Below are 57,671 nucleotides of genomic sequence, written 5' to 3' on the forward strand. Positions count from 1 at the left end.
ACCATGTCCGCGGACGCCTTCAGGCGCGCCACCCGCGGATCGCTCTCCACGGGCGCGTCGGCCCCTTCGGCGACGAGGTCCCGTACGGTGCAGGTCCGCACCCCCTCCTCGCCGAGGCTGGGCAGCACGTCCGCGACGTAGTTCAGGTACGGCTGGTGCGGGCCGACGAACAGCACGCCGCCGCGGCGGTGGCCCAGGCGCGGGTCGGAGTACAGCAGGTGGGCGGTGCGGTGCAGGGCGACGACGGTCTTGCCCGTACCCGGGCCGCCGTCGACGACGAGCGCACCGCGCGAGCCCGCGCGGATGATGGCGTCCTGGTCGGCCTGGATGGTGCCGAGCACGTCGCGCATCCGGGGCGAGCGGTTGCCGCCGAGGCTGGCGATGAAGGCGGACTGGTCGTCGAGTGCCGCGTGTCCCTCGAACCCGTCGGCCGTGAACACCTCGTCCCAGTAGTCGCCGATCCGGCCACGGGTCCAGCGGTAGCGGCGGCGGCTCGCGAGGCCCATCGGGCGGGCGTGGGTGGCGGCGAAGAACGGCTCGGCCGCGGGAGAGCGCCAGTCGATCAGCAGCCGGCGGCCGTCGCCGTCGGTGAGGCCGAGCCGTCCGATGTAGACCGGCTCGGGGTCGTCCGCGCCGACGATGCGTCCGAGGCACAGGTCCAGCCCGAAACGCCGCAGGGTCCGCAGCCGGGCGGTCACCCGGTGGATCTCCGCGTCCCGGTCCATCGCCTCCCGGCCCGCGCCACCGGGCGCCCGGCGCAGCTCGTCGAGCCGGCCGGACAGTTCGGCGATCGCCTGCCGGAGGCTGTGCCCGAGAGCCGCGAAGTGCTGCTCGTCCCGGGCGATCAGCGCCGGGTCGGCCTTGGGGGAGAGGTGCCCGGGAAGGTCGAACGCGCTGGTGGTGACAGGGTTCAAAATCATCAACTTTCGGCTGTCGATGTCGTCGAGCCGAGATTCTGCGTGATCACCGGGGCCTTGCCGCAAGCCCCCCTGTGCGCTATATGTTGAGAGTGGCAAGAGGTGGCACCACCCTCTGCCGCCCCTCTCCTGACCCACCGCTGAGCCGGCGCCGCGGCCGAAAGTCGATCAACGGGTCTCCGGCCGGTCGTACGGTCGTGTCATGACCAATGCTGACGACATGCCCCTCGTGTACCGGTTGGCCCGGCCCGAGGACGGGAAGGCCATCGAGGCACTCGACGGGTCCTTCACCACGCACTCCGTGTTCCGGGTGACCGTGGGCGAGGACGGGTTCGGGATCCGTGAGGAGGCGGTGGACCCGCCGGTCCACAAGGTGTTCCCCGAGGAGGAGCCCGAAGACGACGGAGACGACGAGGCGGGCGACGACGAGGACCCCGGCGCGCGGACCTTCGTCGCCCTCGACGGGGACGCGCTCGCCGGGTTCTGCGCCGTCTCCTACGCGCCGTGGAACCGGCGGCTGACCATCGAGGACATCGAGGTCGCGCCCGCCCACCGCGGCCGGGGCGTCGGACGCGCCCTGATGGGGCACGCCGTGGAGTTCGCGCGCGAGTGCGGCGCCGGCCACATCTGGCTGGAGGTCACCAGCATCAACGCCCCCGCCATCCACGCCTACCGCCGGATGGGCTTCGCCTTCTGCGGACTGGACACCGCGCTCTACGAGGGCACGCCCTCGGCCGGCGAGCACGCCCTCTACATGAGCATGCCCTGCCCCTGAGCCGCCAGCAGCCGCGTGACGGCCGGGGCGGCGCCGTCCGCGGGCGCCACCGTCACGGTGAGCAGCCACTCGGCCGCCTCCGCCCCGGCCTGCGCCCCCGCCCCGCCGAACCACTCGACGCGGGCGTCCAGCAGCCGGTCCCCGGCCGCCGTCCGTTCCCCGTACCACCGCCGGAACGGCCCGGTCCGCCACACCGGCAGCGGTACGGCCCGCTCCCCGCCGGCCCGGGGCACGCCCGTTCCGACCCGGTCCAGGGCCACCCGTACGGTCTCCTCGACCGTCCGCGCCACCGGCACGGCGAGCGCGTCGGCGAAGTGCAGCAGGTACTCCATCCGTTCGGCGGCGGGCGGCGCGCCCAGCACCGCCCGGCCCGAGCCGCACCACGTGCCCCACTTGATGTTGGAGACGAGTCCGGGCAGCCGGGCCATGTCGCGCGGGATCCAGAAGACGACCACGTCGGACAGCCGCATCGCCTCCTCCTCCCAGCCGATCTGGTCGGCGTACGCCGGGTAGTGGCCGCCGGGCGACGGCTCGGGGACGAACACCGCGAGGGTGCCCCCGCCCGTCCACCGCTCGCGCAGCGCGGCCACGGCCGCCGGCCGCCAGGACGTCTCGCGCGGGTCGGTGGGCGTCGGGCCGCACAGGTACACCGCGGCCGACCAGGCCGCGGGCGGGTCTTCGTCGACGTGCACGACACGGACCCCGTCGGGCCGCAGGGTGGGGTCAGAGGGCATGGGGGTCTCCCGTGGGGGTCGTCTCGAAGAAGGTGAGGACGGCCTCGTTGAAGGCCTCGGGCCGTTCCAGGAAGCCGAGATGGCCGCAGTCCGCCAGCTCCAGGTAGCGGCCGCCGGGCACCGCCGCGGCCACCTCCCGGCCCAGCCGCGCGGGCGCCAGCAGATCGTCCGCGAAGCCGACCACCAGCACCGGGGCGGTGATCGCCGCGTACGCGGGCAGCCGGTTGCGCGTCAGCGGCCGCACCGGGCGCACGGCGGGGCCGCCCGAGAGCGCCGACAGCTCGAAAAGGTCCAGCCATTCCTCGGCCGCCGCCTCGTCCGCCAGGGTCCTGGGGGAGAGGTTCTGGGTCATGCGGACGACGGCCTCGTACGCCGCCGGGAGCCGCAGGTCCCGCTCCGCCGCCGCCCGTTCGGCCCGGGCCAGCGCGTCGCCCACCGTGTCGGGCCGGCCGCGGGTGGCGGCGAGCACCGCGGCCGTGGCCGCGGACGGGTCGGCCAGCAGCAGCTCCTGCACGGCGAGGGCGCCGAAGGAGTGGCCCACCAGCCGGCAGGGCGGCAGGTCCAGCGCGGCCGTCACCTCCCGTACGTCGTCCGCGAGATCCTCGGCGGAGGCGGAGGCGGAGGCGGAGGCGGACGCGCTGCCGGGCGCCCGGTGGTCGAAGGTGATCACCTGGTGGCCGGCCGCGGTGAACGCGGGCACCTGGCGGGCCTCCCAGATCGCGCCGGACCCGCCGCCGCCCGCCACCAGGACCACGGGCTCACCGGTGCCGTGGACCGCGTACCGGATCCCGCCCGGGGTCCGCCCGGTCACCGGGCCCGGCCCCGGCGCTACCCGGCCCCCTCGCCCCGCGCTCATCCGGCGATCCTGCTCATCGCGGTCTCCACCCATGCCGGGCGGCCGGTGTCCAGACCGCGCAGGGCCACGTGCACCCACAGGAACGAGGCGCGGGCCAGGATGTGCGCCCGCATCCCCGGCCGGACCTCGCCGCCCGCGTCCCGGTAGGCGTCGAGCAGCCGGTCCAGCACCGGCGGCCCGCCCGCGTACAGCAGGTCGACGAAGTCGGCGGCCGGGTCCCCGACCCCCGCGTTCGCCCAGTCCAGCAGCCCCGACAGGCGCGGCGGACCGGACAACGGCCGTTCCACGAGGGTGTGTCCGGGGTGGACGTCACCGTGGACCAGGACGAGCCGGTCGGGCCACAGCTCGTCGTCGTCCAGCCAGGCCTGCCAGCGCCGGGTGCGCGGCCCCGGCAGCCGCAGCTCGGTGCGGGCGCGCGCCAGCTTGTCCGCGACCGCCGTGCGCAGCTCCCCGGGCGTCGTGGCGGGGAGGGCGGCCGCGGTGCTGTGCACCGTCGCCAACGCCCGTGCCAGCGGCCCCAGATAGCCGTCCGGATGGGCGAGCGGATCGATCGCCCAGCGGTAGACGAGAAGGTCCTGGTCCTCGGTGCCGGCCGGCTCCCCGGGCAGCCGGGGATAGGCGACCAGCCGGGGCGTCCGCAGCCGCCAGTCCGGTACGGGTACGGGCATCCGGTCCCGTACGGCGGCCAGCACCGCCTCCTCCCGCTCCAGCCGGCGCACCGCCTCCGGGCGCCGCGGCTCCCGCAGGATCCACCACGCACCGTCCCGGGCGCGGATGTGCGTCACCAGGAAGTCCCAGCCGCTCTCGTCCGGCCGCGCGGACCCGGGGTCGAGCTCGACCCCGAGCAACTCCGAAACGTAAGCGGCGAGTTCCTCCCGCGCGGCGCGCCGGTCCGGGTCCTGCCGAGGATGCGTGTCCTGGGTCACCGGGCCACCGCCGCCCCGCCGAGGTGGCGGTCGCGGGTCGCGTTCCGGTCGACCTTGCCGGTGTGCGTCTGCTCCAGCGCGGCGACCGCGACGATCCGGCTGGGCACCATGTGCGGCGGTGCCACCAGCGCCAGTTCGGCCCGGATCCGGTCCGCCGCCTCCTGCCCCGGCCGCCCCGGCACGGGGACGAAGAAGGCGGCCAGCGAGGTGTGGGTGGGACCCTCCACCCGGGCGGCCGCCACGGCGGCGACCCCCTCGCACGCCCCGATCAGCGCCTCCACGTCGAGCAGGTCGACCCGGTGGCCGCGGATCTTCACCTGGTGGTCGCCGCGCCCCCGGAAGACCAGGGCCCCGCCGGGCGCGGTGCCCACCAGGTCCCCGGTGCGGTACCAGCGGACGCCGTCCGACGTGGCGAACCGGGCGGCGGTCGCCTCGGGCATGCCGTGGTACCCCAGCGCCAGGCTCTCCCCGGACACGTGCAACTCACCGCTGTCGTCCACCCGTTGGCCCACGTGCGGCAGCGGGAAGCCGATCGGCAGGTCCCCGCCGATCGTGGGCGGCGCCGCCACGTCCGGCCCGGCCAGCTCGATCGCGTGCGTGACCAGCGCCGTCTCCGTCGACCCGTACGTGTTCAGCAGCCGGATCCCGGCCGCGCCCGGCAGCCGGTGCCAGCGTTCCAGCATGTCGGCGCGGACCGCCTCACCGCCGATCACCAGCGTCCGCAGGCACCGCGGCAACTCCCCGCCCCCGTGCAGCAGATCCGAGACCAGCGTGTTCCAGAAACCCGTCGGCAGCACCGCGACCGACACCTCCTGGTCCTCCACCACGGCGGCGAACCGCTCGCGCGCCGCGTCGTCGACGACCAGCGTGGCGCCGGCCGTCAGCGTCGGCAGGATCTCCTCCAGGCTGGTGTCGCCGCCCGCCCCGTGGAAGTGCAGCACGGTCGCGTCCGCGTCGACCCCGTACAGGCTGCGCAGCTCGGGTACGACCGCCCCCAGTGCCCGGTGCGGCACCACCACCCCCTTGGGCTCCCCGGTGGAGCCCGAGGTGAACAGCACGTACGCCGGGTCCGCGGGCCCGGCCGGCACGGCGCCGCCGCGCACCGGGCCGTGGGCCGGGGTCCAGCGCGGCCGGACCACCTTCGCCACCGGCGGCTGCCAGCCGTCCTCGGCGGTGGCCACCGCCTCGCGGCAGCCGACCCGTTCCAGGGTCGCGGCCAGCCGCGCCGCCGGGTACCCGGCCTCCAGCGGCACGTACGCCCGGCCGGCCGCCAGGACCCCGAGCATGGCCGCGACATCGCGGGCCGAGTGGTGCACGACGACACCGACCGGCGGCTGCCATCCCCCCGCGCCGCCGGGGCCGTCCGGTCCGGCGGGCTCCGCCGGTTCGATCGCCCCGGCCACGTCGAGCGCCCACTGCGCCAGCGTGCCGTAGCCGACCACCAGTCCGTTGTCGACGACGGCCGGCCGCCCGGGATCGTCACGGGCGGTCGCGAAGAAGGGTTCCAGAAAGGCGATGACGGCGGAGCTCATTGTCAATTTCCTTGTTCTGATGGAATATGGGCGGGTGCGTATCATTGTGGAACACGACCTGAAAATACCCGTGCGGGACGGCGTCTTATTGACGGCGGACCTCTATAGGCCGGACACCTCCGCACCGGTTCCCGTTCTCATCCGGCGCACTCCCTACGGAAAATCCGGAAATCCCGGCGGAGCCTCGGTGGACGGCCTGCGGATGGTGCGCGCCGGATACGCCCTGCTGGTGCAGGACGTGCGCGGCCGGTTCGGCTCCGGCGGCGCCTTCGACCCGTACTGGCACGAGGCCGACGACGGCGCCGACACCGTGGCCTGGGCCACCGGCCAGGCCTGGTGCGACGGCACCGCGGGCCTGTTCGGCCGGTCCTACGAGGGCATGGCCGCCCTGCTCGCCGCCTCCCGGCAGCCCGACGGGCTGCGCGCGGTGGCGCCCCACGTGGCCGGTTCCGGATTCGACGAGGGCTGGACGTACCAGGGCGGCGCGTTCCAGCTCGGCTTCGTCCTGTACTGGGTGCTCTACGACCTGCTGCTCTCCGGCGCCGGCCTCGACGCCACCGCCGCCCGCGAGGTGGCCGGCGCCGTCGACCGGATCGACGACCTCTACCGCGAACCGGAGCGGGCCGCCGCCCTGCTGGACCGGCTGGCCCCGTATTACCGCCGATGGCGGGAGCATCCCACCGGGGACGCTTATTGGAGGCGTTCCGCGCCGCGGGAATCCTATGCCGAGACGAAGGCTCCCGCACTCCACATCACCGGCTGGTACGACATATTCCTCGCCGGCGCCCTGGAGAATTACCGGGAAATGCGCGCCGAAGGCGTGGAGACGGAACTCGTCGTCGGACCCTGGTCCCATTGCGTGCGGGACGGAGTCTTTCCGCAGCGGCGCTACGGGGTCGCCGCCGACGAACAGGAGGTGGACGTCACCGGCCTCCACCTCGCCCACTTCGACCGCCATGTCCGCCGCCGGCCCGCCGACCCGGGCCCGGGCCGCGTCCGGCTGTTCCTCACCGGGGCTGACCGGTGGCACACCTTCCCCGACTGGCCCGTCGGCGGCACCGGGCCGTACGTCCTGCACCTGGACGCCGGCGGCGCGCTCACCGACGCGGGCGCCCCGTCCGGTGCCGGCGCCCACGCGGTCCGCCACGACCCGGCCGACCCGGTCCCCACCACGGGGGGTGCCACCGCCCTGCCCGGCCAGTTCGTCGGCGGCGACTGCGGCCCCCTCGACCAACGCGAGGTCGAACGGCGGCCCGACGTCCTGTGCTTCACGACCCCGGCCCTCACCGCCCCGCTCACGGTGATCGGCGAGGTCCGGCTCACGGCGTACGTCACACCGGACGCGGCCGGTGCCGACGTGACCGCGAAGCTCGTCGACGTCCACCCCGGCGGCCGGGCGGAGATCCTCTGCGACGGCATCCGCCGACTCCCGGCCGCCCCCGGCCCGGGGGCGACCGGGGCGACCGGGGCGGCCGGGGCGACCGGCCCCGGCCGGCCCGTGACGGTCGAGGTCGTGCTCGGCGCGGTCGGGCACGTCTTCCGCCCCGGTCACGCCGTCCGGCTGGAGATCGCCGGCAGCAACGCGCCCCGCTTCGACGTGCACCCGCGGGTGGTCGCGCACCACACCGTGCACCATGGTGGCGACCACCCCTCACGCCTGCTGCTGCCGCGGCTCGGCACCGGGCCCGGCGCCCGGCCCGTCACCGGCTGAGCGGACGCTGTCCGGGTGGAAGACCGACAGGTCGCGGATCTTCTCGATCTTCCGCCCGGCCTCCCAGTGCGCCCGCCGCAGCCGCCGCAGCTGGGCCGGTGTCAGCCGGGTGCTGTGCTGCGGGATCGAGCGCACCATCCACGCGCGCTTGGCCGCCGCCGGATAGCGCTTCCGCACCCGGTACGGGTCGTTGAGCAGGTGGTGCGCCGTACCCGTGTGGAACGCGGCCTTCAGCAGCGCGTAGTACGCCGCCGCGCCCACCCCCTTGTCCCGCGCGCAGTGCACCAGGGTGCGGGAGGCCTCGAACAGCCGCCACGCCACCGGCACGGCCGGGGTGGTGAACACCCCGGTCTCCTGGGCGATGCCCTCGCCCACGCCGTAGCGGAAGTAGCTGCGCATGTTCGCGAAGCCGTGCTGCGCGTCGTGGAAGATCCGCGCCTGCGGCAGGTACACCACCGGGATCCCGGCCAACTGGAGCCGGAAGTCGAACTCCCGGTCCTCGCACCAGTGGATCAGCTCGTCGAAGTGGTAGCCGCCGATGTGGTCGACGATCGCCCGGTTGTAGATGAGCGGCGGCGACAGCGCGCTGACGTAGTCGCCCTCGTCGAACTCCCGTACCCGCGCGGTGAGCCGGCTCAGCAGCCCCTCCGACTCCCCGTACACCACCTGCCCCTTGACCACCGGCTCGGTGAGCACCGCCCGCACCATCATGCGCACCACGCCCGGGGCGAAGGTGCAGTCGGAGTCCATCAGCAGCAGGTACTGCTTGTCGGTCGCGGCGGCCCCCGCGTTGTAGGCCGCCCCCAGGTTGCCCACGTCCTCGATCTCGGTGACCGTGAGGGGCCTCGGGTGTTCCGCGATCAGTTTCCTGATGGCGTCGCTCGGCCCGTTGAGGGCGAGCACGATCTCCACGTCCTCGTCGATCGAGTCGATGCAGTCGGCGATCCGCAGGTCGTCGCGGAGCGCGATGACCACACCCGTCCGCGCGATGCCCTTGTCGACCTCCGCCTCGTCCACCAGCTCGGTGGCCATCGGCTCCTCCTTCGTCTCCGCCGTGTCGGCGCTGTCGGTGGTCACGGGGTCGGGTCCTTGAAGCGGATCGGCAGCGCGGCCAGCACGCGCCTCGCCACCGCCTCGGCCTCCGCCAGGTCCGGGGCGTACGCGATCACCCCGGCGAGTACGTCGGACCCGCCGGTGTACGGCGGCAGGACCGTCCCGGGCGCGAGCTCCGTGCCCCAGAACACGTCGTGCACACCGGCCCGCCGGGCCACGTCCTGCGGGTTGCCGACCCACTCCACGACCCCGCCGTCGGCCGGCACGAACCGCTGGACGGCCGCGCCGGCGCGGGTCGGTACCAGCTCGGCCGGCTCCAGCGGGCGGCCGAGCGCGAGCCGGACCACGTTGGGCAGCGGGTCCACACCGGTGGCCAGCCGCATCACCTCGGTGGCGATCCGGGCGCCGGTCAGCCGGCAGGTGATCTCCAGGAGCACCACCCGGCCGTCCCGGGTCCGCAGGATGTCCGTATTGATCACCGCCGGGTCCAGCCGCAGCGCCTGCGCGCCACGCCGTACGGTGTCGGCGATCTCCTCGATCTGCTCCGGGGCGAGCCGGCTGGGCAGGGTGTCGCCGCCCTCGAAGAAGTACGGGGCGAACTCCTCCTTGCGCCCGTACTCGCGGTCGGCGAAGCCGATCAGATGGAACTCACCGCCGGCCAGGAAGGCGGCGAGCGTGTGCTCGGTGCCCTCCAGGAACTCCTCGACGACGATCCGGCCGGCCGGGCTCAGCCGCAGCGCCTCCGCCGCGATCTCCCGTACCCGCTCGGCCGATTCCACCTTCATCACGCCCAGCGAACCGGTCTGGTCGCAGGGTTTGATCACGGCCGGCAGGCCGGTCGCCGCGACGGCCCGCACCGCCTCCGCCACGTCCTCCGCCACCGCGTGCCGGGGCAGCTCCAGCCCCGCCCGGCGCAGGATCGCCAGCCGGCGGTCCTTCAGGGTGCAGTCCAGGGCCGTCTCCAGGGGCAGCCCGGGGCACCCGAAGCGGCGCGCCACCGCGCTGACCACCGGAGGGTTGTCCGCGCCCAGGGAGAACACCCCGTCCAGCCGGTCGATCCCCGCCGCCGCGAGCTCCGACAGCACCGCCACCGTGTCGTTCGGATCGCACACCAGCAGGGTGTCGGCGGCCGCCCGGACGCGGGCGGTGGGGCGGTCCGTGGCCACCACCACCTCCAGCCGCATGGCCCGCAGTCCGGCCAGCGAGTGGTCCATGCCCGTGCCCAGACCGCAGACCAGGACCCGGTCGATCACGACCCACCACCTCCCGGCCCCGCCACCGTGTGCGCGCCGCCGGTGAGGCCGATCACCTGGAACACCTCGGCGTGCCCCGAACCCGAGGCGATCGCGCCCCGGTAGCGGGCCAGCCCCCGGATGCCCTCGTCCCAGGCGGCGTGCCGCAGCTGCGAGACGTAAGCGCGCATCGCCTCGACCTTCGTCTCGATCTGCCCGCCGATGTCCTCGGCGTACTGGAACCGGGCCATCGGCGCCCACACCTCGTAGCCGAGCACCAGCCGCGGCGCCGGCATGGGCCGCGCCCCGGCCTCCTGGAAGAACTCCGACTGCGCCATCCACAGCGCCTCGGTGGTCAGCTGGTGCACCATCCGGTGCTCGACGTCGTCGTCGTTGTCGTGCGGCAGGTACACCACCTGCGGCCGGACCTCCCGCATCACCCGGACGAGGTCCAGGTGCACCCGGCGGGTGAGCGCGAAGTCGCGGGAGGGCTCGTCGAGACGTACGCACCGGTGCACGCCGAGGGTCTTGGCCGCGGCCTCGGTCTCGGCGGCGAACTCGGCGTCCGTGACCGCGTCGTCGAGCGCGGAACGCTCCCGGCCGATGACGATCACCACGGTCACCCGGGCGCCGTCGCGCACGTGCTTGGCGATGGACCCGCCGCACCCGATCACGTCGTCGTCGGGGTGCGGCGCGACCACCAGCACATCGGTGACCCCGCTCATCCGCGGCTCTCCCCGCCGGCCCCGCCCGCCGGGGCCAGCCCGGCCCAGGCCGCCCATCGGGTGGTCAGGGCGACGCCCTCGGCGAAGCCCACCGACGCCTCGAAGCCCAGCCGCTCGGCCGCCTTGCCGAACCGGGCCCGGGCCGTGGAGCGGTAGAGCTCCAGCTCCCAGTCCGGGACCGCGCCGCCGCCCGCGCCCGGCTCCGGCGCGCCCAGGTGCCGCAGCGCCCGGATCGCGTCGAAGTACGCGCCCCAGGTGAGCGGTTCGCCGTGGCCGATCAGGAAGCGCTCGCCGCCCACGCCCTCGGCGGTGACCGCCAGCAGCGCCGCGTCCACCAGGTCGTCGACGTACACCGCGTTGCACGCGCCGCCGCCCTCGCCCGCCGGGAGCTCCGCGAAGTCGGCGGCCGGGCGCTGGAGCTGGGCGGTGGTCCACTGCCCGGCCCACGGCCCGTAGACCACGCCCGGCTGCAGGACCACCGTCTCCAGGTCCGCGCCGTGGGCGGCCAGCACCAGCTGCTCGGCGGCCAGCTTCTGCTGCTCGTACTCGCGGTCCGCCGGGTCGGCGGCCCGGCCGGCCGCCTCCTCGGTGAACGCGCCGGCGAGCGCGGCGTCGTACACGTCGACGGTGCTGACGTGCACCACCCGGCGCACGCCCGCGTCCCGGGCGGCGGCCAGCACGTTCGCCGTGCCCTGGACGGTGGCCGCCCAGCGCGCGTCCTCGTCGCCGTCGCTGCCGAACGCGCAGTGCACGACCACGTCGCAGCCCTCGAAGGCCTCCCGCAGGCTCGCGGTGTCCAGCAGGTCGCCGCGCCGGAACCCGATGCGCTCCTGCGGCAGCACCGACAGCCGCGCCGCCCGGCCGAAGCCGCGCACCACGGGCCGGATCCGCGCGTCCGTCGTCAGCGCCAGCTGCTCCACCAGCCGCCCGCCGATGAATCCGCTCGCCCCGGTCACCGCGACGGTACGGCCGCCCAGCGCGCGCGGCTCTCCTGCCGACCGGGTGGTCCACGGCTGCGGCTCGGGCCGGCGGGTGGCCTCGCCGTAGCACTCCTGGATCAGCTCGACCACGCGGACCCCGTCCTCGGGCCCGGAGTGCACGGCGGCCGTCCCGCGGCAGGCGGCCGCGAAGTTGGCGAGCTGCTCGGTGAAGAGCAGCTCCCACTCGTCCTGCGCCGGGGCCACGGCCTCGACGTCGCCGCGGTGCAGCTCCTTGCCCTCGGCGGTGATCAGCGTGCACTCGCCGGCGGGGAAGTCGGTGCCTATGGTGACGGTCGCCTCGGTGCCGGTGACCGTGCAGGAGATGCCGAGGTCGCGCAGCCGGCTGAAGTCGGTGAACACGTCGACCGAGCCGAAGCGCAGATGGGCCGAGGAGTCCGTCTCGACGCCGCCGAGCGCGTTGTCCTCGTACGACACCACCTCGACCTCGGGGCCGAGCCACCACAGCAGGGTGTCGAAGACGTGCGAACCGGTGTCGGTGAGCACGCCGCCGCCCGCGAGCCGGCGGTCGAACATCGACCAGGACACCGGCTCCCACGCGTACGGGTGGCCCTCGGACCACTCGACCTTGAGCACCGTGCCCAGCTCGCCGTCGCGGATCAGGCGGCGCACCCAGGCGTAGGCGGGGAAGAGACGGCGCGGGTGGGCCATGGCCAGCACGGTGCGCGGGTCGCGGGCGGCGGACTCGGCCAGTTTGCGGGCGTCCTCGACCGAGGTGGTCATCGGCTTCTCCAGCAGCACGTGCTTGCCGGCGGCCAGCAGCGACTCGACCGTCTCGGCGTGCAGGGTGTGCGGGACGACGACCACGGCCGCGTCGAAGGCGTCGGCGGCGTCCGCCGGGTCGGTGGCGATCACCACCTGGTCGGCGGCCGCGCCGCCCAGTTCGCGGTAGAGGGCGAGCGCGGCCTCGGCCTGGCGCGGATCGCGGTCCACGAGCGCGGTCAGCTGCACGTCCCCCTTGAGCGGGGGCAGGGCGGGCAGGTGGCAGCCGCGCGCGGCGGCGCCGCACCCGACGATCGCAAGGCGTACGGGAGGCATGGGTTCTCCAGGGTTCGTGACGTCGAGGGGGTGGTGGATCCGGAGCGGTGGAGCGCTGGGGAGCGGAGGAGCGGGGAGAGCGGGGAGAGCGGGGGGAGCGGGGAGCGGCGCGGCGGCCTCAGGGCGCGTGGTGGACCCAGACGTTCGGCTCGGCGTACGTCCCGTGGCCGTCCTCGGCCACCCGCAGCGGGACCAGCGCGCCGGCCAGCGGGTAGTCGCCGGGCCCCGGCAGCGGATGGCCCAGCACGGCCTCCCAGCGGGCGGCCGGCTGACGGATCACCAGGGACTCGGCGGCGATGCCGAGCTGCCGGGCGCCCAGCCCCAGATGGGTGCGCAGCCACGGGTCGAAGCAGCTGCCGTCCGGGCGCCGCCAGGCCGCGTACCGCTCGATCGGGATCAGCGGGTAGCGGTGCTTGCGCGTCGGCCGGACCGGGATGACCACCCCGCGCGGGCAACTCCCGGCGGCGGCCTCGCGCACGGCGGTCAGCAGACGTTCGGCGTGGCCGGCCGCCCGGTGCCCGGGGGCCACCGAGACCGACAGCATGCACACCGCGTCCGGGCGCTGCGGCGGGCCCTGGTCGACGGCCTCGACCAGGACCTCGTCGGTGCCGGACGGCAGCCCGCCGGGCGTGCCGTCCCAGGCGACCGGCACCCCGTTGGCGGCCGCCACCAGCTGCCCGTCCCCGGTCACCAGGCACAGCTGGTGGCCGGGGTACTGCTCGTACATGCCGTGCCAGCGCCAGTTGCCGGGGGACTCCCAGCCCATGAACTCCGGCATGTTCGACCCGATCAGCCGGTCCACCTCGGGCAGCAGCCACGGATCCCGGGACAGGTCGGTGAGCGTGAGGGACACCGCCGGCTCAGCCGAGCAGCCGGGAGGCGGAGCTCGCCCGCATCTCCCGCGAGCGCCGCAGGTCGGCGGTGACGCAGACCCGCTTGAGCCAGCGGTCGGTGCCGTCGTAGCGCGCGGTGAACGGCAGCCGGCCGTGCACGGCGCGGTGGTTGTCGATGAACAGCACGTCGCCCTCGTCGGCGACGACCTCCCGCATCCCGGCGTCGACCACCTTGAACAGGGCGTCGTAGGCGCGCTGCGCGTCCGGGTCGTCCTCGGGCACCGAGGTGAAGTACGGGTCCAGGCGCATGTACGGGTCGAGGCGGGAGCCGTAGAGCAGCGGCCCCAGCGGGCGCTCGTCGATCATCTTCTGGATGGTCGCGAACCGGGCCGCCTCCTCCTCGCTCGCGATGGTGTTGTTCTTCGGCAGGTGCGACTCGTCGGGAGCGATGTGGAAGCGCGGCTCGAAGAGGATGCCGAGGTCCTCCGCCGACAGCGAGGACAGGTCCAGCTCGCCGACCGTGGTGGGCACGTGGTCGGGATTGCGCAGCGCGCCCAGGATCAGGTAGTCGCTGCGGTACGGGTGGAAGGCGTCCTCGGTGTGCCAGGTCAGCAGCTCCTTGCTGCCCATCCCGAGCTGGTCGTTCTCGTGCTGGCGGATCGGGAAGATGTCGTGGACCAGGTGGCCGTCCTGCTGGGTGGCCCAGCCGAACGGCTCGCCCAGCAGCGCCGCGTAGAGCATCAGGACCAGCTCCTCGGGGAACTCCGGTCCGGGCCGGCCGCGGCCGCGCCAGTGCTCGGGGGTGGCGCCGATCCGCTCCTGGTCGAACCGGTGGCCGCGGATCACCGCGTGGCCGTCGCGGTCGGCGAGCTGGAACTCGCGCAGGAAGTGTTGGACTCCGAGCGGCAGCCGGGCCGCGAGGCGCGGCAGGTCGCGCAGCAGGACGGGGTCCCCGAAGGAGGGGTAGGCGCGGGCCAGTTCGAGGCTCAGGTCCTCGGTGGCGGCCGCTTCGTCGGCGGAAAGGGTGTACGCGGTCGTGGTGAGGTTCGACATGCCAGCTCTCGTTACGTGGGAAGAGTGACCTGATGGGTGGAGCAGCCGCCACTGGTGCGGGCGCTGGTTCAGCTCAGCGCCCCGGCGGGGCCGCGGCGGCGGTGAGCGCCCGGCTCAGCAGCCGCGGGGTGGGGGAGGAGAAGAGGGCGCTCGCGCGCAGGGACGCGGCGGCCGGCAGGGCCGCCCGTAGCTGCGCGAGCAGGCGCATGGCCAGCAGGGACTGGCCGCCGTGGTCGAAGAAGTTGTCGTCGGGGCCGAGGGCGGGGGCCCGCAGGACCTCGCGGAAGTGGCCGAGCACCGTGCGCAGCGGCTCCTCGGCGGGGGCCTCGCCGGGCTCCCGGCCGGGTTCCTCGCCGGGCTTCTCGCCGGGTGCGGCGGTCGCCGTGCCCACGGTCGCCGCCCAGCGGGCCAGCAGGCGCTTGTCGACCTTGCCGTGCGGGTTCTTGGGCAGGACGGACACCTGGTGGATCACCCGGGGCACCGCCCAGTCGGGCAGGGCCGCGGCCAGCCGTGCCACCAGCGCGTCCCGGTCCGGGCCGGTCAGCCGTACGGCCTCCCCGGGCGGCGGGGCCTGGCGGGGGTCGGCGGGCACGGTGAACGCCCACAGGGCCGTGCCGGTGTCCGGGTCGGGGAAGACCACCGCCTGCCCCACGCCCGCGCCCTCGCACAGGGCCCGCTCCACCCGGGCCGGCTCCAGCCGGTGGCCGCGGATCTTGATCTGGTCGTCCACCCGGCCGAGGAAGACCAGGTGGCCGTCCCCGTCGATGCGGCCGAGGTCGCCGGTCACGTACACGCGGGCCGTGGGATCGGCGGCGAGCGGGTCGCGTACGAAGCGGCGCGCGGTCGCGGCGGCGTCGTCCAGGAATCCCCGGGCGACCAGCGGGCCGCCGATGTGGATCTCCCCGGTCTCGCCGTCCGGCACCGGTGCGCCGTCCCGCCGTACGCTGATCTCCACGCCCCGCAGCGCACGGCCCAGCGGCACCTCGGTGGCCCCGTCGGGCAGCCGGCCCGTGTAGAAGGTGGAGCTGACGGTGCATTCGGTCAGTCCGTAGACATGGGCGAGGGCGGCCGGCTGGTGGCGCTGCCACCGCCGGTACGGCTCCGGGTCCATCCGCTCGCCGCCGACCACGACCGTGCGCAGCCGGGGCGGGGTGAGCAGACCGGCCGCGGCCAGCCAGCGGGCGTACTCCAGCCAGTACTGGGTGGACAGTTCGACCACGGTGGTCCCGGTGTCCGCCATGAGCGTGTGCAGTTCCTCGGCGTCCAGGGCGCGGGTGTCGCCGCGGCAGACCACGGCCGCGCCGCTCGCCAGGGCCGGGAAGACCTCCTCGACGACCACGTCGAAGCCGAGCGAGGCCACTTGCAGCCAGCGGTCCCCGGCGGTCAGCTCCAGCCGCTCGGCGACCGCCGCCGCGAACCGCCCGAGCGAACCGCGTTCCACCACCGTGCCCTTGGGCTGCCCGGTGGACCCCGAGGTGAACAGCACGTAGGCGAGGTCGCCGGCACCGGCGTGATGCGGCGCCGGGCCGTCCCCGGGCTCCGCCGTGCCGTCCGGTACGTACGCGCCGTCCGGCGCGTGCGCCCCGTCGCCGGCCCACACGGCCGCCGCGGTACGGCGTACCAGGGCCGTCCGGGCCGCGGTGGGCAGCCGGTCGTCGAGCACGGTGAACCCGGCCCCGCTCCTGAGCGCCGCGAGCATGCCCAGCACCGTCCGCGCCGGGTCGCCGAAGGCCAGGCCCACGATCTGCCCGGGCCCGGCGCCGCACCCGGCGAACGAGGCCGCCCACGCGCCGGTGAGCCGGTCCACCTCCCGGTAGCTCAGCACCCGCCCGGGGGTCACCAGGGCGGGGGCGTCGGCGTGCCGCCGTACCGAACGCTCCCACTGCGCGAGGAAGTCGGTGTCCGGGCCGCCGGCGCCCGTGGCTCCGGCACCCGTGGCTTCGGCGCCCGCGCCGCGGGCCTGCGCGGCCGCGGTGTCCGGGGCGTCGGCGGGAGCGGTGTCCGCGGGGCTCATCCCCGGCCCCCGCGCGCCCGCAGGAACGCGGACAGCTCCGTGAGCCCCGCGCGGAACTCGTCCTCGCGGCCGCCGAAGCCCAGCCGCACCCCGTGCGGCACGCCGAAGGCGGTGCCCGGCACCAGCAGCGTCCGGTGCCGCGCGAGGAGTTCGCGGCAGAGGTCCTCCACCGCCGTCGGCGCCGTGCCCGGCCGCTCCAGTTCCCGGATCACCGGCAGCGCGCACACCCCGCCCTCCGGCGGCGTCCAGCGCACCAGTTCCTCGTGCTCGGCCATCCACGCCGTCAGCAGGTCCAGGTTGCGCCCGGCCTCCGCCGCCCGCAGCCCGATCAGCCGGTCGGCGGCGCGCATCGCCCGCTCGGCGATCAGCTCCACCAGCGGTGAGAGGAACAGCGTGGTGCGGTCGCGCAGCGGGAACGTGGCGCGCAGCAGCTCCGGTGGCGCCACGGCCCAGCCCACCCGCAGGCCGGGCAGTCCGAACGTCTTGGAGTACGTCCCGTAGGAGACGGTGTGCGGGTAGAGCGTCCCGGGGTCCGGCAGCACCTCCCAGCGGTGCGCGATCTCGGCGGTCGCCGCGTCCCAGACCAGCACCGCCCCGGCCTCGGCGGCCCTGGACACCAGCGCCTTCAGCCCGGGGTGCGAGAGGCTGACGCCGCTCGGGTTGTGCGGGAAGTTCACGACGACCGCGGCCGTGCCCGAGGTCACCAGGGCGTCCAGCACGCCGGGGTCGATCTCCCCGTCCCGCACGGCGGCCGCCGGCAGCACCGCCACCTCGCACCCCGCCTCGCGGGGGTAGTGGCCCAGCGAGTGGTAGATGCCCTCCTGGACCACGACCCGGTCGCCCGGCCGCAGCAGGGTGGCCAGTGTGAGCGCGATCGCCTCGCTGGAGCCGTGCGTGACCAGGACCCGGTCGGCGTCCCCGGCGGCGTAGCGGTCGGCGATCGCCTGGCGGATCCCCGCCCCGCCCTGGGAGACGCTGTCGTCCATGACGACGGCGTCCAGGTCCTCGGTGCGGATCCCGCACAGGTCGCGTATCTCGGCGAAGGTGTACGGATGGACACCGCTGGAGCTGATGTCGTGGAGGCCGGGGCCGAGGTGCCGGCGGTACCACTCCTCCAGGACCGGAGGCTCTTCCCGCTGCGGACGCAGACTGCTCATGGCTGTGGACCTGCTCCCTTCTCTACCCTTGACGGGTGTCCCGCCACCACCGCTGCCCGGAGAGCGGCAGGGTGTCGATGGGGTCGTAGTAGTGGTACGAGCCGCTGTGGGCGTCCGGGGCCGCCGCCTCCAGCGGGGTCAGATAGCTCTTGCTCCAGTGGGAGATGCCCAGGTCCCGGTCGTAGGCGTCGGTCTGGTCCACCCACCGCTTGCCGGCCAGCGGCACGTCGCACACGATGCGCGGGGTGGCGAACCCGGGGAGATAGCCCATGATCTGACGCTGGATCAACTGCGCCCGGTGCAGCGGGACTCGCCAGTGCTCGGCGTTGGGGATCATGTCGCACATGTAGAAGTAGTAGGGCGTGATGCCCCCGTGGTCGGTGAGCGCGAAGCACAGGTCCAGCAGCTCGTGCGCGCTGTCGTTGACCCCGCGCATCAGGACCCCCTGGTTGCGTACGTCGCGCAGGCCGGCCGCGAGCAGGGCGCGGGCCGCCCCGGCGACCAGCGGGGTCACCTGCTGGGCCGCGTTGGCGTGCGTGTGCAGGGCGATCTGCACCCCGCGCGCCCGGGCCAGCTCACTGATCCGGGCGATCCCGTCCAGCACCGGCGCGGAGCTCCAGTACTGCGGCAGCCCGACGAGCGCCTTGCTGGCCAGCCGGACGTCCCGGATCGAGTCGATCTCCAGCAGGCCGGACAGGAAGCTCTCCAGCCGCGGCCAGGGCAGATTGGCGAGGTCCCCGCCGGACACCACGACGTCGCGGATGCCGGGGGAGCCCCGTAAGTGGGCCAGGATCCGCTCGGCCCGGTCCGCCGGCCTGAGCGTCAGCCTGCTCTTGGTGACCTGGGGCGTGGAATTGCCCACCAGGTCCATCCGCGTGCAGTGCCCGCAGTACTGCGGGCAGGTCGACAGCAGCTCGGCCAGCACCTTCGTCGGGTAGCGGTGGGTCAGCCCCTCCACCACCCACATGTCCTGCTCGTGCAGGGAATCCCGGCTGGCCATCGGGTGCGAGGGCCACTCGGGGTGCCGGTCGGAGAACACCGGCAGCATGTACCGCCGTACCGGATCGTCGTAGAAGGCCTTGGTGAGCTCGCCCGGCCGGGCGCCGGCCGCGTCCGGGGCGATCGTGTTGATCATGTGCGGCGGCAGCAGCACGGACATCGTCGCCCGGTGCAGCCGGTCCCGCTCCCAGTCGGCGTAGAACTCCTCGTCCAGCAGGTCCCCGACGACCGCGCGCAGGCCCTTGGCGTCCTTGACGCAGTGCGCGCGCTGCCACTGCGGGTCCGCCCACTGGGCCTCGCTCACCTCGCGCCAGCCGGGGAAACGCCGCCAGTCCGGCTCCACCGGCTCGACGCGCCGGTACTGGTACGCACCCTCCGGCGGTACTGACTCGGCCTGCCCGCGTGCTGTGTCCACCGCGTCGCCACCCATTCCCGTCCGTTTCGGCCGTTTCACCTGACGTGGACCGATCTTGCAGAGCTGCGGAGTTGTACACGAGAGGGGAAGTTGTACAAGGGCGCAACCCTGATGCGCCCCGTACAACCCGGCGCCGTCCGGAACGGATCCGGAACGCAAGCGGAACGGTGGGGTGGGGCGGGGAGGAGCCGACGCCCCGGGGTCTCGCGCGGACGGTGGAAATCGGTCGACAGTTCCGTTGTGTGGCTCGAATCCCTGGATGCTCACTTGATCGATATGTCACCGACATGTACCAATGCCCTAAGTGGCCCCTGTCGGAGGTTGTACACCGACCACGTCAGTCTCCGCAGGGTTGTCCCGCTGCGCCCGGATACGGCCCGCCGTCGTTGTACGGCCCGCCGAGCGCGCACTCCTACCGAGAAGATCGACTTCCCAGGGGGGAACATGCCCAGGCCAGAGCGGTTACTCGACCCCACGGCAGGACCGCTGGAGGAATTCGCGCACGGACTGCGCACCCTCCGACGCCATGCCGGCAACCCCTCCTACCGCACCATGTCGAAACGCGCCCACTACTCGGTCGCCACCCTCTCCGAGGCCGCGCGCGGGCTGCACAAGCCCTCACTGAAGGTCACCCTCGCGTACGTCGCCGCCTGCGACGGCGACACCGCCACCTGGTCGCGGCACTGGTACCGGCTGAGCAAGGAACTGGAAGCCCTCGGCACCGTGTCCGACCATCCGAGACGCCCCGGCCGGGTGCCGGCGCAGCCCGCCCCCGGGCAGCTGCGCCCCACCCGGCCCGCCGAGCCCGCGGTCCCGGTCTCCCGTGCCCCGCGCGTACCCCGTGCGCCCGCCGAGGGCCCGCTGTCCGTCCGCGAACGCGAGGAGCTGCACCGGCTGCGCCACGAGGTGGAGGAACTGCGGCGCGCCAACGAGGTCCTGAAGGCCGCGTCCGCCATCTTCGCGGCGGATCTCCGCACAACCTCCCCGGTCGTGTACAACTCCGCCGGTCGACAAGATCGGTCGGCATAGCCGGACCACCCGCGCCGGGCCGGGCCGCGGCCGCCCCGCCGCCGCCCGGCCGGCCCGGACCGGAGAATCCCGACCGACCTTTGGGGACTTGACCATGCGTGTGCTCGGAGTCAACGGCTGGCCCGGTGCCAGCCACGATGGTGCCGCCTGCCTCGTCATCGACGGCGAGGTGATCGCCATGGCGGAGGAGGAACGCTTCACCCGCAACAAGCACGCCTACGGTGAGGCCCCCCTGAACGCGGCGGCCCACTGCCTCGCCGAAGCCGGCCTCACCCTCGGCGACATCGACGTCGTCGCCCACGGCTGGGACCTCCCCACGCTCTTCCGCGACCGCGGCCTCGACTGGTTCGCCAGTGACGCGGACGCCCTGGAACACCTGCTGCCCAAGGTCCTGTTCCCGCGCACCCGGGACCCGCGCCTGACCTTCGTGAACCACCACCTCGCCCACGCGGCCAGCGCCTACCACCTCTCCGGACGCGACCGCGGCGCCATCCTGGTCCTCGACGGCCAGGGCGAGAACGAGAGCACCACCCTCGCCGTCGGCATCGACGGCGAGATCAAGACGCTCCGCGCCCACACCCCCGGCTGGTCGCTCGGCTACTTCTACGCCGCCGTCTGCGCGTACGCCGGTCTCGGCGCCGACGCCGCCGGCAAGATGATGGGCCTGGCGTCCTACGGCCGCCCCCAGGACCTCACCTTCGGCGGCGCGCTCGCCTTCGCCGACGAGGACTTCACCATCGGCGTCGTCCCGCCCGACCTGCGCTCCACCGGCTCCACCGACGAGGAGACCGCCACCGTCCGGCACTGGCTGGAGCACCTGGAGAAGACCCTCCCGCAGGCCCCGAACCGCTCCGCCCGCCGCTTCGATCCCCGCCTGGGCCGCTTCACCAAGGTCACCGACCACGACCCCTTCGAGTACCGCGACATCGCCGCCACTGCCCAGGCCGCCCTGGAACGGGCCGTCATCGCCCTGGTGCGCGGCCTGCTGCGGGAGACCGGCGAGACCACCCTGATGATCGCCGGCGGGGTCGGCTTCAACGCCACCCTCAACGGCAAGCTGATGCGCCTGCCCGAGGTCGGGGACCTGTTCGTCCAGCCGCTCGCCGGCGACCAGGGCGTCTCGCTCGGCGCGGCCGTCCGGGTGGCCGCCCAGGAGGGCGACCGGATCCGCCCGATGGACGGCTCGGTGGCCTGGGGCCCGCAGTGGTCGCCCGGGGCGATACGGCAGATCCTGGACGCCTCCGGCACCGCCTACACCGAGCACGAGGACATCGCCGCCGCCACCGCCGGCGCCCTCGCGCGGGGCGGGGTCGTCGGCTGGTTCCAGGGCCGCGCCGAAGGCGGTCCGCGGGCGCTCGGGCACCGCAGCATGCTGGCCGTGCCCTCGCCCGAGAGCACCCGCGACCGGGTCAACGTCCGCATCAAGGACCGGGAGGCCTGGCGGCCGTTCGCGCCCAGCATGCAGGAGGAGGCGGCCCCCGCCCTGATCGGCACGGACACCCCGCTCCCGTACATGATCGTCACCACCCCGGTGACCGAGGCCGGCGCCGCCGCCATGCCCGCCGTCGTGCACAGCGACCGCACCACCCGCCCGCAGACCGTCTCGCGGGCCGTCGACCCGCTCTACCACCGGCTGATCGGCGAGGTCGGCCGGCACACCGGCACCGCCGTGGTCCTCAACACGTCCTTCAACGGCCGGGACGAACCGGTCGTGTGCAGCCCGCGCGACGCCCTCGCCACCTTCCACCGGCTACCGATGGACGCCCTCGCCCTCGGCCCCTTCCTGATCCGCCGCCCGTCCGGCGCGCTCGACGGGCCGGACGCGTGACCGCCCGCGCCGACGTCCCGGCCGAAGCCCGCGCCGACGCCCCGGCCGCGGTCCCGGCCGACGTCCCGGCCGGAGTGCCCGCTGACGTCCCGGCAGCGGTCTCGGCGGGAGCGCCCGCCGAAGTGCCCGCCGCGGACCCGGCCGGGAGCCCTGCCGTGGCGTCCGCTCCGGAACCGGCCGACGGCAACACGGCGCCGGCCGACGGCAACACAGCGCCGGTCCTCGACACGACGGCGCCGGTCGCCGTCGCCGACGTACGGGCGCAGCTCGCCGGATGGCTGGCCGAGGCCGCCCTCGAACCGGACGCCGACCTCGCCGCGCCCCTGCGCGACCTCGGCGTGGACTCCCTCGACCTGATCCGCGCCGCCCGCCGGATCGAGGCCGCCTTCGGCGTCCGGGTCCAGCTGCGCGAGCTGTTCGCGGAGGACCTCGCCCTCGACGGGCTCGTCGCGCTGGTCGCCGACCGGGCCGCCCGGCGGCGGACCACCGGCGGCGCCGCACCCGGCGCCGCCCACGGCCCCGTCCTGCTCACCCCCTCCCAGGAACAGGCCTGGGAGGAGCAGACCGGTGGCCGCGCCCACTGGAACCAGGCGCTGCTGTTCACCACCCGCCCCGGCCTGGACCCCGCCGTGTTCGCCGAGGCCGTCCGGCACCTGGTCGCCGGACACGCCTCGCTGCGCCTGGCCTTCGAGGCACCGCCCGCGCGCCGGCCCCGCCAGCGCGCCGAGGCGCTCGACCCGGACGGCCCGTCCGGCGGACTCCTCGACGCGGTCCTCGACGTGGTGGACGTCCGCGAGCTCGACGGCGCCGAGCTCGCGGAGGCGATCACCCTGCGGTGCGCGGTGGAGCAGCGTTCGCTCGACCCGCAGGCCGGCCGGGTGGCCCGCTTCGTCCGCTTCGACGCCGGCCCGGCCCGCCCGGGCCGGCTGCTGATCGCCGTCCACCAGCTCGCGTTCGACATGGTGTCCTGGTCGATCCTGCTCGCCGACCTGGAACGGCTGTACGCGGACCTCGCCGCCGGCCGGCCCGGCGCCGGGTGCGCCGAGGGCACCTCCTACCCCGAGTGGGCGCAGGCCCTCGCCGCGTACGCCCGTACCCCCGAGGCCGAGGCGGAGGCCGAGTGGTGGACCGAGGTGGCCCGCACCCCGGCGTCGGTCCCGCTCGACCACGCGCCCGAGGACCCCCGGGCGGCGAACACCGCGGCCACGGCCGCCACCCATACCGAGGAATTCCCCCCGGAGTTCACCGAGCGCCTCACCGCGGCTTCGCGGGCCCACCGCTGCCATCCCGGCGAACTCCTGCTGCACGCCCTGGGCGAGACGCTCGGCGAGGTGCTCGGCGGGGCGTCCGCCGGGGCGCCCGGCGGCGGCGCGGCGCCGGACGCGGTCCGGGTGGACGTGCTGCGCCACGGCCGCGAGGAGACCGTCGGCGACACCGATCTGGCCCGTACCACCGGCTGGTTCACCACCACCGTCCCGGTCCGGGTGGACCTGGCCGCCGGTGATCCGCCGGCCGCACGCCTGGCCCGGACCGTCGGCCACCTCGCCGCCCTGCCCGGCGGAGGCGTGGGGTACGGGGCGCTGCGCCAGCACGGCCGGCCGCGGCTCGCGGCCGCCCTGCGCGGGGCCGCGCCCAGCGACGTCTCCTTCGACTTCGAGGGCGACGACGCCGACGAACTGCCCCTCGGCGGACTGCTCATGGACATCGCCGACGAGCCCGTCGGTGACATCACCGGCCCGGACTGGGTACGCCCGCACCTGATCGAGGTGATCGCCACCACCCACGACGACGTGCTGCGCGTGGAGTGGTGGTACTCGACGGCCCTGCACGACCCCGCCACGGTACGCCGCCTCGCCACCCACCACCGCGCCACCGTCCTCGCCCTCACCACCACCCCACCGACCGAGCCCACCGCCCCACCGACCGGGTCCGCGTCAGCCGCCTCGGCACCGGCCGGACCGGGCTCGCCCGACGGGCCGCCGGCTGCCCCGGCGTCCGCCGGCCCTTCCGCGCCGGCCGGCCCGCCGGCCGGGTCGGCGTCCGCCGCTTCCTCCGCGGCGGCCGGCGGGTGAGTACCGCTGGTGGACGTCGTCGGCCGTAGTGGCGGCGTCCGGCCGTGACCCTCCCGTCCGCACCCTCCTTCGTGCCAGACCCCGGGACATCCATTCCATGACCCTGCCCAACGTGCTCGACCCCTTCTTCGCCATCGCCCGCTCGGACCCCGACCGCCCCGCCGTCCTCGACAACGGAGTCACCGTCGGCTACGGCCAACTGGCCCGATGGGCAGGCGCGGTGGCCGATCTGGTGGCCACCCGGCGACCCGGCCCGCACCCGCCCGTCGGCATCGTCACCCACCACAGCGCCCGCGACGTCGCCGCCCTCCTCGGCGTGCTCGCCGCCGGCCGCGCGTACGTGCCCGTCCCCGGCGACGCCGGCGCCCGCACGGACCAGGCCCTGCGGGCCCTGGGCTGCCGCGAGGCGGTCACCACCGCCGAGACCGGCCGGCTGCCGGACGTGGACCGGTTGCTGCGCCCCAACTGGGGCACCCGCGGCACCTCCCGGGCACCGCTGCGCGAGACCGGCGAGCCGGTGCGCGCCGAGGACCCGGCGTACGTCCTGTTCACCTCGGGCTCCACCGGCGCGCCCAAGGCGGCCGCCGTACCGCACGGCGCCCTGCACGCCGTGGTCCCCGAACTGCGCGCCCGCTACGGCGTCGGTCCCGACACCGTGGCGCTGGGCTTCCACCGCGCCGACGGCGACACCAGCCTGGAGGAGATCCTGCCCACCCTCTGCGGGGGCGGCCTCCTGGTCATCGACGAGGACGCCGAATCGTCCCTCGGCCGGCTGCTGCACGAGGCCGGGATCACCCTCGTCAACCTGCCCGTCGACTACTGGCACGTCTTCACCGGCCACCTCCTGGAGCACGGGCTGGAGCTCCCCGCCGGCCTCGACACGGTCGTCATCGGCGGCGAGGCCGTCCGGCCCGACATGCTGGAGCGCTGGCACCGGCTCGGCGCCGACGGCGTACGGCTGCTCAACACGTACGGCTCCACCGAGACCGCGCTGGTCACCCACACCGCCGAACTCGCGGGCCCGGCCGCCGAAGGCCCGTTCCCCGAGGGCGTGCCCATCGGGCGCCCGCTGCCCTCCGTACGGCAGGCCGTCGTCCCCCACGAGGACGCGGCCCCCGGCCCCGGCCACCCCGGCGAGCTGTACGTGGCCGGACCCCAGCTCGCCCTCGGTTACCTCGACGATCCCGAACGGACGGCCGCCCGGTTCGTCGAGGCCGACCTCGACGGCGGCGGCAGCCGTACCCGCTGGTACCGCACCGGCGACCTCGTCCACGAGGCCGCCGACGGCAGTCTCGTCTTCCACGGGCGCGTCGACCACCAGGTCAAGATCCGCGGGCACCGCGTGGACCTGCTCGACGTCGAGCACCAGCTCGGCGGCCGGCCCGGCGTGCGCGCGGTCGCCGCGGCCCCGCACACCAAGGGCGAGCACACGGCCCTGGTCGCCTTCGTGGTCCTGGCGCCGGACGCACCCCGGGACGGACCGGCGCTGCGCGAGGAACTCCGCGCCGAGCTGCCGGCGTTCATGGTCCCCGACCGGATCGTCGTCGTGCCCGAGCTCGTGCATACCCGCACCGGGAAGGTCGACCGCGCCGCCACCCGCGACCGCCATCTCTGACCGGCCCCTCTCCGACGGCCGCCTCTGACCGTCCGAACCGCCCCACCGCCTGACTGGAGTCCTGGAGCCCCGCCTGTGGCCAACAGACTGTTCGACGCCTCGGTGTCCCCCGCGGCCCTGCCGGAAGCCGATGCCCGGGGGCCCTGGGCCTACCTGTGGTGGCTGGTGCGCGTGCGGCCCTGGCCGCTGGTGCTCAGCGCCGTCCTCGGCATGGCCTGGATGGTGCCGCTGGCCCTGCTGCCCCTGGTCATCGGCCGGGCCATCGACGAGGCCGGCCGGGCCGACGACCCGGCCGCCCTCTCCGTGTGGTCGCTGCTGGCCCTCGGCCTCGGCATCGTCCAGGCCGTGGCCGGCGCCGGCCTGATCCAGGCCGCCGTCGGCGCCGAGGCGCACGCCGTGTCGTACACCCACCGGGTGCTGATGCGGCAGGTGACGCGCCTCGGCGGCACGCTGCGCGCCAAGGCCCGCGCCGGCGACGTGGCCGCCTCGGCCGCCGCCGACGTCGAGAGCATCGGCAACTCCTTCGAGGTCGTGGGCCGTTCCGTCGGCGCGGTGGTCGCCGCCGTCCTCGTCGCCGTCGCGCTCACCGTCACCTCGCCCGTCCTCGGCCTCGCGGTGCTCATCGGCGTACCGGCCGCCGTCCTCGGCATCGGACCGCTGCTGCGCCCCCTCCAGGAGCGCGACGAGGAGCAGCGCGAACACATGGGCATCGCCACCTCGCAGGCCGGGGACATCGTCGCGGGCCTGCGCATCCTGCGCGGCATCGGCGGTGAGGAGGGCTTCGCGGCACGTTTCCGCGCCACCAGTCAGCAGGTCCGCCGGGCCGGCGAGTCGGCCGGCCGGATGGAGGCGTGGCTACAGGCCGCCGGGGTGTTCCTGCCCGGCCTGGTCACCGTCGGCATCGCCTGGCTCGGCGCCCGCCTGGCCCTGAACGGCACCATCACCCCCGGCGAACTCGTCGCCTTCTACGGCGCGTCCGCCTTCCTCACCCTCCCCGTGAGCACCGCCACCGAGGCCGCCGAGACCCTCAGCCTCGCCAGGGTCGCGGCCGGCCGGGTCTGCGTCCTGCTGCGCATCACCCCGGTGCCCGGGCAGCCCGCCGACCCCGCCCCGCTGCCCGCCGGCCCGCTCACCCTGACCGACGCGGCCACCGGGATCACCGCCGAGGCCGGGCGGCTCACCGTGGTCGCCGCCCCCGCCGAGCGGGCCGGCGCCCTCGCCGACCGGCTCACCCGGTACGGCGAGCGGCCCGACTCCCCGGGCGTCCTGCTCGGCGGGGTCCCGCTGGACCGCGTCGACCTCGCCGAACTGCGCGGCCGGGTACTGCGCTCGGGCCCCGCCGACACCCTGTTCAGCGGCACGGTACGGGAGGAGCTCACCGCGGGTCTCGCCCGGCCCCGCGGCGCGCTGGCCGACGCGCTCTTCGCGGCCGACGCCACCGACGTGGTGGAGGGCCTGCCCGGCGGCCTGGACGCGTACCTGGGCGAGGGCGGCCGGGCGCTGTCCGGCGGCCAGCGCCAGCGTCTGGTGCTCGCCCGCGCCCTGCTCGCCGCCCCCGACGTCCTGGTCCTGGAGGACCCCACGGCCTCGGTGGACGCCCAGACCGAGGCCCGGGTGGCCGAGCGGGTGGCCGCCCTGCGCGCCGGCCGCACCACCGTGGTCCTCAGCGACAGCCCGCTGTGGATGGGCGTCGCCGACCGAGTCCACCGTCTCGACGCCGACGGCCGACCCGCCCGCGCCGAAGGAGCAGCCCGCACATGAAGCCCCCCACCACGACCGGCACCGACACCACCGGTCACCCGGCCCAGGCCGCGCGGCGCGGCGGCGCACCCGGCCCGGACCCCGACCCGGCCCCCGGCGAGGGCCCGGCGGGGACCGCGCCCGGCCCGGCGGGAACCGCGCCCGGCGCACCGGACGGCGCACCGGACTGCGCACCGGACGGCACGGCCCACGGCCGGGGCCGGCTGCCCCTGGCCGGGCGGGCCGACGTACGCCGCTGGGTCCGTGCCTTCGTCCGCGGCAACGCCGGCCGGCTGGCCCTCACCCTGGCCCTCTTCGGCATCGCGCTCGTCGCGGGCCTGACCGGCCCCCGGCTGCTCGGCCACCTCGTCGAGTCGGTCAAGGACGGCACCACCACCGCCCGCGTCGACCTCCTCGCCCTCGCCTTCGTCGCCACCCTCGTCGTGCACGCCCTGCTGGCGCGCGCCGCCAGGGTCCAGGCCACCCTGCTCGGCGAACGCGTCCTGGCCGGCACCCGCGAGACGTTCGTCCGCCGCATCCTCGGCCTGCCGCTGTCCGAGGTGGAGAGCGTCGGCACCGGCGACCTGCTCAGCCGCGCCACCACCGACGCCGACCGGCTGGGGGAGAGCATCCGGCAGGCCGTCCCCCGGATCGCGCTGGCCGCCGTCACCCTGGTCTTCACGGTCGGCGCCATCCTGCTCACCTCGCCCGTCCTGGCCCTCGGCCTGCTCGCCGGCGTCCCCTTCGCGGCGCTGTCCACCTGGTGGTACCGGCCCCGCGCCACCCGCGCGTACGAGCGGCTCCTGGCCCAGGAGGCCGACGTCCTGGCGATCACCCACGAGACCACCCGCGGCTGCTCCACCGTGGAGGCCCTGGGCCTGGGACCGCGCCAGCGGCTGCGGCACGGCCGGGCCGTCGACGAGGTCGTACGCACCCGGCAGCACACCACCTGGCTCCAGACCATCTGGTTCCCGAGCCTGGACCTGGCCACGATGGTCCCGATGGCGCTGACCCTGCTCATCGGCGGACTCGCCTACCAGCGCGGCGCGGTCGGGCTCGGTGAACTCACCGCCGTGGTGCTCTACGTCCAGGCCCTCGGTGAACCCCTCAACGACCTGCTCACCTGGACCGACGAACTGCAGATCGGCAACGCGGCGCTGCGCCGGATCCTGGGCGCCGAGCGGCTGCCACGCGAAGAACCCCGGCCCGCAGCGGTGTTGAACGGTCACGGGATCCGCCTCGAAGGCGTCGGCTTCGGCTACGGACCCGCGCGCGGGGCGGACCACGGGGCCGGGCCCGAGCGGGAGGTGCCCGAGCGGGAGGTGCTCAGCGGTATCGACCTCGAACTCGCCCCGGGCGAACGGCTCGCCGTGGTCGGCGCGTCCGGCGCGGGCAAGTCCACGCTGGGCAAACTCCTGGCCGGCGTGCACCACCCCACGCGCGGCACCGTCCGTATCGGCGGCGCCGACCTCACCTCGCTCCCGGTCGGCCAACTGCGCCGCGAGATCGTCCTGGTCACCCAGGAACAGCACGTCTTCACCGGAACCGTGCGCGACAACCTCACCCTCGCCGGCGACGACGACTGGGCGGACCGGGACCTGTGGGAGGCGCTGGAGACCGTACGCCTGGCCGACTGGGCGCGGTCGCTGCCCGACGGCCTCGACAGCGAGATAGGCTCCGGCGCCGCCCCCGTCTCACCGTCCGCCGCACAGCAACTCGCCCTCGCCCGGCTGCTGCTGTCCGACCCGCACACCCTGGTGCTGGACGAGGCCACCGCACTGCTGGACTCCTCCGCCTCCCGGCAGGTCGAACGCTCCCTGGCCGCGCTGATCGAGGGACGTACCGTGGTCTCGATCGTCCACCGGCTGGACTCCGTACGGGAGGCCGACCGGATCGCGGTGATGGACCGCGGCCGGATCGTGGAACTGGGCAGCCACGACGAACTCCTCGCGGCCGGCGGCGCGTACGCCGCCCTGTGGCACTCCTGGAGCTCGGTGCGCGACTGACCGGGGCGCTCGGGCGGGCCCCCGCACCCCTCTGTCCGCGCGGACCTCTACGCTGGAGCCCGTCCTGTACATGACGTGGTGAACGGTGACGGAACGGAGCGTGCGGTGACGGCGGGGGAGGCGATCGGCGGCGAGCTGGCCGGCAAGGTGCTCGGTGGGCGCTACCGGGTGACCGCGACCATCGGACGCGGCGGCATGGGCGTGGTCGCCCGCGCCGTGGACGAACTCCTGGACCGGGAGGTCGCCGTCAAGGTCATGCGGGCCTACACCGACGCCTCGGAGACCGAACTGGCCGCGCTGCGCTCGCGGATGCGGCGGGAGGCGCAGGCCGCCGCCCGGATCCGGCACCCCGGAGTGGTCACGGTGCACGACGTCACCGCCCAGGACGGCCTCCCGGTCATCGTCATGGAACTGGTCGACGGGCCCTCGCTCGACGACGTGCTGGCCTCGCACGGCCCGCTCGACCCGCGCGAGGCCGCGGCGATCGGCGCGCGGCTGATGGACGCGCTCGACGCCGCGCACCGGGCCGGGGTGCTGCACCGGGACGTCAAACCGGCGAACGTGCTGCTGGAGCAGGGCGGCCGCGTCGTGCTCACCGACTTCGGGATCGCCACCGTGGAGGACTCCGGCGACGAGGCTGCGGCCAAGCTGACCCGCAGCGGTGAGATCGTCGGCTCCCTGGACTTCCTCGCGCCCGAGCGGGCGCAGGGCCGCGAGCCCGGCCCCGCGTCGGACATCTGGTCGCTGGGCATGACGCTGTACCAGGCCGTGGAGGGCGGCGCCTCGCCGTTCCGCCGGACCGCCGCCTGGTCCACGCTGGCGGCCATCGTGGGGGAACCGCTGCCGGAGCCCCGGCGGGCGGGCCCGCTGGCGCCGGTGCTGCGGGCGCTCCTGGCGAAGGACCCCGAGGACCGGCCTGCGGCGGGACAGGCGCGCGAGCTGCTGGAACGAGTGGCCGCGGGCGGACTCGCGACCCCGGCCACGATGCCGGCCCCGGCCCACCCGGGCACCCCCGCCCCGGCTTCGGCCGGCACCCCCGCCCCGGCCCAGACGAGCACGTTCGCCCCGGCAGGCACGTTCGCCCCGGCGAGCACGCCCGCCCCGGCCCAGGCGAGCACGCCCGCTCCGGCAGGCACGTTCGCCCCGGTCGGCACGTTCGCCCTGGTCGGCACGCCCGCCCCGGGCACCACGCCCGCCCCCGCCACGATGCTCGCTCCGGTCCCGCCCCCGCCCCCGCCGTCCACGGGTGCCGCCGCCCCGCCGCCGTCCGGGTACGGGCGGGGCGCCCGCGCCGCCGTCGCGGCGGCCGTCGCCGTGCTCCTGGCCGGCGGTGGCATCGCGTACGCCCTGATGACCAAGGACGGCCGCGCGCGCGGCTCCGGCGGGGCGCAGGCCGCGCCGCCCGCCGCGACGCCGAAACCGAAGGCGAAGCCGACACCCGGCGGCAGGACCACCGCCCCGGCCGCCCCCGACCCCGCCCCCACCTCCACGCCGACGACGTGCACCGGATGGGGCCACCAGGACCGCAAGCCGGGCAGCTACGCCTTCATGGCCGGCGACTTCCCCATCGTGACCGGCCCGTACCAGACGTGTGCCACCGTGGCCATGGCGAAGACCGGCACGAAGCTGCTGTTCCACTGCTCCGTCGTCAACGCCCACGGCAACCGGTGGACCTACGTGAGCGTGGCCGACACGGACATCGCCGGCTGGATGTCCAACGACCGGCTCACCCGCCAGAAGGGCCCCGCGACCACCTGCCAGTGAGCCCGGCGGTCAGCCGCCGGCGGTCACCGGTCGGCCGCCGCGTCCGCCACCTCCAGATACCCCTCGGGGAAGGGCTGTTCCGCCCAGATCGTCTTGCCCCGCGCGTGGTAGCGGGCGCCCCACAGCGCCGCGAGCTGCGCCACCAGGAACAGCCCGCGCCCGCCCTCGTCGGTGTCCTCCGCGTGCCGCACGTGCGGGGAGGTGCTGCTGCCGTCGGAGACCTCGCAGATCAGCTCGCGGTCGCGGATCATCCGCAGCTGGATCGGCCCGGTGCCGTACCGGACGGCGTTGGTGACCAGTTCGCTGACCACCAGCTCCGTGCTGAACTCCAGCTCCTCCAGACCCCATTCCGCCAGCTTCCGGGTCGCGAGCGTACGGGCGCGCCCGACGACCTCGGGCTCGGCCGGCAGGTCCCACGTGACATGGTGGCCGGCGTCCAGTTCGTGCACCCGCACCATCAGCAGCGCCACGTCGTCCTGCGCCGGTACGGGCAGCAGCCGGCCGATCATCATGTCGCAGGCGTCGTCGAGGCCCGCCCCGTCGCGCGAGCGCCCCGGCGGCAGGTCCAGCGCGATGCCCGACAGCGCCTCGGGCAGGCGCTGCAGGCCCAGGTCCACGCCGCGTTCCGGCGAGCCCACCAGGCCGTGCGTGTACAGCACCAGCACGTCCCCGTCCTCCAGCGTCAGCTCGCCGCTCTCCAGGGGGGTGCCGGGCCGGCCCAGCGGGGGTCCGCCCGGCACGTCGAGGAGCACCGGTCGCCCCGAGCGGGGCGCGTGCACCGGCGGCGGATGGCCGGCGCGGGCCAGCGCGCACCGCCGGGTGACCGGGTCGAAGACCACGTACACACAGGTGGTCCCCGCCGCCCCGGCCGCGCCGGCGCGCCCGCCGCCGTCCGGGCCGTCCCCGGCGGCCTCGTCCCGGGTGTGCTCGTCGGGGAAACGGTTGATCTGGTCGTTCATGTACGCGAGCAGCTCGTCGGGGGAGAGGTCGAGGTCCGCGAGCGTGCGGACCACCGTGCGCAGCCGCCCCATCGTCACCGCCGCGTTCAGGCCGCGCCCCTGCGCGTCGCCCACCACCAGCGCCACCCGCGCTCCCGACAGCGGGATCACGTCGTACCAGGCCCCGCCCAGCTCCGCGTGCCCGTGCGCGGGGAGGTAGCGGCACACCGCCTCCACCGCGCCGAGCACCGGCAGCTCCTGGGGCAGCAGACTGCGCCGCAGGGCCAGGGCGGCGGTGCGCTCGCGCGTGTAGCGGCGCGCGTTGTCGATGCACACGGCCGCCCGCGCCACGATCTCCTCGGCCAGCAGCACGTCGTCCGCCTCGAAGGGGCGGGCGCGCGCGTACCGTACGAAACAGGCCGCGCCGAGGGCCGCGCCGCGCGCGGACATCGGGACCAGCAGCCACGAGTGCACCCCGTACGACTCGACCAGCACCGCCCGCCGGGGATCGGCCGGGGAGAGCTCCGTCAGCAGCTCCTCGCCCGTCAGCAGCAGCGGCTCGCCGCTGGCCAGCGCCCGCGTGAACAGCGACCCCGGGCCCGAGGTGAACGGGTCCGCCTCGCCCGTCGGGACCACCGCGTCCGGGGTCTCCACGGGCCCGCCGGTGATCGAGGAACTCGCCGCCCGCAGCAGGGGCACGGCCTCGGACACCGGGCCCGGGACGGGCTCGTCGCCGAGGAAGACCGGGGCCAGCAGGTTGACGTACGCGTGGTCGGCGAAGTCCGGCACGGCCACGTCGACCAGCTCCCGCGCCGTGTGCAGGACGTCGAGCGAGGTGCCGATGCGGGTGCTCGCCTCGTTGACCACCGCCAACCGCTCCCGGGCCCGGGCACGTTCGGTGACATCGGCCACGGTGTGCGCCAGCGCGATCACCTCGCCCGAGCTGCTGCGCAGCGGCAGGATGGTCTCGGACCACACCTTCTGACGGTCGGGATCGCCCCGGATCAGGCCGCGCACCTCCGTCTGGACCAGGGCCTCCCCGGTCGCCAGGACCCGGCGCTGGCGGGCCTCCAGGGCCGCCATGTCCATCAGGTCGGGCGGCGCCACCTCCGACATGGTGCGCCCCACGAACTCCTCGTTGGCGAAGCCCTCGCCGCGCCGCAGGGCGTCGTTCTGCGCGATGAAGCGCAGCTGCGTGTCGAAGACGTCGATGAGGAAGGGGGACTCGGTGAACAGCCCCCTGATCAGGGCCTCGCTCAGTTCCTGCCGCCGGGTGGCCTCCGCGTCGGTCGCCTGGATCAGCCACTGCCGCTCGCCGGCAGTGGAGTCCAGCCGGCGCGCGTGCAGCGCGACCTCGACGCCGTGCCCGTCGCGGTGGCGCAGGACCGCGAGGCCGTCCTCGGCGCGCGCGTCCAGCAGATCGACCCCCCGTCGGCCGCGTACCTCCTGCGTCGTGTACCCGAGCAGGCGCTCCGCCCCCGGGCTCCAGCCGATCACGACGCCGTGCGCGTCCAGGAGGGCGTAGGTCTCGTCGCCCGGTTCCGGAAGAATGCCGGAGGCATCGTGGAATACGGGGTCGTGCATCACTCACTCCGCCCCACTTCCGGATCGCCGCAGCGATTCCATGGCGTTGTCCAGCGGGTTCTGCGTGCTGCTGCAATTATCGCTCTGCGTCACCGCTGCTGCAGCGTGGGCCATGGCGGCCCCAGGGCGTGTCCGGCCCTAGGCTGGGGTCGTGACGAGGAACGCGAGTGCGGACACGAGCACCGACCGGGTGCTGTACGGGTGCATGGGCCTGGGCGGGAGCTGGGGCACGGACGCGTACGGCCCCGCCGACATCGACGCCGCCGAAGCGGTGATCGACGCCGCCCTCGACAGCGGGATCACCGCCTTCGACCACGCCGACATCTACCGCCACGGCAAGGCCGAGGCCGTCTTCGGCGAGGTGCTCGCCCGGACCCCCGGGCTGCGCGGGCGGATCACCCTCCAGACCAAGTGCGGCATCCGCCTCGCGGACGGCGACCGGCCCGGCCGGTACGACCTGCGCGGCGAGAGCATCCTGCGGCGTGTGGAGGAGAGCCTGACCCGGCTGCGCACCGACGTCATCGACGTCCTGCTCCTGCACCGCCCCGACCCGCTGGCGGACCCCGAGGCCGTCGCGGCCGCGCTGGCCACCCTGCACCGGCAGGGTCTCGTACGGCACTTCGGCGTGTCCAACATGGGCGCCGCCCAGCTCGCCGCCCTCCAGGCCCACCTCGACGTGCCGCTGGTCGCGAACCAGCTGGAGATGAGCCTGCACAGCCGGGACTGGGTGGAGGCCGGCGTCCTGCTGAACACCCCGCACGCCACCGCCAACGGCTTCCCCGTCGGCACCCTGGAGTACTGCCGCGACCACGGCGTGCGCCTGCAGGCCTGGGGCGCGCTCGCCCAGGGCCGCTTCACGGGACGTCAGGAGAGCCCCGCGGAGAAGGCCACCGCGGCCCTCCTGGCCCGGCTGGCCGAGGAGAAGGGCACCACGCCCGAGACGGTCCTGCTGTGGTGGCTGACGCGCCACCCGGCGGGCATCGCGCCGGTCATCGGCACCGCCCGGCCCGAACGCGTCCGCGCCTGCCGGGACGCGGCGCTGCGCGCCCCGGCGCTCACGCACGAGGAGTGGTACGAGCTGTGGATCACGGCCCGGGGGACGCCGCTGCCGTAGCGGCGCTCCCGCTCGGCCCGCCCAGCCCGCCCAGCCCGCCCAGCCCCCCCAGCCCCCCAGCCCGCTCGGCCCGCTCGGCCCGCTCAGGCGTCCTCGGGTCCCGGCAGGGTCTGTTCCGACCAGATGACCTTGCCGTCCGGCGTGTACCGGGCCCCCCACCGGCGGCTGAGCTGGGCCACCAGGAAGAGCCCGCGCCCGCCCTCGTCCAGGGTGGTGGCGTAGCGCAGGTGCGGCGAGGTGCTGCTGCCGTCGAAGACCTCGCAGGTCAGCATCCGGTCGTACAGCAGGCGTACACGCACCGGCGCCGCGCCGTGCCGGATCGCGTTCGTGACCAGCTCGCTCAGCACGAGTTCGGTGCCGAAGGACAGTGCGTCCAGCCCCCACTCCTCGAGCTTGGCCAGCGCTGCGGCCCGCATCTCACCGACCGCACTCGGCTCGAAGGGCACCTCCCACTCGGCGATGCGGTCCGGCGCCAGCGCCGACGTCCGCGCGACGAGCAGGGCCACGTCGTCGCGCGGACGCACCGGGAGCAGCTCCTTGAGGATCGCCCGGCAGGTCTCCTCCGGCCGGTCCCCGGCCTGCCCCAGCGCCGAACGGAGCAGGTCGAGCCCCTCGTCGATGTCACGGGTGCGGTCCTCGATCAGCCCGTCCGTGTACAGCACCAGCTGGGTGCCCTCGCCGAGGTCGAGCTCCGCCGCCTCGAAGGGGAAGCCGCCCAGGCCCAGCGGAGCGCCCGCCGGCAGCTCCGGGATCTCCACGGTGCCGTCCGGGCGCACCAGCGCCGGCGGCACGTGACCGGCCCGGGCCACCGTGCAGCGCTGCGTCACCGCGTCGTACACGGCGTACAGGCAGGTGGCGCCGAGCAGCCCGCCGTCGCCGTCGCCGCCCTCCCGGCTCTGGTCGATGTACTGGACGAGGTCGTCGAGATGGCCCAGCAGCTCGTCGGGCGGCAGGTCCAGGGAGGAGAAGTTCAGTACGGCCGTGCGCAGCCGGCCCATGGTGGCCGCGGCGTGCAGCCCGTGGCCGACGACGTCCCCGACCACGAGGGCCACCCGGCTGCCCGCCAGCGGGATCACGTCGAACCAGTCCCCGCCCACCCCGGACTGCGCGGGCAGGTAGTAGTGGGCCACCTCCACGGCGCTCTGCTCGGGCAGGTCGCGCGGCAGCAGGCTGCGCTGCAGGGTCACCGCCAGGGCGTGCTCGCGCGTGTACCGGCGGGCGTTGTCGATGGTCACCGCGGCCCGTGCCACCAGCTCCTCCGCCAGCGACAGGTCCTCGTCGTCGAACGGCTCGGGTTTGCGCGACCGCCAGAAGTTGACCACGCCCAGCACCCCGCCGCTCGTCTTCAGGGGCGCCGTGATCAGCGAGTGGATGCCGTAGTCGACGATGGCCTGGGCCCGCGGCGGGTCCTGGGCGTGCCAGCCGGGCGCGTCGGCCAGGTCGACGATCACCTCGGCGCGGCCGCTGCCCAGGCCGCGCGCCTGCGGGGTCGAGGGCAGGAAGTCGATCAGGCGGCCCAGCGGGTAGAGCGGGGAGTCGTCGCGGACCCCGCTGACCGCCGTACGGCGCAGGTCCGGCGACGCGGCGGTGGGCTCGTCACCGTGCAGGACGGACTCCGCCAGGTCGACGGTCACGAAGTCCGCGAACCGCGGGACGGCGACGTCCGCCAGTTCCTGGGCGGTCCGCTCCACGTCCAGGGTGGTGCCCACGCCCACCCCGGCGTCGTAGAGCAGCCGCAGCCGCTTGCGGGCCGCCTCCGCCCGGGCGCTGAGCACGCGCATCTCGGTCGAGTCGCGGATGGTCACGGCCGTGCCCTCCTCGGGCCGGCCGCGGGGCCGGGTCCGCCGCTGGTTGATCACCAGCAGCCGGTCCCCGGCCTCGTGCACCTCGTCGGTGGCCTCCCGGCCGGACAGCAGCAGGTCGGCGACGTTCCGGTCCAGGCCCGGGACCTCCCTCAGATGCTGCCCCTCGGCATCCGACGGCAGCTTGAGCAGCCGTTTCGCCTCGTCGTTCGCGAGCAGCAGCCGGCCGCCGCCGTCGACGATCAGCACCCCCTCGCGGACGGTGTGCAGCACCGCGTCGTGGTGCTCGTACATCCGGGTCATCTCGAGCGGGCCCAGCCCATGGGTCTGGCGGTCCAGGCGCCGGCTGATCAGCGCCGCGCCGACGGTGGCCAGGCCCAGGGCCGCCGCGCTGGCCCCCAGGATCACGGGGAGCTGCCGGTCGACCACACCGGTGACGTTCTCGACGGTGAGACCGGCCGACACCAGCGCCTCGACCTCGCCCTCGGGGTCGAAGACCGGCACGACGGCCTGGATCTCCTTGCCCAGCGGGCCGTCCACGCTCTCGGTGTGCACCTGGCCCGCCAGCGAGGGCCCGATCGTGCCGACGAAACGTTTTCCGATGCGGTCGGGGAGCGGATGGGTGTAGCGCTTGCCCTCGGTGTCCATCACCACGAGGAAGTCCACCCCGGCCACTTTGCGGGTCTTCTCGGTGAGCGGTTGGAGGATCCGGGAGGGATCGGGCGCCTGGAGCGCCACGTGCAGGCCGGGCGAGTGCGCGAAGGTCTCGGCGACCGCCACGGACCGGGCGACGGCGTCGCGTTCGACGTCGTGGCGCGACTGCAGCACCAGTGCCAGGACGGCACCGGCGGTGAGCAGCACCACGATCGCCACCTGGAGCAGGAACACCTGCCGGGCGACGCTGCGCGGGCGGTTTCTCTTCAGTGACCGCACCGACGTCCCCGGCACGGGTTGCAAGGATGGGTCACGAACCATTTGTAGCACTGCTGGTCGCCCCGGGGAGGCTGCACGCGGCTACCGGGCCGACGTGGCGTGTTCACATCCCGGTCCGTCCCGCGTGGTCCGCCGGACGGACGCCGCTCGCCCTCGGCGAAACCACGGTGACCGGTTGTGCCCACCGTGCTTGAGTGGGCGGATGGAAATCTTGATCCTGGGCGGTACCGCGTGGGTGGGCCGGGAAGTGTCCCGGCAGGCCGTCGAGCGCGGCCACGACGTCACCTGTCTGGCCCGCGGCGAGAGCGGAGCGGCGGCGCCGGGCGCGGCCCTGGTGGCCGCCGACCGGCGCGACCCCGCGGCGTACGACGCCCTGGGCGGCCGCGACTGGGACGCGGTCGTGGAGGTGTCCTGGCAGCCCGGCTTCGTCCGCGGCGCCCTGCGCGCGCTGGGCGCCCGGGCCCGGCACTGGAGCTACGTCTCCTCCGTCAGCGCGTACGCCTCCCACGCCACGCCCGACGCGGACGAGTCCGCCCCGCTGCACGCCCCCACCGACCGGGACGAGGCCGACCGCGGGCTGTACGCGGAGGCGAAGGCCGCCTGCGAGCAGGCGTCGAGCCGGGCCGTCGGCGACCGTCTCCTCATCGCGCGCGCCGGCCTGATCGGCGGCCCCGGGGACCACACCGGCCGCTCCGGCTACTGGGTGACCCGCGCGGCACGCGACCCCCACGGGCCCCTGCTGGTGCCCCGTACGCCGGACCTGCCGACCCAGGTGATCGACGTCCGCGACCTGGCCGCCTGGCTGCTGGACAGCGCCGAGGCCGGGACCACGGGGACCTTCGACGCGGTCGGCCCCGTCACCGCCTTCGACGACTGGATCGCGCTGTCCCGGGCCGTGGGCGGGCACACCGGCCCGGTGGTCACCGCCGGGTCGGACTGGCTGACCGCGCAGGGGGTCGCCCCGTACATGGGGCCCGGATCGCTGCCCCTGTGGCTGGCCGAACCCGGCTGGGAGGGCTGGTCGGCCCGGACCGGCGCGGCGGCCCGCGCCGCGGGGCTGCGCCACCGCCCGCGCGTACGGCTGCTCGCCGACACCCTGGAGTGGGAGCGCGCCCAGGGCCTGGACCGGCCCCGGCGCGCGGGCCTGGACGCCGCGCGCGAACGTGAGCTCCTGGCCGCGCTCGGTGACGGGCCGGGTGAGGCGGCGGGGGCCCCGGCGGGCTGACGGCGGCCGGCGGGCGGCCGCGGGATTGCGGCCGCACGGGCATGGTGCGGAGGTCACCCCGTCTCTTACGGTTCGCAGCAGCACCCACCACCTGGAGGACCTGTATGACCCCGCACGTGGACACCGCTGAGCTCGCCGCCGCCATCGCCGTCGTCGACCGGGCGCGCGCTCTGCTGGGAGAGGCCCGGGAACTGCTCGGCGGCACGGGCATGTCGCGGGACCAGGACCAGTGGATGACGGCGGGCAGCCCGGTGCAGACGCTCCAGGGCGCCGACGACATGTACCGGGGCACCTGCGGGTTCCTGGACGACCTCGCCCTGGCCCTGGGCTACGCGACGGCCGGTCTGTCCGAGCGGGCCGTCCGCCACCGGGAGCGGGCCCGGAAGGGGTTCATCGGGATCGGCGGCGCCGACCGGATGGCCCGGCCGCTGCCGGGGCCGACCGTGGAAGCCCTCGAACTCCTGGAGGGCCTGGAGGTGCTCGGCCAGGAGTTCCGCGGCCGCATCCGGGCCGCCCTGGACGCGGCGCAGGCCACCTACCCGGACCCCGCCCAGTTCCGCACGCCCGCCGCCTTCGGCCGGACCACGGCCGCGCAGTCCCCGGCCTAGCCCCTGCGCGGCACGTGGTCCGTGATCAGCCGGTCACGGCTTCGATCAGGGAGTACGGGGCGGCCTCCGCGAGCGGGGTGACGGACCGGACGCGCAGGCCCGCCCGGCCGCACAGCTCTTCGAAGTCTGCGCGGGTGCGTTCCCTGCCGCCCACGTTCAGCATCATGTTGAGGTCGCTCAGGTAGGTGCCGTCGTCCTCGGCGCCGACCACCTCGGGAAGCACCGGCTCCACGATCAGTACGACGCCGTGGGGCGGCAGCACCTGTGGCGGCAGTGGCGCAGGATCGTGACCGCCTGGTCGTCCGTCCAGTCGTGCCGAACGCGAGCCGGACGACGAGCTCCCGGCCCGCCGCGGTCTGTGCCGCTCGGACGTCGGTGTTCATCACAGGTTCTGCTTGCTTCGTCGAGTCGACCGGATCACCGTCCGGTCCGGGTACGGGCTGTCAGGGCGTGGTGGACGCGGGCAGGCCGGCGGGAAGCCCTCCGTGAGCGCGAAGGGCTCCTGCCAGGACGTGGTCTCCTCCACCTGTTCGCGCAGCAGCCGGGCGTGCCGCCCCCACAGGTCCTCCAGCCCGGTGATGCAGCCGTCCAGTTCGAGCGGGGAGACACCCAGCAGCGCATAGGCGGCCCGGGGCGACAACGCCACCTCGACGCATTCGACGCCCTCGCCGCGGATACGGGCGGGACCCGGCGACGAGGAGGCGCCCAGTCCCCTCTGCGGCCGGTGCCCGGAGGGGCTCTCCACCATGACCGGGTCGACTCCGAGCCCGATGACGACGATCACCGCGGGCTGCGGCAGCACCCGCATGTCCAGCCCGGCGGCCGTCCGATCACGGAACCCGGCCATCTGTACGCCGTCGAGAGAGACGCCGCCCAGGGGGCGGGCGACCTCCCAGCCGTCGTCGGCAGTGCGTTTCGGGGTGCGTGTCCCCGTGTCGTGTCTGGACATGCCTCGACGACCGACGAAGCCGCGGACCTTGTCTTGGACGAAAGTTCCCCGCCCCGGAGCGGTACGGTGACGCGCCGGGGCGGGAAGAGGAGGCAGGCTACTTCGGGGCGGTCCAGACCTGGCCCTTGCCCGTGTTCGCCGAGTACAGCTGGATCACGGTTCCGTTGGCCGACGCGCCGCCCTTCGCGTCGAGCACCTTGCCCGAGGCGACGTGCACGATCTGGCCCTTGGCGTTGACCGACCAGCGCTGCGCCGCGGTGCCGTTGCAGTCGTACAGGTGGATCACATTGCCGTTGGTGGCCGCGTTGCGGGCGTTGTCCAGGCACTTGCCGAACGCGCGGAACGTGCCGTCCTTGCCCAGGATCCACGACTGCGCGGCCGTGCCGTTGCACGTGTAGAGCTGGATCGGCGTACCGCTGACGGCCTTGCCGCCCTTGACGTCCAGGCATTTGCCCGCGATGCCGGTCACCTTCCCCTGCGGGGACAGCGAGGCGCCGGCGCCGGCCGCGAGCAGCCGCAGCCCCTGCACGTCGAACTGCTGGACGTAGGCGCCTGCCCGCTTGTCCTGGTAGGCGGTGGCCGGCGAGCACATCACCGGGAACTGGCCGGAGTCGGTGCCCTTGACGCAGTCGCCGCGCGTCAGGCTGCGGTTCGCGTGCGTCAGCCCGAGCGTGTGCCCGATCTCGTGGCTGATGTGGTTGCGCATGTACCAGTCGCCCATCGCGGCCGTGGGCTTGCCGTCCGGAGTGAAGAACTCGTCGTCGATGTAGGCGTGTCCGCTGGTGACGGTCTCCGGAACGGAGGAACTGGTGAACCCGCAGCTGAGGTTGGGGCTGCCCGATCCGTCGCGGACCACCTTCCAGCCGGTGCTGCCCATACTGCCCTCACCGGGCGGGGGCAGGCACGGGCGGTGCGCCACCCCGATGATCACCTCGCCCTTGGGACGTTCGTAGTCCCAGCCCACGGGCGTGGTGTTCACGGTGACCGGGAGGTTGGTGATGCGCTGGAGGTCCGCGGCCGTGGACTTCACGTAACCGCCCAGCCAGTCCACGGACTTCTGGTCGCGGAACTTGATCGTGTAGCCGGTCGCCAGCCACTTCGTGGCGCCGCTCAGCTTCCACCCCTCGCCCTGGGGCGGGGCCGGGGCCGCCACGGCCCCGGCGCGGGTGGCGGCGGCTGCCGGCCGGCCCTCGAGGGTCATCACCCCGTTCACGAAGCCGGTGCTGTCGCTGCCTTGGACCACGGCGTCGGCGTGGGCACCCTCCCCGTCCACGTCCCCACCCGGTACCGGGGCCGCGCTCACCTCCTGATCCGGCTCGGAGCCCTGCGCACCCTCGGTGCCGAAGGCCGTGGACTGCAGCTGGATTCCCCCCACGATCGCCGCCACGGCACATGCCGCGGCCACGGATATCCGACGTCTGCCTGTCAAACGCACGTTCCTGGTGCCCTCTCGTCGTCCGCCTCGCCCCTCCAACGCCCTCGCGCAGGGCGGGAGTCGAGGCGGGATGACATCGTGCCGAAGGCCGGAGGGACCGGATACCCCGTGGGGGTGTGCGCGGCGCGGCGCGTCAGCCGGCGGTCCAGCCCCCGTCCACGGGCAGGGAGATGCCGGTGACGTAGCCGGAGTCGGGACCGCACAGCCACAGGACGGCGGCCGCCACCTCGGCCGGCTCGATCAGCCGCTTCACGGGGGAACGGGCGAGCAGGACATCGCCCACGACGGCCTCGGGCGCGAGGCCGTGCGCGGCGGCCTGGTCCTGGATCTGCCCCTCCACCAGGGGCGTACGGACGTAGCCGGGACTCACGCAGTTGCTGGTGATGCCGTGTGCGGCGCCCTCGATCGCGGCGACCTTGCTCAGCCCCTCCAGCGCGTGCTTCGCCGCGACGTAGGCGGACTTGTACGCGCTGGCCCGCAGCCCGTGCACGCTGGAAATGTTCACCACGCGCCCCCAGCCGCGCTCGCGCATGGCGGGGAGGGTCCGGCGCATCAGCAGGAACGGCGCGGTCACCATGACCTGCTGGATGCGGACGAACCGCTCCGGCGGGAACTCGGTGATCGGCGCCACGTGTTGCAGCCCGGCGTTGTTGACCAGGATGTCGACGGCGGCCGGCAGCGCCGCGACGGCGTCCGGGTCGGCGAGGTCGGCCACGTGCGCGACGCCCCCCACCTCCCGGGCCGCGGTCCGGGCCGCCCCGGCGTCGATGTCCACGACATGGACCTCGGCCCCGGCGGCGGCCAGCGCCCCGGCGCAGGCCCGCCCGATCCCGCTGCCGCCGCCCGTGACCAGGGCGGTCCTGCCCCGCAGTCCGTTGCTCATGCCGACAACCTAGGGCGGGTACGGGCCCCGACCCATAGGCGCGGACACCACATCGGGGCCCGCCACCATGGCCGCGGCACACAGGACGGCCCGCACCGGCGGTCAGACCCGGGGGACCAGTTCGGCGGAGCGCTCCAGGTACGCGGCCTCGCCGGTCACGGTGCCACGGTCACCGCCAGCCGGGCCCGGGCCGCCGACACCAGGGCACGGACGCCGGCCGGGAGGGCGGTGCGCGGGTCCGGGGCGAAGTCCGGGGCGTGGTTGGCGGGCAGCGCCGCGAGCTTGTCGGCGGCCGACGCGCCCGGGGTGCGCGCCCAGGTCCCCGGGCCGACCACACCCAGCATCCAGTACGCCGAACGGATGCCGTCCCCGCCGAAGTGGGCGAAGTCCTCCGTGGCCAGCGACGGCGGCCACATCGTCACCCGCTCCGCGCCGAACTCCGCCACGTGGGCGGCCCGGACGGCGGCCGTCGCCGCCGGGTCGGGGTGGGTGACCGGGGAGGCCGAGACCCGCTCGGCATCCGGGTCCCGGGGGCAGCCGGCGGCCGCGCACTCGGCGCGCACCACCCGCTCCACGGCCGCGGTGGCCCGCGCCAGCGAGGCCTCGCTCACCGCCCGTACGGTGATGGCGAGTTCGGCCCGGTCGGGGATCACGTTGGCCCGCTCCCCGGCGTGGAACGAGCCGACCGTCACCGCCACCTGCTCCGCGGGCGCCGCCTCCCGCGAGACGACGGTCTGCAGCCGGGTCACCACGTGCGCGGCGGCCACCACCGGGTCGACGGCCAGGTGCGGGGCCCCCGCGTGGCCGCCCCGCCCGTGCACCACCACCCGCAGGGTGACGCTGCCCGCCGTCATCGGGCCGTATCCGTGCGCCACCATGCCCGCCGGCAGCGGCGCCGCGTGCTGGGCCAGGACGTCGTCCGGGCGGCCGAAGCGCTCGTACAGACCGTCCTCCAGCATGGCGCGGGCCCCGGTGAGGGTCTCCTCGGCGGGCTGGCCGATCACCATCAGCGTGCCCCGCCACTGCGCGCGCGCCGCGGCCAGCAGCGAGGCCGCGCCCGCCGCCGCGGCCAGGTGCAGATCGTGCCCGCACGCGTGCGCCGCCGCGCCCTCGCTCGCGTACGGCAGCCCGGTGGCCTCGCGCACGGGCAGCGCGTCGAGTTCGGCCCGCAGCAGCACCGTGGGTCCGTCCCCGTTGCGCAGGACGCCCACCACCCCGTGCCCGCCGACCCCGCCGGTCACCTCGTACCCGGCCTCCGTCAGCCACGCCGCGTACCGCCCCGCCGTCCGCCGCTCCGCGCCCGACAGCTCCGGGTGCCGGTGCAGGTCCAGGTAGAACGTGGTCAACGGGCGCAGGAGGGCGTCGAGACCGGGGGTGCTGCGGGCGGCGAGGGTCATGGCACCCATGGTCGCCCGGGCGCGGTCCGGCGGTCCCGGCACCCCGCTGACACTTTCTGTCAGCGGATCGTGGGGCCGGCTGACACGGACAGGGGTTGTGATGGATCCCGGCGCCGGTCCGGTGCCGCAACCGCCTTCGACCCCTTGGGAGTCATCATGGAGAAGTCGCCGCTGGCCTCGCTCGCCGACGAGATCCTGGAGCTGGAGTCCGAGACCTTCGAGATCTCCGACTACTCGGACGCCAGCGAGGTCGTGCTCGCCGGTTCCACCAGCTGCAGCTCCACCTCGACGTGCTCCTCCACCACGAGCACCACGTCCTGCTCGGCCTGAGGCACAGGATGCCCCCGGCCCCCGGTGATGGACTCCGGGGGGCCGGGGGCATCCGCATGCCGTCGCCGTTGCCGCGGCCTCACGGGAACGGGTGCGGCACCATCCTGATCTCGGCGTCCGTCAGGTCGTGCTCGCGCAGCCCCGCCCGCCGGGCCGCCGTCCGCAGCCGCGGCATGTACGGCGCCCGCTGCCGCGACCAGCCGAAGTCGATCGGCAGCAGCCCCGGCACCACCGCGCACACGGTGTGCAGCCCGATCCGGCGCTGCTCGGGCGTCGTCTGGTCCACGACGATCACGTCGTGCCCGGCCCCCGTCAACGCGTCGACGACCAGGGCCAGATCCTCGCGCAGATCGTCCGTCACCGGCCGCCGGCCGAAGACCGCCTCCAGCGGACGCACCGCCACCGGCTCCAGGTACGGACGGACGTACGGCGCCATCTTTGGCAGGCCGTACAGCTGGGCGTGGTCCTTCAGATGCCGGACCCGGCCGAAGTCGGCCGCCATCGCCTCCAGTTCGGCGCGTCGCCCGGCCACCTGCCCCGGCAGGTGCGGGATGTACGTCAGCACCTCCGACAGCGCGGCCTCCACGGCCGCCGCCGGGTCCAGCGCGGCGCCCGCCCCGAAGGAGAACAGCCCCGGCCCGCCGTCGCGCCGTACCGCCAGCGCCGTCACGACCGGGATCCCCAGGTCGATCCGGTTGTCGAAGGCGTGCACGTCGTACCCCTGGAGGGCCGCCCGGTCCGCCATCGTGCGCACCGCCGGGCCCGGCACGGACGCCAGGTCGATCTCGGTCAGCGGCAGGCCGCCGTACCAGGCCAGCAGGAACGCGTCCCGCTCGACCAGTTCGAGCAGTGCCCCCAGCAGCGCCTCCTCCGGGCAGCTGCCGATGGCGCAGCCGTTGGAGCACTCGAAGACGAAGTTGTCCGCCGCGAGCCCCGCGCTGTAGTGCACCAGCCGGGCCGGCACCAGCACCGGCCGGTCGTCGCGCAGCGAGTGCCCGTACACCCACGGAATCGGCCGCTCGGGATCGAACGGCGAGACCAGCGGATCGTCCCGGTAGGTCTGCGGCGGGTAGAACCCGCACGCGGCCGGGTCCAGCGCCCGCTCGCCCAGCTCCGCGAACGAGGCCGTCAGCAGGGTGCTCCCGGTGCGCCGGTGGGTGCCCGCGTACCGCTCCAGCCCCTCCAGGTACGCCAGGTCCCGGCTGGCCGTGAAGCTGTTGGCCTGCCCGCTCCACGTCACGTCGGTCAGGCCCGCGTATCCGCGCATGAACACGCTGCCCGCGACCGGCGCCGTCGTCGGCGAGGTGACGTTGATCCAGGTTCCGCCGCCCAGCACCCCGGACACCGGGTTGGCGAGCGCCGCGTACGGCATCGGGTACGAGGAGGCCGCCCGCAACCGCTGGGCGCCCGGCGCCGGTTTGGGCCGGGCCCGCGGGGTGAACGGCTCCGGGGCGTCCGCGCCGCGCGGCCCGCAGGCGGGACACAGCGGATCGGCGAGCAGCGGATACGTCCGCACCTGGAACGTCCGCAGGTCCAGCCGGGACACCTGGGGCAGGGCCCGGTCGGCGTCCTCGGGTCCCGGCGCCCGCACCGACCCGCCGAGGACGGCGGCGTGCAGCGCGTACGCCGCGTCCAGGGCGAACGGCGAGAGCCGCGGCCAGGGGCCGCCGGCCGCCGTGACCTCCCCGGTGCCGGTCTCCAGGGCGTCGCGCTCGCTGCGGCTGCGCAGCCGCTGCCAGCGCATGGCCAGGCACTGACCGCACGCGGGCGCGCCGCCGTCGCCGCCCCACGGGCCGACGAGCACGGCCTGGGCGCTCAGGTGCACGGTCGCGGCGGGCCGCGTCGCGGCGAACGGGTCGGCGGCGCGCGGCCCGAGGGCGTCGTGGACGCCCAGGGTCACCACGTCCGCGCCCCGGTCGGCCAGGGCCCGCGCCAGCTGCACGCGGGCCGCCTCCAGCGGGGTCACGTCGGCGCGCGCCGCGGGAGGGGCGGCGGCGGGCAGGGGCGTGGATGCCGTCATGTCCGGTTGCTCCAGCGGAAGGTCTTCAGCCCGATCGCGCCGAAGACCAGCGCGAACCCGAGCAGCGCCGCGCACCCGATGCCGATCGTGCCCACCGACCCGCTGCCGGTCAGCGCCGCGCTCGCCGCGTCGTTGAGGTAGCGCAGCGGCAGGACCCGGGAGACCTGCTGGAGCCAGTCGGGCATCAGGTCCAGCGGCAGGAAGGACCCGGACAGGAACGCCATCGGCACCATCATGCAGTTGGCGATGGCGGCGACCGCCTCCGGCGTGTTCGCGTACGTCCCGACGATCACGCCGATCGCCATGAACGCGGTGATGCCCAGCACCAGGACGGGCAGCACGAGCGGCCACCGCGCGTCCAGGTCCAGGCCGAACCCGGGCAGCATCGCCACGGCGACGAACACCGCCGCCTGCACCACCCCGACGGCCACGGCCAGTACGTACCGCGAGGCCAGCACAGTGGTCAGCGGCGTCGGCGTCAGCCGGATCAGCCGCAGCAGGTCGTCGCGCCGCCACTGCATCAGGGTGAACGCGATACCGAAGACGGCCGCGTTGGCGACACCCCACGACATCACGCCGGGGGCGATGTAGGAGATGTACGGGCGGCCGGACTCCTCGACGTCCTGGCCGCTGAAGATCAGGCCGAAGACGACCAGGAAGAGGAGGGGGAAGGCGAAGGTGAAGAAAAGGGTGGCCTTGTCCCGGACCTGCGCCCGGTAGCCGGCCGCGGTCAGGGCCGTGTACGCGCTCATGCCTGGTACTCCGTGGCGGTGGGGGTGTGGTCGGACGCGTGGGCGGCGCCGGTGAGTTCGAGGTAGACGTCCTCGAGGGTGGCGGTACGGGTCAGCACGCCGTCGAGTCCCGTCAGGGCGTCGACGGCCTGCAGCACCCGGCCGGGGGAGGCGGTCTCCAGGACCAGCGAACCGCCCTGGACGCTCGCCCGGTCGACGCCGGGCAGGCCCGCGGCCCGCTCGACGTCGATCCGGCCGGCCGGCAGCAGCAGCCGGGACGGTGCTCCGGCCGCGGTCACCAGCTGGTGCGGGGAGTCCAGGGCGGCGATCCGGCCCGCGACGAGGATGGCGACCCGGTCGCACAGCGCCTCGGCCTCGTCGAGGTGGTGGGTGGTGTAGACGATGGTGCGCCCCTCGCCCTTGAGCGTGCGCAGCACCTCCCACAGGTCGCGGCGGGCCTGCGGGTCGAGCGCCGCGGTCGGCTCGTCCAGGAAGATCAGCTCGGGGCCGTGGACCAGCGCGGAGGCGATCGCGAGCCGCTGGCGCTGCCCGCCGGAGAGGTTCTCGACCAGGACGTCGCGCTGCTCGGTCAGCCCGACCAGCGCCAGGGTGCGGTCCGCGGCCGCCGGCTCCGCCCGGTAGAGCCCGGCCACGGTCACCAGGTGCTCGCGCGCGGTCTGCCGGACGAAGAAGGCCGAGGCCTGGGTCTGTACGCCGATCCGCGGCAGCAGCGCGGTGTTGCGCGGCCACGGGCTCTGGCCGAGCACGCGTACGGTGCCGGAGTCCGCCTCCCGCAGGCCCTCCATGATCTCGATGAGGGTGGTCTTGCCCGCGCCGTTCGGGCCGAGGAGGCCCAGGAACTCGCCGCGGCGCACGTCGAGGGACACCCCCGCCACGGCCTGGCGGTCGCCGTAGCGTTTGGTCACGTCCTGTACGGAGATCGCCGGGGATCCGGGCGACCGGGTGCTGTCAGTTGTCATGGGTGGTGCGTCCCTCGGTGTGGGTGGTCGGGGTGGTGTTCGAGGTGGTGTTCGGTCGGGATGGGTCGGTGGATGGTGGGCTCGTGGGGTCAGCGGGTCAGCGGGTCAGCGCGTACCAGACCGCCCCGGTGAGCGCGGCCGCCAGCAGGGCCACGGTCAGGGCCGATCCGAGGGCGTAGCCGAGGTAGACCCGGCGGGCCCGCGCCGGGTACGCGGCCCGGTCGGGCGTGCGCAGCCGTACGTACGCGGCGGACGCCGGTGCGAGCCGGGTCACCCGCAGCGCGTGACCCAGCAGCGTGTACCCGTCGAGCGGGGGCAGCGGCACCAGGTTGACCAGGGCCTGCGCACTGCCGAGCAGCAGCAGCGCGGAGAGCGTGCGGCCGGTGGGGTCGTCGGCGGGCAGGGCCGCCCACCACACGCAGAACGGCAGCAGGAACAGCAGGTTGGCGAAGGCGCCCGCGCCGGCCACCGCCAGCTGGTCCCGGCGGCGCGGCAGGTACCGGTAGTTGTCGACCCGGCAGTACATGATCGCCACCGGGAGCCGCCAGCGCAGCCCGATCTCGCCGACCGTGCCCCCGACATGGGTGGCGGCCACCCCGTGCGCGAACTCGTGCAGCGCGGTGCTCAGCCACAGCAGCGTGGCCACGGCCAGGATCCCCACGGGATGGCCCAGCAGCCACAGCAGGTCACCGGCCAGCCGCCCGGCCCCGGCGATCAGCACGGCCTCCATGGCCAGGCAGACCAGCAGCAGCGCGCCCAGCACCACCGGGTGCAGCAGGGGCCGCAAGCCCCGGTGCAGGCGCGTGGTGGCCGCGTCGGCGTCCGCCACCAGCCGCAGGCTGCCGCGCAGCAGCCCGCCCTCCAGCTGGCGGGTGCGCGGGGCGGCCGGCTCCGGCGGCGGGCCGCCCGACAGCAGGCGCCGGCTGCCGAGCAGCGCCAGCAGCTGCTGCCAGTTGCGCTCGTCGAGCCGGCGGCCGAAGGCCAGGCCGTACGCGCCGCCGATCTCGCCGAGGCTGCGCGAGCCGTCGAGCCGCGAGATCAGGAAGTACTCCTTCGGCCCGATCTCGAAGGCCGCCCCCGACACCGGGTCCTTGACCAGGTGGACGGTGGCCGGACCGTTCAGGAGCGGCGGCGAGAGCAGCACGTCCGGGCGCAGCGCCGGCCGGTGCTCCAGCAGCGAGGGGGCCCGGCCGCCGGTCACGGCGCGCTCCCCGCCGGGCCCTCGCGCAGCACCCGGCCCAGCAGGTGCGCCAGGTAGGCCTCGTCCCGGATCGTCACGTGCAGCCGGTTGTTGGTCATGTGCATGTACGGGGAGAGCAGCCGCGGCAGGGCCTGTGCCGGATCGGTCACCCGCTCGTCGCGGGTGCCGTCCCAGGACCGGAAGACCAGCTCCCCGCCGACGGCCAGGGCCTCGGCCCGCTCCCGCAGCTCACGGCAGTGCTCGGCCCAGCCCGCCAGGAACGCGGGCAGCCGCACGGTGTCCTGTCCGGCGAGGGCCTCGCGCACGGCGGCGAAGCGGCGCGCCAGCCCCGGAGCGGTCTGCGCGTACGTACGGTCGTACTCGCCGGAGCCGATGAACCCGGTGCCCGGGAACGCCTGGTGCCAGAACGTGTAGTAGCGGTCCAGGTAGTCGCCGAGCTCCTCACGGTCGGGCAGGAACACCCCGGCCATCACCATCATCAGCTGCGCCGAGGTGCCCAGCAGCACGGTGCGCAGGTGCAGGTTCATCCGGCGCAGGGCGTCGATCACCAGGTCGCTGGAGTGCGCGAAATGCCATTCCGCGAGCTCGATTCCGGCCGGTCCGCCGTATTTCCCGAATTCCGGCTCGTACGGTTCGTAGGAGAACGAATTGTTCGGCCGCAGGTTCATCCGGCCGTCCGGTCCCATGAACGCGGCCCGGTCGCCCTCGGGGAACTCGATGTCGAAAAGGGTGTTGTAGAACTCGTTGAGGAATCCGGAATCCACCTCGTAGAGGGCCGGCCGGGTCCGCAGGAAGGCGGTCACGGCCTCCTCGGCGCGCCGCCGGACCTCCGGCTCCGCCGCGGGCGTCGCCGGCCGCAGCCGCAGCCGTACGTGCGGGCCCTCCAGCCAGTAGTTGATGAAGAAATGCCCCGCCAGCAGACCCTCGGCGGACAGCTCCGCGATCAGCGGACGGACGCAGTTCACCAGCAGCGGCTGCGGATTGGCGGCGTAGAAGACGTGCAGCGCCTGCCAGGCACCGCGGGTCTCGCCCGGTCCGGCGGATGCCGCCTGACCGGCGGCCGCGGTCGGGGTGGTCAGCTTCGGCATCGGGCGTCGCCCTCCTGGGCTCGGACGGTCGTGGTCGTGAAGGTCTCCACCGCCAGCTCGGCGACGTGCGCGCCGTCCGCCGACGAGGTGTGCAGGGAGCCGGGGTCCGGGAGCATCTCGCGGAAGACGACCCGGTGGGAGGGGTCGCGCAGCAGCGTCTCGAACGCCGAGAGCGAGAGCAGGCCGGCGAAGTCCACGTACGCCGGCTTCGCGCCGGCGGCCGAGGCTCCCGCCGACACGGTCGCGAACACCCGCTCCGGCAGGCCGTGCGTACGCCGCCACCGCTGCCACTCGAGGAAGTGGTCCGCCTCCAGGGCGCCGTGGACGGGCAGGTCGCCGGCGGTGGTGGTCCAGCTGCGGCGGCTGAGCACCACGTCGCCGTGGACGACGCGCGGGCGCGTCGTCACCCCGTCCCGGGCGGGACCCTCCGGCACGCCCGCCCACACGTCCAGCGGGGACATCGACGACGGCGAGAGCAGCAGCAGGGTGCGCGGGATCGCCGGCAGCGCCAGCGGCACCAGGTAGCCCAGATAGACGGGGATCACCTGGCGGCCGAGCCGGTGGGAGCGCAAGGGCACCCGGCCGGTCGCCACGTCGTGCGCGGCGTACAGGTCGTCCAGGTGCAGCCGCCGGTCCTCGGGCAGGGTGCCGCTCTCGCCGGGGCAGACGATCTCGTACTCCGTCAGCCGGCCGTGCAGGTTCAGATTGGTGGTCACCGGCCCGCCGGTCACCTCCGCGAACACCGCGCCCTCGGGCGTCACACCGGCGGCCGTCGCCCGCAGCTCCTCGGAGAGGGACGGGGCTTCGGAGCCGTCGTACACGTGCGTGAACCGGCTGAAGGGGAAGGCCAGTCCGCCGTACGCGCGGTTGAGCACCGTCAGCGGGGCGCCCGTGCCCGGGTCGCGGGCCAGCTGGAGGTGGTGACAGCGCGGGGCGAACCCGGTGACCACGGGGGCGAGTTCGGTGGCGACCGCGTCGATGTCGGCGTCGGTCAGCCGCAGTTCACCGCCTCCCCGCTCGCCCGTGCCGTCCCCGTACGCCGACCAGGCCGCCCGCATCCGGGCGACGAACGCCCGGCGGGAGGCGTCCAGGGCCCGGATGCCCGCCAGCCCCAGCCAGTTCTCCTCGGCCACGTACGCGCCGCGCTCGTCGAACGGCCTGCGGCGGGCGGTGAACGACAGGTACTGGTCGAAGAAGTCCTCGTGGAAGTCGTGGACCAGGCCCAGCAGGTCCTCGCAGCGCCCGCCGGCCCCGTAGCGGGCCGTGAAGAACCCCTCGAAGGTGATCCGCTGCGCCAGGGTGAGGTCGAAGGCCGGCAGGATCCGCTCGACCGAGCGCAGCCCGGCCCAGTCGGGCGCCGGGAAGGGCAGGTCGCGGCCCGCGCTCACGTCCTCGTACAGCAGCGTCTGCGGCAGGGCCGCGTCCGGCGCGCCCAGTTCCTCCTGCGCCCGGCGCAGCCCGGAGCGCACGGCCCGCAGCAGGTCGAGGCGTTCGCCGTGGCCGGCGTCCGGGTAGCGTTCCAGGGCCTCGGCGGGCGCGTCGAGCAGGGCCGTCAGCCGCCGTGCCCACGGGGCGGCCAGGTCGGTCAGCGCGCGCTGGAAGGAGCGCAGCGGGTCGCCGCTGTGCACCTCGGTGTCCAGACACGGCACCCGGACCATGCCGAGCTCGAGCAGCGCGGCGATGTACGCCTCGCAGTCCTCCTCGCCGGCGCCGTGCTCGGCGGCCAGCCAGCCGGCGAGTTCCTGGTGGCGCAGCTCGCCGCGGTCGGCGAACAGCGCCAGCAGCCGGTCCAGGGTCCCGCTGCGGCGCAGGAAGAACAGCCGGTCGCGGACGGCGTCGAAGGTGACCGCCGCCGAGTCGTCGCCGGCCGTGACCGAGCGCCGCACGTAGCGGATCCGGTCCTCCTCGTGGCCCCAGCCGGAGGCGAGCCGCAGCGGCAGGTCCCGGCGCCGGACCGGGTCGGCCAGGATCAGCTCGGCCAGCCGCGCCAGCACCACCACGTTGAGCCGCACATGGCCGGTCCAGTCGTCCGCCACCCGCAGGACGGGCGGGGTCCGGCCGCCGTCCCCGGTGAACCGGCCGGTGGCGACGGCGGTGAACGTACTGAACGGGCTGGTCTTGCACGCCGTACGGTAGACGTAACTCAGCGCCGAGCGCTCCGCCTTGCGAGCCCGCCCGGTGGGCGTCCCGGTCGCAGTCCCCGTCGCGGCCAGGTACCCGTCGAGCTGGCCCTCCAGCACCGGCGAGGCCAGCAGCAGCCCCATCCGCAGCCGGTCGTCCGTCAGCAGGCCGCGCAGCGCGGCCCGGGCCCGGGCCAGATCGCCGGTCAGCAGCGCCGGCCCGTCCGCCAGCAGCTTCTCCAGGTGGCGGCGCCGGCGCAGCCAGCCGGCCAGCTCCTCACCGGCCGCCGCGTCGACGGCCGCCAGGGCCGCCACCGCGTCCTCGGGCCGCGACGGCGGCCGGCCGTTGTGGATCTGGCGCCGCAGCCGCAGCAGCTCCCGCCGCTGCACGGAGCCCGGGCCGTCGGGCGCGGGATCGGTGGCGCCCACCGCCCGGTGCAGCAGCTCGCCGAGCCGCTCCGCGTCCGCGCCGAGCTCCTCCTCGGCCGCGAGGACCTCCGCCGCCCAGCTCGCGGTGTCCGGGCAGCGCAGGGCGTCGACGCGGGCCAGCGGCAGTCCGGCCACGCGCAGCATGAAGTGCTCGCCCACGTGCCAGCGCGTGGTGGGGTCGTCGATGTCGTTCATGGTGGTGTCCGCTCCCCTCAGGCGATCTCGTGCCGGAAGTCGGCCGGCCGCGGCCGCTCGTGACCGAGCAGCATGATCAGCAGCGGGGCCTCGTCGGTCCCGGACAGCCCCAGCTCCTCCACGTAGGCGACGTTGTCGAAGCCGAGTGCCACGCCGGCGCCGAGGCCGTGGGCGGCCGCGGTGGTGTAGAAGGTCTGCGCGACCGCGCCGATCGTCGCGTTGACCAGCCGGTAGCCCCGGTCGCCGACCGCGTCGAGGACCGCGGTGGTCCGCACCGTCGGGACGACGACCGCGGCCGCCTGCTCCAGGTTGTAGTTGGAGAGGAAGTAGGTGCGCTGGAGGAACGGTCCGGGCGGGCCGGCGGCCACCAGGCGCAGCGTGTGGGCCCCGGGATCGTAGGCGTACGTCCCCGGCTCGATGCCCTCCACATGGTTGACGAAGGCGTACAGGGCGGTCAGCCGGGGCCCGTCCGGCCGCTCGGCCTCACAGCCGACCGAGGTCCGCGCGCACGCCGCCAGGGTGGCCGCGAGCTCCGGCGCGCCGAGCGGACGGCTCGCCTCGAAGCGGCCGAAGCTGCTGCGCCGGGCCCGCAGGGCGGCCGCGGTGTCCAGGGCTGCGTCGGGGACGGCGGGCAGCGCGAGCGGGTCGGTTCCGCGTACCGGGAAGGCGGCGGCCGCGTCCAGCGCGTGCGGTGCCGGGCGGTCGGCGGCCCGGCCGAGGGTGGCCTCGTGGATACGGTGCAGGGTCTCGAACTCCAGGACCGTACGGGAGCGTTCGCGATCCCGGCGGCGCACGGCGGGCGCGGCGTCCGTCGAGGCGGCCGAGGCGGCCGGGGCGGGGGCGGCGTCCGCCCACTCCAGCGGCAGGACCGCGAAGACCCCCTCGTCCCGGGACTCGACCCCCAGCAGCGCCGCCAGCCGCTCCTCGTCGAACCAGAGCGCGGGCGCGATCCGCAAGCCCTGCCCGTGCGCCCACAGCCGCCAGGTCTGCAGCAGCGCGCCGACGTCCATGCTCACGGCGTGGAAGGAGAAGCTGTTGTACTTGAAGGCGTTCTGCCAGTACTTCACCCCCAGGATCAGGTACTGGCCGGCGCCGCCGTCCGCTCCGCCCGCTCCCGCTCCGAGCGCCGCGCGCACCTCACCGGTGACATCGCCCGTCAGCAGCCTGCGCATCGCGTGGTGGTGCGGGGTGTAGTGGTACACGCCGGGCATGAACGGTCCGCCCGCCCCGGCCGCCCAGTAGACGCTGACCGGGTACAGCCCGCCGCCCGAGGCCGTGCCCCGCGACCAGTTGGCGTGCGTGTAGTGGGGCAGCGCCGCCAGGTCGGTGTTGGCCTGCACGGCCAGCCGCCGCCCGGTGAACCCGTACGAGTCCTGGAGCATCCCGCCGAGCAGCGGCAGCGTGAAACCCCGCCGTCCGCCCGCTCCGGGAGCCGCGGCGGCCGCGGGCGCCGCGGGCAGCGGGAAGGTCTCCGCACCCGGATAGAACTTCGCCTTCCGGGGCCGGTCGGCCCAGTCCGGCACGAAGTCCGCGGGCTCCATCGGTATCCGGCCGCGGTACATGATGTCGTTGGCGTAAGCATGGGCGTAGCCCACGGTTCCTCCTGCGTTCGTCTGGGAAGCCGCTGGCGGCCGGGTCACGGGAAGGGATGCGGCGCCGGGTTGAAGTCGCCCGGTTCCAGGTCGCGCGAGCGCAGTCCGGCCGCGCGCAGCGCGGTCCGCAGCCGGGGCATGCCCAGCGCCCGCTGCCGCGAGCGGCCGAAGTCGATCGGCAGCAGTCCGGGGACCAGCACGCTCACCGTGTGCAGGCCCAGCGCCCGCTGCTCGGGCAGGCTCTGGTCGACCACCACCACGTCGAACCCGGCCCCGCCCACCGCCGCCACGCAGCGCCGCAGGTCCTCGCGTACGTCGTCCGAGGCGGCCGCGCCCGACGCGTCGGGCCACCGCAGGTCCGCCACCTCGCGGAGCCGGCCCTGCGGCGCCCGCAGCAGGAAGTCGGCGTGCCGGCCCATCTCCGGGACCCCGTACACCAGGGGATGGTCGTGCAGCGCCGTCACCAGGTCGAAATCGGCGGCCATGGCCCGCAGCCGCGCCTCGTCGCGCTCGGTGCGCCCGGGCAGGTTCACGGCGTCGGTCGCGATCTCGCACAGCGCGGAGTCGAGCGCCGACTCCGGGTCGAGCCCGGCCCCCGCGCCGAAGCACATCCGCCCCGGTCCGCCGTCGAACCGCTCGGCGACCGCCGTCACCACGGGGATCGGGAAGGTGATCCGGGTGTCGAAGAACCGCGCCCGGTAGCCGTACATCGCCAGCCGGTCGACCATGGCCCGGGTGGCCGACCGCGCGCTGCTGGACGCGTCGATCTCGGGCAGCGCCTGCCGCCCGTACCAGGTGAGCAGGAACGCGTCCCGCTCCACGACCTCCATCAGCCCGAAGTAGCAGGCCTCGGCCAGACTCCCGCCCGACGCACAGCCGTTGGAGCTCTCCTGTACGAACCGGTTCTCCAGGCCCGGCGCGTGATAGTACGTCAGGATCTCGGGCACCAGCCGCGGTTCCTCGTCGCGCAGCGACCAGCCCCACACCCAGGGGATCTCGCGGTCCGGGTCGAAGGGCCGCACCCGCGGGTTGACCCGGTGGAACGCCTCGTCGTACAGCCCGACCTCGCGCGGGTCCACGGCCGCGGAGCCCAGGGCGGTCAGCGAGGCCCGGACACTGGTCGTGCGCGAGCGGGCGCGCATGCCGGCGTACCGCTCCAGGCCCTCCAGCACCCCGACCCGAGCGCTACGGCCGAAGGAGTCGGTGTGCCCGCCCCAGAACGTCTCGCGCAGGTATTCCCCCGACCGCATCGAGAAGCAGCCGATGGTCGCCGACGTGGACGTGGAGGAGACGTCCTGCACCAGCGACGGCCCCAGCGCACCGCACAGCGGGTTGGCGAAGGCCGCCACGTCGATCCCGTACGACTCGATCGGCCGGGTACGGAACACCCCCGGCCGGTACTTGGGGGCGGCCCCGATCGCCGGCGCGCCCGGCCCGTCGGCCTCCGGAGCGGCGCACCGGGGGCACTCGGGGTCCGGGACCAGCGGATAGCGCCGGACCGTGCCGTCGCGCAGGTCCATCAGCCGTACGTCGCCGAACACCCCGGTGGCGGCCGGGGCGGCGGGGGCGGCCGCGACGGCGGCCACCAGGGCGGCCAGCGCCTGCGCGGCGAAGGCGTGCGCGTACGGCCACTCACCCGCCGGCCGGGTGCCGCCGCCGAGCTCCAGCGCGTCGCGCAGGGCCACCGACCGGACCGCCTGCCAGCGCCGCTCCAGACAGCGCGGGCACCCGCCGGGCGCCCCGACCACCGCCTGGTGGCCGTACAGATGGACGGACACGGCGGTGTCGTCCGCCGCGTCCGGGGCGGGGACCGGGGCGGTGAACGCGTCGTGCAGGCCCAGCACCGACAGCCGTACCGGCGCCGCGCCCAGGGCGTCCAGGGACCGGCCCAGCAGGGCGCCGAACCGCGCCGCGGCCCCCGCCCCCAGCCCCGCCTCGAGATCAGGCGTCATCGCCGGGCTCCCGCACCGCCGTGAGCAGCACGCGGACCGTGTGCAGTCCGGCCGCGGCCAGGTCCGCCGAGCCGGTCGGCACCACGTAGGCGTCGCGTCCGGCCGCCGCCAGCCGCTCCAGCACCTCGGTCCAGCCCGGCACGTCCACCCCGGCCGGGTCGGGGGCGGGCCCGTCGACGGTCAGTGCCCGCGGGTCCAGGTCGCCCAGCAGCGGGTCGCCGGTGTCGGCCGCCGTGGCCCCGGCCGCCGCGTCCGCCTCGTACTGCACCGCGCCCAGCAGGTCCCGCAGCGCGGCCACGGCGGCGGCGGCGCGGTCCAGGTCGGCGCCGACCGCCCAGCGGGCGCCGGAGCGGGCCAGCAGCACGTGCACGCCGGTCACCCGGTCCTCGCCCAGGTCCAGCAGCTCGACGGGGGTCCGCAGGCGGTCCGCCGACCGGATCAGGAAGGTGAGTTCGGCGTGCGCCCCCTCGGCACCCTCGGCACCCTCGCAGTCCCTCCCCTCCACAAGGGGCACGGTACGGGCCGCCGCGCCGCGTACGGCCCGCAGCAGCGCGTCGTGGGCCAGGGCGGAGAGCAGCCCGGCGGCGGCCGCGTCCGCGAGGGCGGGGCCGGCGCCCGCACCGGCGCGGGTGCGCTCGAAGAGCCGTCCGGTGTTGTGCGGCCCGAACGGGCGGACCGCACCGGCCGGGACGAGCACCGGCTCCTTGGTCACCAGCGAGACGCCCTGCAGGTGGGCGGTGACCTCCCCCGGCACCCCGGAGGCGAGGGCCAGCGCCTCGGCGGGCCGGCCGCGGCCGGCGTCCACCAGCCCCCGCGCGGGCACCACGTGCTCGGCGTAGGCGAGGGCGGCGGCGTCCAGGGCCCGCATCCGGGCGCCCGCGACGTGGTGCACGTCGAAGGCGGCGATCCCGCGGGGGCCCGCGTGCCCGACACCCAGCTCGACCACGCTCAGCTTCAGCGGGATCTGGGTCAGCGGCTCGTCCGCGTACCGGGTGAACACCCCCGCGTACGGCCGCACCAGCACCGAGCGCCGGTTCAGCTCCTCGACGAGCGCGTCGGCGTCACGGGCGGTGGCGAGGGTCGGCAGGGCGGGCGCGCCGGAGGTACCGGCCTCCGTCAGCCGCACCGGGCGCGCGGCGGCCC

General features: G+C 75.1%; 41 protein-coding genes and 2 pseudogenes (2 of these 43 running past the window's edge). 13 read left to right on the forward strand and 30 right to left on the reverse strand.

The window, feature by feature from the left end:
• Window positions 1-914 carry the start of an RNA polymerase recycling motor ATPase HelR gene (gene helR, locus ACIPXB_RS10045; RefSeq protein ID WP_401447180.1) on the reverse strand. Its footprint begins 1,255 nt before the window's first position, so only the first 914 of its 2,169 coding nucleotides appear in the window; it begins with the start codon at window positions 912-914; its stop codon lies beyond the left edge, outside the window.
• 205 nt (window positions 915-1,119) lie between these two features.
• On the opposite strand from helR, the gene ACIPXB_RS10050 reads away from it, so the two are divergent.
• Window positions 1,120-1,692 carry a GNAT family N-acetyltransferase gene (locus tag ACIPXB_RS10050; RefSeq protein WP_401446991.1) on the forward strand — a complete coding sequence of 191 codons (573 nt, stop codon included), beginning with the start codon at window positions 1,120-1,122 and terminating at the stop codon, window positions 1,690-1,692.
• Here the strand turns inward: ACIPXB_RS10050 and ACIPXB_RS10055 are convergent.
• The 4 genes from ACIPXB_RS10055 to ACIPXB_RS10070 form a co-directional block, all read right to left on the reverse strand.
• Window positions 1,668-2,426 carry a nucleoside 2-deoxyribosyltransferase domain-containing protein gene (locus tag ACIPXB_RS10055; protein ID WP_401446992.1) on the reverse strand — a complete coding sequence of 253 codons (759 nt, stop codon included), beginning with the start codon at window positions 2,424-2,426 and terminating at the stop codon, window positions 1,668-1,670. The genes ACIPXB_RS10050 and ACIPXB_RS10055 overlap by 25 nt on opposite strands.
• Window positions 2,416-3,282 carry an alpha/beta fold hydrolase gene (locus ACIPXB_RS10060; protein WP_401446995.1) on the reverse strand — a complete coding sequence of 289 codons (867 nt, stop codon included), beginning with the start codon at window positions 3,280-3,282 and terminating at the stop codon, window positions 2,416-2,418. Before ACIPXB_RS10060 ends, ACIPXB_RS10055 begins: the two co-directional genes overlap by 11 nt.
• Window positions 3,279-4,130 (reverse strand): macrolide 2'-phosphotransferase, encoded by an 852-nt coding sequence (locus ACIPXB_RS10065; protein WP_401446997.1) that lies wholly within the window; start codon window positions 4,128-4,130, stop codon window positions 3,279-3,281. Before ACIPXB_RS10065 ends, ACIPXB_RS10060 begins: the two co-directional genes overlap by 4 nt.
• Window positions 4,131-4,204: 74 nt before the next feature.
• Window positions 4,205-5,740 (reverse strand): AMP-binding protein, encoded by a 1,536-nt coding sequence (locus ACIPXB_RS10070; RefSeq protein WP_401447000.1) that lies wholly within the window; start codon window positions 5,738-5,740, stop codon window positions 4,205-4,207.
• 34 nt (window positions 5,741-5,774) lie between these two features.
• Between ACIPXB_RS10070 and ACIPXB_RS10075 the strand changes: the two genes are divergently transcribed.
• Window positions 5,775-7,451 carry a CocE/NonD family hydrolase gene (locus ACIPXB_RS10075; RefSeq protein ID WP_401447003.1) on the forward strand — a complete coding sequence of 559 codons (1,677 nt, stop codon included), beginning with the start codon at window positions 5,775-5,777 and terminating at the stop codon, window positions 7,449-7,451.
• Here ACIPXB_RS10075 and ACIPXB_RS10080 read toward each other — a convergent pair.
• The 9 genes from ACIPXB_RS10080 to ACIPXB_RS10120 all read right to left on the reverse strand — a co-directional run bounded on the left by ACIPXB_RS10080 (window position 7,392) and on the right by ACIPXB_RS10120 (window position 18,968).
• The gene (locus ACIPXB_RS10080; protein WP_401447005.1) at window positions 7,392-8,528 is read right to left on the reverse strand and encodes a glycosyltransferase; all 1,137 of its coding nucleotides are present in this window, start codon (window positions 8,526-8,528) and stop codon (window positions 7,392-7,394) included. The two genes, ACIPXB_RS10075 and ACIPXB_RS10080, sit on opposite strands and share 60 nt — an antisense overlap.
• Complete coding sequence (locus tag ACIPXB_RS10085; RefSeq protein WP_401447007.1) at window positions 8,525-9,757, reverse strand: ATP-grasp domain-containing protein; 1,233 nt, start codon at window positions 9,755-9,757, stop codon at window positions 8,525-8,527. The genes ACIPXB_RS10080 and ACIPXB_RS10085 overlap by 4 nt, the downstream gene beginning before the upstream one ends.
• Window positions 9,754-10,461 carry a PIG-L deacetylase family protein gene (locus ACIPXB_RS10090; RefSeq protein WP_401447010.1) on the reverse strand — a complete coding sequence of 236 codons (708 nt, stop codon included), beginning with the start codon at window positions 10,459-10,461 and terminating at the stop codon, window positions 9,754-9,756. The genes ACIPXB_RS10085 and ACIPXB_RS10090 overlap by 4 nt, the downstream gene beginning before the upstream one ends.
• Window positions 10,458-12,497, reverse strand: a complete 2,040-nt coding sequence (locus ACIPXB_RS10095) for an NAD-dependent epimerase/dehydratase family protein (RefSeq protein ID WP_401447011.1) — start codon at window positions 12,495-12,497, stop codon at window positions 10,458-10,460. Before ACIPXB_RS10095 ends, ACIPXB_RS10090 begins: the two co-directional genes overlap by 4 nt.
• A 118-nt stretch (window positions 12,498-12,615) precedes the next feature.
• Window positions 12,616-13,350 (reverse strand): hypothetical protein, encoded by a 735-nt coding sequence (locus ACIPXB_RS10100; RefSeq protein ID WP_401447013.1) that lies wholly within the window; start codon window positions 13,348-13,350, stop codon window positions 12,616-12,618.
• A 7-nt stretch (window positions 13,351-13,357) separates the two neighbouring features.
• Complete coding sequence (vioC, locus tag ACIPXB_RS10105) at window positions 13,358-14,383, reverse strand: arginine beta-hydroxylase, Fe(II)/alpha-ketoglutarate-dependent (RefSeq protein WP_401447015.1); 1,026 nt, start codon at window positions 14,381-14,383, stop codon at window positions 13,358-13,360.
• Between the two features lie 73 nt (window positions 14,384-14,456).
• Window positions 14,457-16,397, reverse strand: coding sequence for a non-ribosomal peptide synthetase (locus ACIPXB_RS10110; RefSeq protein ID WP_401447017.1), 1,941 nt, complete (start codon window positions 16,395-16,397; stop codon window positions 14,457-14,459).
• The gene (gene vioD / locus ACIPXB_RS10115) at window positions 16,394-17,554 is read right to left on the reverse strand and encodes a capreomycidine synthase (RefSeq protein WP_401447020.1); all 1,161 of its coding nucleotides are present in this window, start codon (window positions 17,552-17,554) and stop codon (window positions 16,394-16,396) included. The genes ACIPXB_RS10110 and vioD overlap by 4 nt, the downstream gene beginning before the upstream one ends.
• A 22-nt stretch (window positions 17,555-17,576) precedes the next feature.
• Window positions 17,577-18,968 carry a KamA family radical SAM protein gene (locus tag ACIPXB_RS10120; protein WP_401447022.1) on the reverse strand — a complete coding sequence of 464 codons (1,392 nt, stop codon included), beginning with the start codon at window positions 18,966-18,968 and terminating at the stop codon, window positions 17,577-17,579.
• Between the two features lie 861 nt (window positions 18,969-19,829).
• Here ACIPXB_RS10120 and ACIPXB_RS10125 point away from each other — a divergent pair.
• From ACIPXB_RS10125 to ACIPXB_RS10155, 7 genes and pseudogenes are all read left to right on the forward strand, one after another.
• Window positions 19,830-19,934, forward strand: a pseudogene (locus ACIPXB_RS10125) (XRE family transcriptional regulator); the annotation flags it as partial.
• A 157-nt stretch (window positions 19,935-20,091) separates the two neighbouring features.
• Entirely contained in the window at window positions 20,092-21,825 is a 1,734-nt protein-coding gene (locus tag ACIPXB_RS10130; protein WP_401447024.1) for a carbamoyltransferase, read from the forward strand.
• The gene (locus ACIPXB_RS10135) at window positions 21,822-23,897 is read left to right on the forward strand and encodes a condensation domain-containing protein (protein WP_401447027.1); all 2,076 of its coding nucleotides are present in this window, start codon (window positions 21,822-21,824) and stop codon (window positions 23,895-23,897) included. Before ACIPXB_RS10130 ends, ACIPXB_RS10135 begins: the two co-directional genes overlap by 4 nt.
• A gap of 97 nt (window positions 23,898-23,994) precedes the next feature.
• The gene (locus tag ACIPXB_RS10140; protein ID WP_401447029.1) at window positions 23,995-25,512 is read left to right on the forward strand and encodes an amino acid adenylation domain-containing protein; all 1,518 of its coding nucleotides are present in this window, start codon (window positions 23,995-23,997) and stop codon (window positions 25,510-25,512) included.
• Between the two features lie 75 nt (window positions 25,513-25,587).
• A complete protein-coding gene (locus ACIPXB_RS10145) occupies window positions 25,588-27,273 on the forward strand; it encodes an ABC transporter transmembrane domain-containing protein (protein ID WP_401447031.1) in 1,686 nt (561 codons plus the stop codon).
• Window positions 27,270-29,258, forward strand: coding sequence for an ABC transporter ATP-binding protein (locus tag ACIPXB_RS10150; RefSeq protein WP_401447033.1), 1,989 nt, complete (start codon window positions 27,270-27,272; stop codon window positions 29,256-29,258). Before ACIPXB_RS10145 ends, ACIPXB_RS10150 begins: the two co-directional genes overlap by 4 nt.
• Window positions 29,259-29,363: 105 nt before the next feature.
• Window positions 29,364-31,022 carry a protein kinase gene (locus ACIPXB_RS10155; RefSeq protein WP_401447036.1) on the forward strand — a complete coding sequence of 553 codons (1,659 nt, stop codon included), beginning with the start codon at window positions 29,364-29,366 and terminating at the stop codon, window positions 31,020-31,022.
• 23 nt (window positions 31,023-31,045) lie between these two features.
• Here the strand turns inward: ACIPXB_RS10155 and ACIPXB_RS10160 are convergent, their stop codons facing one another.
• Window positions 31,046-33,544 (reverse strand): SpoIIE family protein phosphatase, encoded by a 2,499-nt coding sequence (locus ACIPXB_RS10160; RefSeq protein WP_401447038.1) that lies wholly within the window; start codon window positions 33,542-33,544, stop codon window positions 31,046-31,048.
• Between the two features lie 151 nt (window positions 33,545-33,695).
• Between ACIPXB_RS10160 and ACIPXB_RS10165 the strand changes: the two genes are divergently transcribed.
• Window positions 33,696-34,658: an aldo/keto reductase family oxidoreductase gene (locus ACIPXB_RS10165; protein ID WP_401447040.1), complete on the forward strand. Its 963-nt coding sequence runs from the start codon at window positions 33,696-33,698 to the stop codon at window positions 34,656-34,658.
• 83 nt (window positions 34,659-34,741) lie between these two features.
• Here the strand turns inward: ACIPXB_RS10165 and ACIPXB_RS10170 are convergent, their stop codons facing one another.
• Window positions 34,742-37,435, reverse strand: coding sequence for a SpoIIE family protein phosphatase (locus ACIPXB_RS10170; RefSeq protein ID WP_401447043.1), 2,694 nt, complete (start codon window positions 37,433-37,435; stop codon window positions 34,742-34,744).
• Window positions 37,436-37,595: 160 nt separating this feature from the next.
• On the opposite strand from ACIPXB_RS10170, the gene ACIPXB_RS10175 reads away from it, so the two are divergent.
• On the forward strand, window positions 37,596-38,618 hold the full coding sequence (locus tag ACIPXB_RS10175) for an NAD-dependent epimerase/dehydratase family protein (protein WP_401447045.1): 1,023 nt from the start codon (window positions 37,596-37,598) through the stop codon (window positions 38,616-38,618).
• Window positions 38,619-38,722: 104 nt separating this feature from the next.
• A complete protein-coding gene (locus ACIPXB_RS10180) occupies window positions 38,723-39,226 on the forward strand; it encodes a hypothetical protein (RefSeq protein WP_401447047.1) in 504 nt (167 codons plus the stop codon).
• A 25-nt stretch (window positions 39,227-39,251) separates the two neighbouring features.
• On the opposite strand, the pseudogene ACIPXB_RS10185 reads toward ACIPXB_RS10180, so the two are convergent.
• The 5 genes and pseudogenes from ACIPXB_RS10185 to ACIPXB_RS10205 form a co-directional block, all read right to left on the reverse strand.
• Window positions 39,252-39,547 (reverse strand): annotated as a pseudogene (locus tag ACIPXB_RS10185) (methyltransferase); the annotation flags it as partial.
• Window positions 39,548-39,608: 61 nt separating this feature from the next.
• Window positions 39,609-40,175 carry a hypothetical protein gene (locus ACIPXB_RS10190; protein ID WP_401447049.1) on the reverse strand — a complete coding sequence of 189 codons (567 nt, stop codon included), beginning with the start codon at window positions 40,173-40,175 and terminating at the stop codon, window positions 39,609-39,611.
• 97 nt (window positions 40,176-40,272) lie between these two features.
• Window positions 40,273-41,610, reverse strand: coding sequence for a ricin-type beta-trefoil lectin domain protein (locus ACIPXB_RS10195; RefSeq protein WP_401447051.1), 1,338 nt, complete (start codon window positions 41,608-41,610; stop codon window positions 40,273-40,275).
• A gap of 133 nt (window positions 41,611-41,743) precedes the next feature.
• Window positions 41,744-42,493 (reverse strand): 3-hydroxybutyrate dehydrogenase, encoded by a 750-nt coding sequence (locus ACIPXB_RS10200; RefSeq protein ID WP_401447054.1) that lies wholly within the window; start codon window positions 42,491-42,493, stop codon window positions 41,744-41,746.
• A 155-nt stretch (window positions 42,494-42,648) separates the two neighbouring features.
• Complete coding sequence (locus ACIPXB_RS10205; RefSeq protein WP_401447056.1) at window positions 42,649-43,890, reverse strand: amidohydrolase; 1,242 nt, start codon at window positions 43,888-43,890, stop codon at window positions 42,649-42,651.
• A 156-nt stretch (window positions 43,891-44,046) separates the two neighbouring features.
• Here ACIPXB_RS10205 and ACIPXB_RS10210 point away from each other — a divergent pair, with 156 nt between their 5' ends.
• Complete coding sequence (locus tag ACIPXB_RS10210; protein ID WP_007268044.1) at window positions 44,047-44,220, forward strand: thiazolylpeptide-type bacteriocin; 174 nt, start codon at window positions 44,047-44,049, stop codon at window positions 44,218-44,220.
• Window positions 44,221-44,299: 79 nt separating this feature from the next.
• Here ACIPXB_RS10210 and ACIPXB_RS10215 read toward each other — a convergent pair whose 3' ends face one another.
• The 9 genes from ACIPXB_RS10215 to ACIPXB_RS10255 all read right to left on the reverse strand — a co-directional run.
• On the reverse strand, window positions 44,300-46,240 hold the full coding sequence (locus ACIPXB_RS10215; protein ID WP_401447058.1) for a TOMM precursor leader peptide-binding protein: 1,941 nt from the start codon (window positions 46,238-46,240) through the stop codon (window positions 44,300-44,302).
• Window positions 46,237-46,992 carry an ABC transporter permease gene (locus ACIPXB_RS10220; RefSeq protein ID WP_401447059.1) on the reverse strand — a complete coding sequence of 252 codons (756 nt, stop codon included), beginning with the start codon at window positions 46,990-46,992 and terminating at the stop codon, window positions 46,237-46,239. Before ACIPXB_RS10220 ends, ACIPXB_RS10215 begins: the two co-directional genes overlap by 4 nt.
• The gene (locus tag ACIPXB_RS10225) at window positions 46,989-47,951 is read right to left on the reverse strand and encodes an ABC transporter ATP-binding protein (protein ID WP_401447060.1); all 963 of its coding nucleotides are present in this window, start codon (window positions 47,949-47,951) and stop codon (window positions 46,989-46,991) included. Before ACIPXB_RS10225 ends, ACIPXB_RS10220 begins: the two co-directional genes overlap by 4 nt.
• A 97-nt stretch (window positions 47,952-48,048) precedes the next feature.
• Window positions 48,049-49,152 carry a peptidase M50 gene (locus ACIPXB_RS10230; RefSeq protein WP_401447063.1) on the reverse strand — a complete coding sequence of 368 codons (1,104 nt, stop codon included), beginning with the start codon at window positions 49,150-49,152 and terminating at the stop codon, window positions 48,049-48,051.
• Complete coding sequence (locus ACIPXB_RS10235; RefSeq protein WP_401447065.1) at window positions 49,149-50,240, reverse strand: lantibiotic dehydratase C-terminal domain-containing protein; 1,092 nt, start codon at window positions 50,238-50,240, stop codon at window positions 49,149-49,151. Before ACIPXB_RS10235 ends, ACIPXB_RS10230 begins: the two co-directional genes overlap by 4 nt.
• Window positions 50,228-52,984: a lantibiotic dehydratase gene (locus tag ACIPXB_RS10240; protein ID WP_401447067.1), complete on the reverse strand. Its 2,757-nt coding sequence runs from the start codon at window positions 52,982-52,984 to the stop codon at window positions 50,228-50,230. Before ACIPXB_RS10240 ends, ACIPXB_RS10235 begins: the two co-directional genes overlap by 13 nt.
• Before the next feature lie 17 nt (window positions 52,985-53,001).
• Window positions 53,002-54,579 (reverse strand): SagB family peptide dehydrogenase, encoded by a 1,578-nt coding sequence (locus tag ACIPXB_RS10245; RefSeq protein ID WP_401447068.1) that lies wholly within the window; start codon window positions 54,577-54,579, stop codon window positions 53,002-53,004.
• Window positions 54,580-54,620: 41 nt separating this feature from the next.
• The gene (locus tag ACIPXB_RS10250; protein WP_401447070.1) at window positions 54,621-56,528 is read right to left on the reverse strand and encodes a TOMM precursor leader peptide-binding protein; all 1,908 of its coding nucleotides are present in this window, start codon (window positions 56,526-56,528) and stop codon (window positions 54,621-54,623) included.
• On the reverse strand, window positions 56,518-57,671 hold the 3' portion of the coding sequence (locus ACIPXB_RS10255; RefSeq protein ID WP_401447072.1) for a TOMM precursor leader peptide-binding protein. 1,102 nt of this gene lie beyond the right edge of the window; the window shows 1,154 of its 2,256 coding nt (coding positions 1,103-2,256); the start codon falls outside the window, past its right edge — the gene reads right to left on this strand; the stop codon is at window positions 56,518-56,520. Before ACIPXB_RS10255 ends, ACIPXB_RS10250 begins: the two co-directional genes overlap by 11 nt.

Source organism: Streptomyces sp. NPDC090022 (assembly GCF_044748145.1).
In the GTDB taxonomy this organism is placed as follows: Bacteria; Actinomycetota; Actinomycetes; order Streptomycetales; family Streptomycetaceae; genus Streptomyces.

Bases quoted from the DNA above. Each gene is read 5' to 3' on its own strand.
- ACIPXB_RS10050 (WP_401446991.1), top strand. From the start codon at position 1,120: ATGACCAATGCTGACGACATGCCCCTCGTGTACCGGTTGGCCCGGCCC.
- ACIPXB_RS10055 (WP_401446992.1), bottom strand. From the start codon at position 2,426: ATGCCCTCTGACCCCACCCTGCGGCCCGACGGGGTCCGTGTCGTGCAC.
- ACIPXB_RS10060 (WP_401446995.1), bottom strand. From the start codon at position 3,282: ATGAGCGCGGGGCGAGGGGGCCGGGTAGCGCCGGGGCCGGGCCCGGTG.
- ACIPXB_RS10070 (WP_401447000.1), bottom strand. From the start codon at position 5,740: ATGAGCTCCGCCGTCATCGCCTTTCTGGAACCCTTCTTCGCGACCGCC.
- ACIPXB_RS10090 (WP_401447010.1), bottom strand. From the start codon at position 10,461: ATGAGCGGGGTCACCGATGTGCTGGTGGTCGCGCCGCACCCCGACGAC.
- ACIPXB_RS10095 (WP_401447011.1), bottom strand. From the start codon at position 12,497: ATGCCTCCCGTACGCCTTGCGATCGTCGGGTGCGGCGCCGCCGCGCGC.
- vioC (WP_401447015.1), bottom strand. From the start codon at position 14,383: ATGTCGAACCTCACCACGACCGCGTACACCCTTTCCGCCGACGAAGCG.
- ACIPXB_RS10110 (WP_401447017.1), bottom strand. From the start codon at position 16,397: ATGAGCCCCGCGGACACCGCTCCCGCCGACGCCCCGGACACCGCGGCC.
- vioD (WP_401447020.1), bottom strand. From the start codon at position 17,554: ATGAGCAGTCTGCGTCCGCAGCGGGAAGAGCCTCCGGTCCTGGAGGAG.
- ACIPXB_RS10130 (WP_401447024.1), top strand. From the start codon at position 20,092: ATGCGTGTGCTCGGAGTCAACGGCTGGCCCGGTGCCAGCCACGATGGT.
- ACIPXB_RS10140 (WP_401447029.1), top strand. From the start codon at position 23,995: ATGACCCTGCCCAACGTGCTCGACCCCTTCTTCGCCATCGCCCGCTCG.
- ACIPXB_RS10150 (WP_401447033.1), top strand. From the start codon at position 27,270: ATGAAGCCCCCCACCACGACCGGCACCGACACCACCGGTCACCCGGCC.
- ACIPXB_RS10160 (WP_401447038.1), bottom strand. From the start codon at position 33,544: ATGCACGACCCCGTATTCCACGATGCCTCCGGCATTCTTCCGGAACCG.
- ACIPXB_RS10170 (WP_401447043.1), bottom strand. From the start codon at position 37,435: ATGGTTCGTGACCCATCCTTGCAACCCGTGCCGGGGACGTCGGTGCGG.
- ACIPXB_RS10175 (WP_401447045.1), top strand. From the start codon at position 37,596: ATGGAAATCTTGATCCTGGGCGGTACCGCGTGGGTGGGCCGGGAAGTG.
- ACIPXB_RS10180 (WP_401447047.1), top strand. From the start codon at position 38,723: ATGACCCCGCACGTGGACACCGCTGAGCTCGCCGCCGCCATCGCCGTC.
- ACIPXB_RS10190 (WP_401447049.1), bottom strand. From the start codon at position 40,175: ATGTCCAGACACGACACGGGGACACGCACCCCGAAACGCACTGCCGAC.
- ACIPXB_RS10200 (WP_401447054.1), bottom strand. From the start codon at position 42,493: ATGAGCAACGGACTGCGGGGCAGGACCGCCCTGGTCACGGGCGGCGGC.
- ACIPXB_RS10205 (WP_401447056.1), bottom strand. From the start codon at position 43,890: ATGACCCTCGCCGCCCGCAGCACCCCCGGTCTCGACGCCCTCCTGCGC.
- ACIPXB_RS10210 (WP_007268044.1), top strand. From the start codon at position 44,047: ATGGAGAAGTCGCCGCTGGCCTCGCTCGCCGACGAGATCCTGGAGCTG.
- ACIPXB_RS10215 (WP_401447058.1), bottom strand. From the start codon at position 46,240: ATGACGGCATCCACGCCCCTGCCCGCCGCCGCCCCTCCCGCGGCGCGC.
- ACIPXB_RS10220 (WP_401447059.1), bottom strand. From the start codon at position 46,992: ATGAGCGCGTACACGGCCCTGACCGCGGCCGGCTACCGGGCGCAGGTC.
- ACIPXB_RS10225 (WP_401447060.1), bottom strand. From the start codon at position 47,951: ATGACAACTGACAGCACCCGGTCGCCCGGATCCCCGGCGATCTCCGTA.
- ACIPXB_RS10235 (WP_401447065.1), bottom strand. From the start codon at position 50,240: ATGCCGAAGCTGACCACCCCGACCGCGGCCGCCGGTCAGGCGGCATCC.
- ACIPXB_RS10240 (WP_401447067.1), bottom strand. From the start codon at position 52,984: ATGAACGACATCGACGACCCCACCACGCGCTGGCACGTGGGCGAGCAC.
- ACIPXB_RS10250 (WP_401447070.1), bottom strand. From the start codon at position 56,528: ATGACGCCTGATCTCGAGGCGGGGCTGGGGGCGGGGGCCGCGGCGCGG.